This window comes from Pseudomonas sp. MT92 (genome assembly GCF_058792515.1).
On the sequence record NZ_JBXAFA010000014.1, the window covers coordinates 108,742 to 162,967 of the forward strand.

Genomic DNA, 54,226 nt, shown 5'->3' on the forward strand with positions numbered 1-54,226 from the left:
CGTCCATGGGTAAAACCACCTTTGCGATGAACCTGGTGGAAAACGCCGTACTACGCAGCGACAAATGCGTACTGGTTTACTCGCTGGAGATGCCAGGCGAATCGCTGATCATGCGTATGCTCTCGTCCCTCGGCCGTATCGACCAGACCAAGGTCCGTGCCGGTCGCCTGGATGACGACGATTGGCCGCGCCTGACGTCGGCAGTCAACCTGCTGAACGATCGAAAGTTGTTCATCGACGATACGGCGGGTATCAGCCCTTCGGAAATGCGCGCGCGGACCCGGCGTCTGGTGCGTGAACACGGCGATGTCGCCCTGATCATGATCGACTACCTGCAATTGATGCAGATCCCGGGTTCGGGCGGCGACAACCGGACCAACGAGATTTCCGAAATCTCCCGTTCCTTGAAGGCCCTGGCCAAGGAATTCAACTGCCCGGTGGTGGCGTTGTCTCAGCTCAACCGCTCCCTGGAGCAACGACCGAACAAACGCCCGATCAACTCCGACCTCCGGGAATCCGGAGCGATTGAGCAGGATGCGGACGTGATCATGTTCGTGTACCGGGACGAGGTGTACCACCCGGAAACCGAGCACAAAGGCATCGCCGAGATCATCATCGGCAAGCAGCGGAACGGCCCGATTGGCACGTCGCGACTGGCGTTCATCGGTAAGTACACCCGCTTTGAAAACCTGGCGCCGGGCAGTTACAACTTCGACGACGAGTAAAGCTATGTGGTCCTGACCGAGATGAGCCTTTGCTCGCTTTGAGCGCTTGTTTTTGACCGGGCCCAAAGCTACCTTAGAATCTGATTTTGGCCTGCAGAATGAACTGCGACCAAAAGGGAAGCTGGCCCATCTGCCAGCAATTCGCACCATTGGGAATTCCTGGTCCTTTTGGACCTGATTCTCGTCCCAACCTCCCGGCAACTCTGCCCGGGTTCTTCGCCTACCGGGCACACTCTCCCGGTAGGGTGGGTGTGCCTGCAAAGCTTAATTTGGAGGTACACACTATGTCGCTAGAACCAACTTTTTCCGGCTTTGAAACCATTGAGGCTGCACATGCTCACCGTGAGTCTGCAGGAGGCTGGATTTTCGAGGCTACCACTGGAGAGGTGGTTTGGTTTCACTACCGCTATACCCCTACGGTCATCCTTGGGCACCACGCAATTTCCGGTCTAACCGGAAAGCTGGTGTGACGATGAAAGTAGAAACGGTCGTTCAGCTTCTGCCCGAGGACTGTGGTCTGCAACACTCCATCGTCCGCCTGCACAACAGCAACATCGATTCCAAGCGGTTGGACCGTGAAAGGTTTTTCCGGCGGGAAGCGGTGGTCATCTGTAATCCACAAAATGGGTCACGGGTTCTTCGGTATGCAATGGGTACACCAGGGGGCATCTCGATTACCAAGCGTGCTGTTGCCTTGGATTACGATGCTGTCGATGTGCTCGGTATCAGATTCAAAACTGACGTCGACCTGGAAATCAGACGGGCGTCGACATTTGAGGTCTATGCCCATTTTTGGATGCATCCCGATCTAGGTCTTCGGCTCTCGACTCGGCTCGGCGTGATGGGGGGCATTCTTGGGGTTATGGGGTTTCTAGTTGGCTTAACACCATTTCTTCACTTATAGGCATCTGTTGCTCATGAGGTGTAATGCTCCAGTCGTTGCACCTGAATGGAAAAAAGGAAAGGCCCGGCATTGTCCGGGCTTTTTTTTTGCTCGGGTTTTGAGGCTGGGCGTAGTTTGGTGGCCTGTATTGGCTTTGCGCGCCAAAGCAATCTAGGAGCAGAGTCGAATTAACAATGACCTTTTGGCCTTCTGACGAATCCACAGATTAATGACCTTGCCTGCGAGACTGGTGTCATGGCTTCGCCGAAAATCTTGCCGTGCCCTGAGCGGATCAAGCCGCAATTGTTGACCATGGCCAGCCGCCCGCCAGACGGCGACGGCTGGCTTTTTCAAATAAAACTCGACGGCTACAGGCTGATGGCGCGAATCGACCAGGGTACCGTTACCCTGCTCACCAAAAATGGCTATGACTGGACGAGACGCATGCCAGTGCTCGCCCACGAGCTGCTCATGCTACCGGTGCGCTCAGCATGGATCGATGGGGAGGTCGTCGTGCAGGACGAGGATGGTCGGCCGTTGTTTTCGTCGTTGCAGTCTGCTTTCAGTAGCGGCAAAACAGATGCCTTGCGCCTTTTTGCGTTCGATTTATTGTTCGAAAACGGCCGCGATTTGCGCTCGCTGCCGATCGAGCAACGTCTATCGCGACTGAGCAAACTCCTCAACCGGGTGGAGCTGCAGCATGTGCGTTTAACCGACACCCTGGATGTCGATCCTCGCGACCTGCTGCACAATATCTGCGCTTTAGAGATGGAAGGCATCGTCTGCAAGAGAGCCGGCAGCCCTTATGCCTCCGAGCGTAACGGCGACTGGGTCAAGGTCAAATGCTCGCCACGCCAGGAGTTCATCATTCTTGGGTACACCGGCGCCGCCGGCGGCATCGGCTCGCTCCTGCTCGGCCTGCACAATGACGACGGCCAACTGGTGTATGCCGGTCGCGTGCGCTCAGGTTTTGACAACCGCACGCTCAAACGCCTGCGTCTAGCGTTGGCGGAGCTGGAACAAGCTGACTCATCACTTCCGGTACCGCCCAAACTGGGCAAGGGCATCACCGCCGTTTGGGTACAGCCCCAACTCGTTTGTGAAGTGAAATACACCGAGATTACCCCGGCCGGTAAGGTGCGCCACGCTGTTTTTCTCGGGCTACGCGAGGACAAACCGGCATCAGAAATCAATCTTGAATCGGATGCTCACGACGCACCGTGATTGCGGCGGCACGCCAAAGCATTTCAGGAGGTCACTGTGTATGAAGTCGCTTTTGAAGGCTTTGTGCTTCAGTGCGAAGTCACCGATCTGATTAACGCTGACCCCAGTCCGGGGACATGGGCCAGTGACTGGGACGCCCAGGGTTATCGGGAGCTTGAGTTTCGTGTGGTGTCCGGGGTGGTCTACGACGAGAACGATAGGCCTTCGGATCTTGGTCGAAACGGCTGTGCGGAGCTGTCCGAGAAGTACGCGGAGTTTATCGAAAGCGAGTTGTGGCGACAGATCGACGCGCAATCGCATGACGTGGCATAGGGGGGCTTGTAGGTGGGCAGGATTGACGTCGCCGCGCCTGTGGACACCCACTATGCGGGATCGTAATCTGCAGGCGCGATCGACTCATCTAAAAAAGGCTTATTCATGAAGTTTACCCTCATTCGACGTATCTCCTTTTCGTCTCCTGAAACAGGTCTCGTCTCGAAAATTGTTGCCAAAGAGTTTGAATCAGATATTCCCCCGCAGGTGGGGTATGAATACGAAGACTCCGCCTGGGGCCGAAATGATCATCCCAAGGTCGAGTCGGTAGTGATAAACACAGAGTCAGGAATCTGCACAGTGGAGTTGGAATATCTAAAGGCCGGCAATGCCGATGCAGTTGTCCAATCTTTTAAAACTACTCTGCAGCACCCTGGCTGGAAAGACTGGCTTCAACGGTAACTCCCACACAAACCGCGCCTGTGGCCACAGCCCGCAGGCGCGGTTCTATATGGGCAGTTGTTCGTGATTGATCAGGCGATAGTTTGAGCGTTTCCCTCTGATCGCTGAAGAATGATCCACCGCTCACAGCCTTCGGCAGGTAGAGGAGCTCCCTCGATCAATTCTGCTGGTTTGACTTCAACACCCTCAGCCCTGGCCTTACTTTGAACCAACTCCCGCGCTTCGGCAGGGGAGGCGCAGTGGGAGGTGGTGAACGAGTAACCACTTGCCCCCGCAACATTGCGGTTGATTGCCGTGTAATCAGAACCTGCAGGAATGATTTCCAACCACCTGCCGAAAGGCACTTCCTTGCCATCGGCCGTCGACGCATGCACTTCAAGCACATCGCGCGGATCGTAGTCAGCTGGCAGTGACACGCCAAGCAACGAATCCAGCTGAAGAGTCCCGTTTTCATCGACGCAGCCATCAGCAAGCCAAACCTGAGAACCCCTACCATCTCGGCTGATCCAGTTCGCGTAAGCCGTCGCCAGCCGCGGATCAGGATGAGAGCCGCTGCCCATAGATCTCATATAGGCCCCGGACAGAGGTTTCATTCCTTCATGCCGGTGTTCCGCTGATAATTGCGCGAGGGCCCATGGGGATTTGGTGGTTATTAGCTGGTCATGATGTGAGGCCGCATATTCCTTGTCGGCGAATGCTCGAATGAATCGGCGGCGCATTTCATCTCGGATTTTGTCATCTGGGGCATTGTGATACAGCCACCCGTAAGGGTTTGAAATTCGAGCGCCGATGTAGTTAACGCTGCTAGTGCTGGGATAGAAGTAGGCGCCTACCGGTATCACCAGGTTGGGGCTGGCAACGATGTTGGAATCTTCACTCATTTCGCTGCGAAGTTCGAACCAATCCTCGAGCAGCACCCGGTGCGAGGCCGCATCTTGCCCCCGAAGAAGATCCTTGATCTTGCCGGCGTGGCCAACGACCTCATCCAAAATCTCTTGCTTGAGCTCGTAGGATTCAAATACAGAGGTTCGCATCCATTCCTTTATCTCGCTCCATTCCTTAAGGGACGTCTCGGCGGCATCAACCTGGCGCAGGATGACCCAACGCCGGCTCTTCTCTACAAGTTTGCCTTTGCTGTGCTCGACAATCATGCGGTTCACCCACGCGTGGGGCTCGAGTCGATTATCAAGCTCGTTGTCTTTTGGCGCGGCGTAGACGACGAATTTGCTGTTGCCTGTCAGGGCAATCCTTAGCGGCTGGTAGCCCGACTGTCGAACGAAGGCTTCAATCTCCTGGGCTTGGCGTACTCCGTTCCCGGCCAGTGCGTACATCTGGTCGAGGAGGCCTTTCCACGCCGCTGGGGCCTTGCCATCCACAAACTGCGGGAGTGGCTTGCCACGGTTTGCTGCACGCCATGCAATTACCGTTTGACTGATGATTCCGCGCGCGTCTTCGCCGTGGGCAATGGCCCCATCGGAAAGCGCCTGCAGCATCCGATTGCGGGCATCCCGCTCACTTGCTCGCTCTTGTTCGAGGTGCGCGAGCGCCAGCTTGAAGAAGCGGATGAATTGGATGTGGTTGCTCCGGGCCTCCCGGTTGTGGATGTACCAATGCAGCTCTTCTGGCTCCACTGTATCAAGGCACAAGAAGGTCAGGTTACCCGATGACCAGGTGCGATGGTCAAAGGAGGTCAGATTCACATTGCAGGAAAACGTACGGGCTCTAGAGCCGTAGCCACCTTTCACCTCAACTTTCACGCAAAGCGAATCGGCGATCCTGGCGGCAATTTTCAAGTCGATTGGGTTTGACGGCCTGAAATCACGATCAAAATGGTCTCCACGCGCCTTACAGGCGCTAGGTGCCGTGTCTGGATTCATGAGCTCATGCCACAGGCACAGGACCCTGCTACCAGAGCAGAGGTAAGCATTTTTTTCCTTGATCCATGCTGCAACCGGTTGGCGAGGCGTAGTCTCGATCAGGCCTTCACCGTCATCGTCATGAATAAAGCGGCAGAACTTCTCCTGGAAGTCCAATGTGACAAAGTGCAGCGATTCAGGCCCTGGGTAAAACTCACCGAACAATTTTTCCCGGTGGTCTAGACCGCACATCAGCAGCAGGAATCGTTTGTAGTGCAACGCATAGCGTGCATGGCTGGACAGATGAGCCGTATAGGCCACGTCCTCAAATTTGATCTGTGATCCGTCCACGCCCCGAAAAATCCGGTCCTGGTCATCCCGGGACGGGAAGAGCCGACCGGTGCCTAAATGGCTTTCGACAGGACTGAACACACGATGAACATTTTCGCCATTGCGAACCATTAGGAATACCTTGCGGTTCTCATCGTTCTTGGCTTGGTTGGTCCAACGATCCCCGTAATCAAGATCGCGCCGGGTAGTTGCCATCACCAGGACGCAACGCTCTGTGGGGAAAATTTGACTGACCAGATCATCGTGAATACGCAGGGCGTCAAAGAACAGCTCTTCCTTGGTGAAATCAAATTCTTCGTCGACCTCTGCCCAAACGGCCAACTCCTCATCCATCAACAATTTCTTCTGCGCAAAACTCAGCGGCTGGGATGGGTCGGCCGGCTTGCCGGTGCGGATCGTCTGCACCACGACTTCCGACGTAAAGGTCCAGGGACTCAATGCCCTCGATCAGCTTGGCAACATACGAACGGATATCCTCCGTCTTGGCCAGTGACGCAGCGGCCTTCTCTTCAAAGAAAGGGGTGAGCTTTCTGACAACGGTAGTAATCTCGGCTGTCTTGCCCTGAATCCATTGTGACTGGATGGTCGCCACCTGGTACTCGCGCTCAGCAACCGCCTTCATTGCCTGAACCTTCTCGGCAGTGATTCCGCTGCCCAAGGCGTTGGCAATGCTGCCGGTTGCTAACTGAGACATCTCTTGCCGTACTGAGTGGTCGAAAAGCACCAGGGCTCCGCCTGCTGTATCTGGCTCACTCGGGGCTTGGGCATTCTCACGCAGCTGATCCTCGACCACCCGTGCAAGGATGTCCGGGTTTGACTGAGCTTCGATCAGTTCCGATTGCAACTGCTGGATCGTGCTGTGTATGCGGGCGGTTTCTTCGGCGCGAATTTTATCGGCGTCCGGTTCGTACTCGAACTGGAGCAGGAAGTCCTTCAGCAAGAAGTCATAAGTGCCATGGCTCACATAGGTCCTGCGAACTGTGCCATCGGGCTGAGGGATTTCAATTTCCTCGCGAGTGCCGAATTTTAACGGATGCGCGCGCATGACAATGGTGTGCGCTGCGTTATCGACCCACTTGATTGACTGAAGTAGCAGAACCGAATCGAGGGCGATTGCCTTTTGCGGAATCGCCGCGATTGCGCGCCAGTACTGACCGGCCTGAAGAGACTGGAATTTCTCCACTCGCTCAAAATCCTCGAGAGGGGGGCGGGTGGTTAGCTGGGTGTTATGCGGTTCAGACATGAGGGCATTCCTGCAGTTTCGTTGAAGGAAGGCTCTCACGAAGCTGGGATATGCAAGCCTTCAACGGCGGCATCGATGGGAAAGGGAGGCATGGGGTATTAAGAGCATTCCGGGCCCCCTAAGGGGCCGGTCGAGCGGGTATTACGCTGCAGCTTCGCCATCTTCGGCAGCAGCCTTTGATTCAATGGCTTTGGCTTTTTCGTCAGCCTTTTTTTCCTTGTTACTAATTTCGTCGAGCAGCGCTTTCATCAGGGTCTGGTTCTCAGGGCTCAAGCCCTTAAAACCTGGGTCTGCGATCACTTTCTTGGCAGCGTCATACAGCGGCTTCGCCTGCTTTTTAACGACCTTCTCCAGGCTGGCGCCGGCGATGAAGCTTTTCGTGACGCTCTTTTTGCCGGCTCGCTTGGCGCTTTCCAAACCTTGCTTGAGCACATCTACGGCGCCGCCACGGTGCTTGCGCAGCATGTCCAGAGCGAGGCCGACTGAGCACTCGCCCTGCTGGATCATCGTCACAATGCTGATAGGAGCGCTAACGACTTCGAGCAATTGATCCACGTACTCAGCGCCGAAACCCAGCTTTTCTCCGATTTGTGCCGAAGTCCAGTTGAAGCCGGCCAGACGCTTGCACACCAGTGCGGTTTCGAACGTCGTCAGTGGCCTGCCGGTGTTGCTGGTGTACAGCCCAGCAATGATGTCCTGCAAGCCAATGCCCTTGGTGGGCAGCGTGACGATCGGAATGTTCAGGATTTTTGCGCCTTCGGTCAGCGCGATGCGCAATGCTGCCAGTCGGCAATGACCGTCGGCCAGATAGCAAACCGAACTTCCGTCCTCTTTTTCGACGACAAAGACCTCAAGGGGCTTGGAGGTTTTGAAGCCGTTGACCTTCATACTGTCCGCAATTTTGCGGACATGGGCCTGCAAGTCGGCGTCGTTGACGCGGACGTTCAGACCCTCCATCACGTGGATCTTGTCGATCTCTTTAACCGATGGCATCCAGAGGTCGCGCGCCTTGGCGCTCATCCCACGTTCGAGAGCGCCTTTGATGGAGCCGAGCACGAAATCGAGGGAGTACTCGCTGGCCGGGATATCGGAGTCTTTGAGGGTGGCGACGTGTTCTGTCATGTTCTCATTCCTATGAGGGATCTGGTTCGGCGTTTGTGCCTTTCATGATTCGAGAGTACTCACGATCGCTAAACTGCAAGGCCGCAATCCGGCTACAAATCCGGGTCAAACCTGCGCTTGTGGGGATCATCTGGCTGATACCGCCGGTGGTCGCAGGGTGGACGTAGCCAGTCGAAAAGAATCTTTTTGCGGGGAGTTGGAACACAGATGACGCCGGGGCTTCATGCGACCCATCAGACCGAAAAGCATGGATGGGATCGTTTCATCCCCACTCAACCCCGGGGTTGGTACCGTATTTAGGCGTGAATGGAGGCTTGCCGGATCGGTGCTTGTGGGAAAATCTGCGGTACCGAAAAGCGCCGTATCAACAAGGGGGAAGGATGAGCACGCAAATTGACCACGAGATTCGTGAGGTACTCAACTCACCAGTAGCCAGCAACTGGCTCAAGGAAGCCCTTGGCAAGGCGTTAGAGCGCGATTGTGTCGACGCCGCGAACGATGCCGAAGTTCTGATGGATCTGCTCAACAAGCGCTGCGAAGAGGCCTTTAAAGGGCTCGTTCCTGTCTCCTGATCGGAGCAGTCCGCCATTCTTGCCCGGACCAGCGCCTATCGGCGGGGCTACGGTGAGCGGATCGAGCTCTGTGGATCGGTTAAAACCGGGCAATCGGCGCGATAAAATCCTTTTGGCGCCAACCGCCCTTCGCGGCGGATTATTCCCCTACGACTTCATCAATCAGTCTCTTCTCTGCCAACCGATCCCGAACCGGCGAATGCAGGCGATCGACGTAAAGACCCCGCTCATAAGTGACAATGAGTTGGGCCTTCCACTCGATGCCACTCTGAGTGGCGTCCGGCAGCTGCGCTTTGCGCGCACGCTGTCGTGCTTCGCGGTATGCACCTTGCCACTCCTCTCGTGTTGAGTTGTAGCGACCCAGGGTTGGTTGGCGGGAGAAGGGGATTCGCTTATAGATTTTTTGGGGTGTGCTTGGAGTCAGAGCCGCATTGTTACTTCCTTCGAAATGAAAGGCATCGGACACGGTTTCTTTGTTTCGTGTGGGTGAGGGATTCATCTTCAGCTCCTGTCTTCGGAATAGGGTTATCCGAATTTCCCATGGACTCTTCGAACTGCAAGTTAGGGGTGAAGTGTGCTGCTGGTCACCTGGAACTGCTTCCCGGCCTTGTCTTGGCTCCTACGGCCTCTGTCGTGATTGCACTGGGAGCGCAGCGTGCCCGCCGTGATCTTTCCTGGGAGTGCGTGAGTTCGGGGCGCCGAGTGTCCCCGTCCATATCTCCGCGGTACTTGAGCGTTTTTGCAATCACTGCGCCGGCTAGTCTGGAATTGGCGACTGTAAGAGGGCCGAACTCAACCCAAGGAATGCAACCACCCTGCGATCCTTAGCTGACTGGCTATAAAGCGCAGGAAAATCCTGAAGGAGAACGTATGCCCACAGTGCAGTTCATGTCACGAATTGACGCGCAACGGTATCGGCCGGCAGGCCAAGTGCATTTGCTGTCCATTTCTGACGGTGAGGACGATCAGGCTCTGGTAGAGGCCAGCCGTTGGCGGAGTGTTGAATTTCACTATTTCGTGGATGGTGATTTCGACGAAGAAAAAATGGGGATGTTTGGGTCCAAATTTGAGCATTTGTTTCGCGACTATTTTCTGATCCCTCAGGCCGATCGTCTGCGCGAATCCATCGGTAGGCTGACCGCTACCGGATTGGACATTGTTGTGAATTGCCAGGCGGGTCGCTCTCGTAGCGCAGCTGTGTCGCAGTTCATCAGTGAGACCTACGGTTACTCACTGAGCCAGGAGACTCCTGATGCGAATCAGACTGTACTTCGTATGCTGCGTCGAGATAGTGCTTTGCTGGCGGCATATCGCGCAACGCTGGCGCCGGATCCTGCAACACCTGGTCTCAAACCCGGGGCGGTGAAAAGACTGCTGAGTTTGTTCGCGCTGTGGAGGCCGACCAAGTCCTGACGGTGCTCGGCGAACTCCGACGTACTGCTCTCCGCACTGATCACCCAACCCGGCTATGCCGGGTTTTTCATTATTTGCCCAGATTCAGGCGCGTTCATTGTTTCGATGGGACGGGAAAAAAAGCTGGGGTAGGGGGTGGACGCTGGGGCGGTGGAGCATAAGGAAACACCGAAAGAGGACGTGCCAGATGGTTCTAATAAGTGGTTCGAATAGGGGGGTTGCAGTTTACGAAGCGTCGGTATTCTGAATCTGCTCTCACCTTTCCAGCGTGAAAAAATAAAGCACATTCAAGGACTCACGATGAATCGTATCTCGCTCCCACTCTCCATGCTGGCAATCGCCGTTGCGACCTCGGCCAGTTTCGCCAATGCAGAAAGCTACGAGGTCAATGCCGGACCTAAAGTGTGGAATACCAGTGTCGCTGAAGACCTGACCATCACCGGTGGTTTGACGCTCGTCGACATTAATGGTGATCCGGTGACCCTGATCGAAGTCAATGGCACCGACACAAAGTCCATCACCAACCAGGGCATCTTGCGGGCTTTTGCCGATGGGGGTGTTTCGTTCGCGCTGAATCATGCGCTTGTTGACGGCGATGTGCTCAATGCCGGGCAGATTCAAACCAACGGGCCGAACAGCATCGGGATGTTGATCGACAGCAGCACTGTCAGCGGCTCCTTGTCCAACGCAGGCACAATCACCGTAACCGGTCGCGTCTTCCCTGTAGGGACCCCGGCCACATACGGGATTCTGGTTAAAAACTCGGACATCGACGGCAACATTGCAAACACCAACGAAATCTACGGCAGCGGTCATACGGTTGTGGGGTTGGGGATCGTCAATGACGGCCAGAATCAGATTGGCGGATCAGTAACCAACAGCCGAGTGATTTCGGTCAGCGGCGAACAGTCCATTGCCCTTCAATTGGCAGGGGCAGATGTAAAAGGCGGCGTTTCCAACTCTGGTCTCCTTTACGCCAGTGGTGCGGGCGCCAGAAGCGCTGTGCTCGAAAACACGACGTTCGGCCCGCTGGTCAACACTGGTGTGATTAACGCCGTAGGCGCACAAGGCGTCCCGGACCGGAGTGTGACCGCCATCTATGTCGACAACGTTCAGGGTTATACCGACGGCAACCTTGGCACCGCGGTCATTCAAAACACTTCCACCATTTCCTCATCGGGCGTTGGCATCCTCAATACCGGCGCGTCTGATCTGGTAATCAACAATACCGGTCGAGGCACCATTATGGGCAGCATCGCCGCCATTGATGGTGGTGATCACACGACCCTGAACCTGGGCGGCGGATCGGTAACCGGTGACATCCTTGGCCTTAGCCAATTGAATGTCCTGGAGGACACGTCCTCCATTGTTACTGCAAAGTCCATCGAGGCTGGCTCGCTGAACGTCGGCAGCAATGCTCGCCTGTACCTGCGGACGTCTCAAAGTAGTTTGAAAGGTGATTTGCACCTGGCAAGCGGATCGGCGATGGATCTGATGCTCGCCACCGACACTGACCCGAACACTGCTTACCTCGATGTCTCGGGTACCGCAACCTTCGACGCGGGTTCGGCGGTGAAGGTTTCGGCCAAGCCTTTTGACTTTACACCGACAAAAGAAGGCGTCGAGTACGTCCTGGTGAAAGCTGGCTCTATCGCCGATAGCGGCGTGTCCGTGTCCAGCAGTTCCTATCTGTTGAACGTCAAGCAGTTCGCCGTGGACGGCACGACTGTTAAAGCAGTCGTTCAGGCAAAGACTGACGATGAGATCGGCGACATCGAAGATCCGGACGGTGGCACTGACAACGGCGGCGGCAATGGCGGTTTCCCGCATGGCAACGACAGTGTTTTCAATGGCACCACTGGCGCCATTCTGGCTATGAAAAACAGCATCCTCAGCCAGTTGCAGCCAACCGACCCGGTGTTTCAGGCGTTAAGCAACGCGCAAACCCGCGAGGAAGTGCTCAAGATCGCCAAGCAGTTGACCCCTGAGGTGAACGGTGGCAGCACTGTGGCTGCGCTTTCTGGCCAAACCATTGTTGGTGGGGCAGTAAGCAACCGCGTGAGCAGCTTGCGCACCGGCCTATCGTCGGGCGATGTACTGAAGGAAACCGGTGTCTGGGCTCAGGCGCTTTCCAATAACTCGGACCAGAACAGCCGGGGTGGTGTTGATGGATTCCAGTCCAACAGTGCTGGTATTGCGATTGGCGCCGACGGCAAGATCAACGATCAAACCACGATCGGTGCTGCGTTCAGCTACCTGAACACCAACGTGACCAGCGACAGCGGCGATAAGACGGAAGTGCAGGGCTCTGCATTCACCCTCTATGGCAGCTACCAGCTTGGTAACTGGTTCGTGGACGGGAGCATGACTGCTGGTAAAAACGACAACGACTCCAAGCGCTTCATCGTGGGGACTCAAGCCAAGGGTAGCTATGACTCCGACTTGCTGGGAGCGAGTGTCCTGGGTGGCTATGACTTCCACTTCGACAATCTGGTTGTCGAGCCTCGCGCTGGTGCCCGCTACACCAATGTGAAGATTGACGGCTTCACTGAGCACGGATCGTCGGCCGCACTACAAGTCGGTGGCCAGCGCTTTGAGGTTGGTGAGGCAGGGGCGGGGGTTCGTGTTGCCGGCAACTTCCCACTCGGTATGGGCAGTATTGAACCTGAAGCGACCGTGATGGCTTGGCACGACTTCATCGGTGACAAAGTATCCTCGACGTCCGCTTTCGTATTGGGCGGTAGCCCGTTCGTTACCACAGGTGCTTCGCCTGTCCGTGACAGCTACGAGGCAACGCTTGGTGCCAATTACCGTATCGGTGCGGTAACCGTGGGTGCGAGCTACACCTACCAAACCAAAACTGATTTCGACGGCCAAACGGTGCTCGGCCGAGTCAGATACGATTTTTAAAGCTCATCAAAAAAACCCGCTTCGGCGGGTTTTTTTTCGCCTGATGCCTCCCTCTGTAAGGCCACCAAGGAGCCTGGCTGGTATCGATACGGCCGTGAACCAGTGCTATCTACCGGTAGATTCAAAGCAACAAAATGCCCCCTTGCACTTTAAAAAGTTGAGTGACACTGGGTTCACAATCGTAAACAGTGGTGAACCTATGGCCGCAAATCATCATGGCGCCCCGACAAAACGTGTCTGCGCCCACACTGATATTTTCACGTACCACTATAGGAATAAGGGTGGTCTACGCAGTGATCTGAACTATGCCCACGCTACCTTGTGCGGTGCATGCAGTCAGAAAGTTAAGGATTGGTTAGCTTTTCAGGGCAAAGGCTTCCATAAGCTTGAGCTCCCCAAGCTACAGGGGCGTACGCCCGGCTTGATCAATTGGGGCAATCGAGTTCGCATCGAACGTCTGCGTACGCTGGGCCCGCTGATGAGCCATCTGCAGGCGTCGAGTGATCCTTTGGCCACCGTGGTGCTAAAGGTTCTGGAGTTGATGTTCCAAGTGCCCAGCGCGAGTTACTGGGTTGATGTGGAGAAGCAAAATTACTCTTTGTATTCCCTGCAAGGGGACGTCGCGCTACTGCTTCGTGGCTCCCAGTGCCGCGACAACCCTCAGCGAAGTCCGTCCGTCGTTGGCTTCTGGATGGAGGCTCGGCCAATCGTTGCGCAGGAAGCGATTGCGTTTGTGAGGGACAACCTAAAGGCGTCCATCGCCGCGCAAGTTCCAAGCAGCGATCCCGAAAACGCTTCTGCGTAATCACCTAAGGTGATAATCAGGTTCGCATCACCGCATACGGGAGTCGCCAGGCTTTCCGTAATACTGGGTGGAGGAGGGCGTCAGGTTCGCCCCTTTAGGGCGGCCCAATTGCGGCCCTCGCATTTCGCGGTAATTAGAGAATGGGGCATAACGTTTCGGAGATGCCCCATGCGCGGAAAATATTATCGAATGACCTTACTAGTGGCGCTCGGGATTTTCCCGGGAATCGCGCTTGCCGCACCCGGCGGTCTACAAAACATGGCCGACAATCTGGACGGGTTGATGTCGTTTATTTCTACAGTCATGGGCCCGATGGTTTTGTTGGCGATCATTGTGTTCATGTTCTCAGGACGCTCCGGGCAGTCCGTTGAGCGGAACGCGAGCGCTGAAACATCAGCATCGTTACCGTCCTCAGTAGGGCAGCTTCAGGAAACTGCGGATGGGCCTGATCCGGTTGCGATAACAAAGGCTGATCGCTTGGAGCCCAATCAGGCGGAGCCGCCCAGGAGGGTGGGTCGGAAGCTGCATTTGGACTGAATATGGAATACAGCCATGAGACAGTCATCAGGCAGCTACGAACCTCTAACGAAACCCGCCAAGGCCCTGATACTCAGCTGGTAGTGGATCGGATGCAGCCCAATCAAGCTGACAATAAGGTAAATAAGGCGTGTTAAAGCATTTGGCTAAAGCTTTGTGCAGACGGTCTGTCAAATAGCCCTGCTGGTCATCGTCATTTTGTTTTTGGGATGGATTGAACAGAAACTCTGGGTTTGCGGCCCTGACATTCAGTCTCATCCTTGCTTGCTGTGACCAAAAAATTCCATCCTCCGCGTCTGAAGACTCGACGACGATTGGCACAAGCACTGGGGGAGGCGCATGTCTCCGCTCTTTGAGCTGATGAAGCGGCTTCCATTCACTTCTAACGTCAACAATGGGTGTTGACTGACTCTGTGCTTCGCCGAGAAGCAATTCTGCGAAGTCATGGCACTTCATCAGATTTAAATCGCGGGTTGCTTCGCGGACGTGTGCCGTAACTTGGTCGATGGTGTCATTTGCCAGACGAATCTCGACAGGTGAACCAAAACGAAATTCGTCCGCTATCACCGAGCGCAGATATTCAAAATCAACTAAATCATGATTCACATATGGTCGCTGGGCTTTGCCGGCGAGGACTCGTTCAAAGTTTGGCGCAAGCCAAAAGTTGTAGACCATACGGAACGCCTTGCCGTGCCTGAATCGCGCACCTGGCTCCTCGTCGCTAATGACCGCACTGGAGCCAAATTTGTCAAATCCACGCCAGTCTTGTATCGGGGAACCAAGGGTTCGCAGTCGCTCTTCAAATAACGAATCAAATAGGGGCAGCGACATGAATTGACCTGTTTGGCCCTTTAAATGCGCGTTCAAAGCAGCGTGGCTTCCAAAGCCAAGTGCCGCAGCGATTGCCTCGGAGAGGTGAGAGGACGGAATCTTATATGCGTCTCGAATCTGGTCTTTAAGCAGCTTGAGATTCGGTGCCGTGAGGGTGAGGTAGGCCATGACAGATCCTTAAGATCGCGTCCACCGATTACTCGCCGATCACAGGATTGTGTGCGGAGGGTTCGAGAATCCAAAATTATGCATAGCACCCGATTTAACCCGGTGGCAGGTTGAGTTGGGCGAACCAAGCAATAATTTATGGCTTCCACACTGCTTCGTCAACCTGGTGCCTGACCCATCTGGACAACCCTGACTGGCCCCTACTTCAAATCCGTTCGGAAGCGGCTTTCCTTCCCAAGCTGGGATCTATGGGGAAGCTACGTCAGGGGGCGTGACAGTATTAATTCCCTTGCGACAGTTTTTATTCTCTGAATCCAAGCGTGCCTGTCGAGTTGGGCGCCTCGATCGCGTTTTACCCCAAAATCAGGTCCTCGAGTCGAATATCGGGGTTTAAGCTCGTAAGTACCGCACGGTTCGTCCTGAAGGCCAGCTAGAGCCCATTTACCTGACTATGGAGTAAAAAGGTGCGGACTCGATGGATCACTCTGCAATGACTGGTTTCTGAGAATTAAAACTGTCGCTAAACAATAAAATCTGTCGCGCAAGGAGGGAGCCGCTCCCCGGCCCAGGTAGCCAGCATGCCGGCCAAGACCCTCGTCACGTCGGTCTTCTCACGCGCGACCCTATCAGCGGTGCTGCAGCCACCAGGAATAGCGACGAGGACTTTCATCAGGTAGGCGATGTCGTGGGTGATCGACGCAACCTGCTGTCACGACTAACAAAATAAAGATCGGATACGTGTATTAGGCCTTATGAAGGGCTGGCACTTTGCCTTATATTCGCTCTCGGCCCGATTGGGCCAAACACGCCCCGTGCGGAAGTCTGCGCGGGTCAACCCAACCAGCAAGGGAAGTAACCCATGCGAATCCAAAAAAACCGTCTCATTTTCTATCAGGAGTACAACAAAGGTGATTATCGATGTTAACGATGTAAAGGCAATTCTGGATACCAACCCTGAGGTTATCCGGATCACGCCTGAAGGAACCGCGTTTGCCCGTGCCCAGGATTCGGAGCATGACGCTGAGCCCCGCTTCTACAACAAAAAGTCGGATAGCCGCTACGGCAGCGCCGACCTTCCTGTGGGAGTTCTGTACCTTGGGTTCAGCGACACTGTTGCCGTCGCCGAGGTGTTCCAACCGCCGGGAGATGACACCCCGGTGGCGTATGCCAAGCTGGAGCAATGCTCCTTGCACCAGCTGGTGGCGGTACGGGATTTGAAGCTGATAGACCTGCCGATGTTGGCTAATCTGACGGGTCTCAAGCTGCGCGATGTCGTCCGGGCAAAGGGGCAGGGCTCTGAAGGTTATGACCCAACTCGGGCGCTGAGCAAGGCGTGCATGGAATGTGGCGCGGACGTCGATGGACTTCTGTACACCTCTTCCGTGTATTCGCCAGCCGGCACCCTTGAAGGGTGCAATGCCGCCCTCTTCGACGAACGGGGCGAGCAGGTTAAACCGGTCAGCCACAAGCCACTCCTCAAAGAGCGCTTGTCGAACGGTAAGACTGCCGTGAAGCACCTGCAAGACCTGGGCGTAAGCCTGGAGTAAGCAACACCCGGCCCCCTCGTAAGAGGGGGGCGGTTTTATCTACCGTGCAGGTACTTGTTGTCCCATTCCCGCTTGATGATTCTGCGGGCGGCAGGATCATCCATGAGCGTGTGCATCTCGACGATGTTCTCGGGCTCACTTGGGTTCGAGTAATCGATCTTTGTTATCAGGTGCTGAACAAACAGGTTCATGGCCACCTGGTCTGTGGGATCGACGCCGAACTCGGAAATCAGCTCGGCGATCACAGGCCGGACCTTGTTATCTCTGATCTGGAAGGCTGGGTAGTATTTTCTGCCGTTGCTTTGGTTGGTGTACACGGCGATCTGGCCAGCCTGGATACGCTTGCTCAACGCCTGTTTTGTGATACCCAAAATTCTTACGAGGTCCTTGCTCTCGAGCAGTTCGCATCTTTCTCGGACCCTCACAAAGGACCTAGCTCGCATTTCAGCGATAGCCTCCTGATTCTCGATTTCGATGCTTCTCGCCGCCTCAGCTGCGGATCTCGCAAGCTCAGCAAGGGCTTCTCTATCTGAAAGTTTCAGAGACTTTTCGAGCACCGCTTGCGGCAGCTTTGCGATGAACAGGCGGAAACGTCTGTCCAGCGCAGCCTCAAGATCCACTCTCGAAGTGGGGGCGGACTCTATAGCATAGACGGACATAAAACCTCCTAACGACGCATTGAAGCAGTGATCAATTGGTTACCAATATATGGTCAACCTGTCGATCCGTCAAGCTGTCAACCAAGGCGACGAATATGCTTCGCATCGTCGGAATTCGGTCGCATAAGCGTCGCAAACGTTGAACGGAGTTTCGCTAGTGCGGAAGCGGGTGCGAATCACGGTTGCCTGGGCCATCAAAGGCGCTCCCAACAATCCTGTTCCTGGCCCAGTTTAAGCGTACCTTGCGCGACATGATGGCCAACGATCTCCTGCTCCAGCACCTCATCGCCTGATGCGCCACAGTCGTCTGTATTCTCCGAAGCTTGCATTTCTGAACTGGGTGGCATGCTTGATAAGCCTTCTCGGGCACGTCTCCTGGTGGGGCGAACCCTCCCAGTGCAAGTGGGGTTTGCCCCAGTTTCCGGCTCAGATGTAGCTCCAGTTGACCGTGGCCTCGTGAAACACTGAACCCATAGATTTTTCATCTGGAGATGAGATTGATGTCTGTACCTGACACCAACAACGATCGCATCAGCATTCCGCTAATGCTGGCTTTTCCCGTGGTGGCCATCAACACGTTTGAGATGAGCCGGGCTATTCAAGTCGTCGGTTCGGCAGCGAAGGAACGGAAAAAGACGTTTGAAAGCATGCCTTTCAAGCAAGTTCCTTCGCCCGATTACATTAAGAACCTGGCTGGCAAGGCTGATAAAAACGGTCGAGGTACGGTGATTTTTGACCAGTACTTTTTTGATCGCAGTAAGGCCAATCCTGAAAACCTCCCAAGTTTGAAGGCGTCCTTAGCCACAATTGAGGAGCTCGGTGTGACGTATGTCATCGCCGGCCGGGATGCGCTGTCCGAGGAGTTTGTCTATCACATCGACCTCCCTCCGATGGATCAGCAGGAGGTGATTGACGTACTGCTAAGTGCTGAGCGCGATGTTCAGTTTGCAAGCGAAAGTTTGGCCGGCCGGGCAGACATGACACCAACAATCTTCAGTGATGCCGAACGCGCGATTATCGCGAACCACGCGATGGGGTTGTCTCACAGCCAAATGCGTAACGTGTTCATCTATTCGGCCTATCTGAAGCGTAAAGGGCATGAGTATCTTGGGGAAATCCGGCGGGAGAAAAATCACATCCTGCGCGATGTGGGGCTGGATGTACTGGAACCCGTGGCCATCGACACGGTTGGTGGACTGGGACCGCTCAAGGAGTTTCTGAACGTCCGTAAGGCTGGCTGGGAAAAGAATCTTTCGGTCAAAGGGCTGCTGTTGGCCGGTGTGCCTGGCGGCGGGAAAACGCTTATGGCCAAGGCAGCCGCAGGTGTATTCGGAACGACATTGGTCCGCCTGGACATGGGGCGCTTCTACTCGAAATACCTCGGTGAGACTGAGGCCAAGTTCACCCGTGCGCTGCAGACTGTCGAGCAGATCGCGCCGGTAGTGGTACTGATTGATGAGATCGAAAAGTTCTTCGGTAGCTCGGAAGGGGAGCATGAAGTTTCGAAGCGTCTCCTCGGTACCTTCCTGTACTGGCTCCAAGAGCGGAAGGGCAAAATTTTCATCGTGGCGTCTGCCAACCGGGTGAGTCAGCTACCACCTGAACTGATGCGAGCAGGGCGGTGGGATCGGTGTTTTTTCATCGACTTGCCGAGCATCGAGGAGCGCTCCTCGATCTTTCAAATCCATATCAACAAGGCCAAGGCCAACCCCGCAGAATTCAATCTGCCGGCGTTGATCGAGGGGAGTGATGGCTACACCGGGGCTGAAATTGAACAAGCGGTGGTTGATGCCTTGTACATCGCCAACGCCAAGGATACGGCGCTGAGCCAAGAAATTTTGCTGGCAGCATTGGGTGATATCACACCTACAAGCGTCACCCGGAAGGCCGACATCGACAGCATCCGGCGCCTGGGTGACCAAGGGTTTTACCCCGCCAACACCTACGACGAAGTTCCCGGCTCGACGATGGGACGGCAGCTCAGCGTCGACTAACAGGAGAAAATACCAATGAGTCATATCGTTAAAGGAAAGGTATCGGTTTCCTACACGGACCTGGATGTGCTGGTAAAGGCACTTTCCGGGCTCGGGGAAGTTCGCGAAAACGAAAAGCTGTATCGAGTGGGCGTTGGGTACACGGATGAGCGCTACTCGCTGGTCCTGGTGGATGCCCAAGACCACCAGCGCCGGATCGGATTTCGTCTTGAGGGCGCCGTTTTCAACCAGTACCAGGAAGACTACGGGTCCTATGGGGCCTGGACTGCCCAGACCAGCAACAAGATCGTCGATCGCTATCTGGCGTACCACTACGAGAAACAACTCAAAGCTGAAAACTATAACGTGACGGTGATGACTCAGGCCGATGGCACGCTCGAGGTTGTTGCTGAGGAGGTGGTGTGGTGAAGAAAGTCGTTATCACGATCAAGGGCGGCCGTATCAATGGCGACTTCCAGGGGTTCCACGGCAAGACCTGCGAAACGCTGGAGCAGCGTCTGCGCCCCGAAGGCCTCGAGTTGCAGGAGGTCGAAAAGAAACCGGAATACGACTTTCAGAGTGAAAGTGATCAGGCAGAGTACGTCTCCAGCTAATCGCTCGACAAACCCGAGACCGTATCCAAACCGAGCTAGTGCGTCGACGTGTGGCTGGCTCGCAGGGTAGGTCTGGAGTTATGGGGTGATGTAATCGGATTCATGGCTGGTAGGGCAATGGAGTTTTTGGATGAACAGCGCAAAACAAATCTTTCTCATCGCTGCTGTAGTGGTGCTCATTGGTTGGATTGCAACTGGCTGGAGCGCTTTTCTGTTCCTTGCCCTTGCGTTAGGGCTGTTCGGCTCGATCGGATCGTTCGAGAGTTCAAGTTTTAGCCCGACCTTGGAAGCTGAGGCCACTCGAAGCTCTGTCGTTGTTACGGATGTAACTCCCATCAAACCAGCCGAGTTGGCTTTGCCAGGGCGAGCCATAGTGGCCCCAACAACTGAAGGGGCTGTTAGGCCTTCAGGTAGACGTCTTTTTTTGGATGATGTCACCGACAAGTGACGGAGCAGAGAAGAGCGCTTATGTCTCATAAAAGACGAATCGTCATACGCAATGGAACCGTTACCGGCTTTGCCGATGAGGTCAGCTTTGCGGGGCTTACCGTAACGGGTTTCGACAAGAAACGTGTCTCACGCGTCCTCCCTACGGGCCGCTTTCAGCGCGGTTGCTTCCTGGTGCTTCGCGCACTGGTCAATGATGAGTCAAAAGCCGCGGCGTGGACCAGGCGCTGGCGCTGCCAATGGAACGTCCAGATCGACAAAGAATCGCATGGCCCGTTCAAGAGTCGTTCGGCCGCAATTCACTTTGAGAAGGAGTTCGTTTACAGGCAAGGGAAACTTGGCAGCCCTGTGCAGTTGGTGGGAGCGATAGATAGTGGTGATTGATAATTTGGTCCGGGTTGCAGTTGTTTTGTTGGCGGTTTCATTGGGTAGCATTGTCGGGACTGCGTCAGCTGAGGAAGGCTCGTCCTCGTCGCAGATGGTCAAGCAGGATGTTCTGTCGGTCAAGACACTGAACCTGCGATGGGATCAGTGGAATCATGAGGCAGGGAGTGAGCTCAAGGTCTGCCCGGGACGATTTCGTACAATTGGCGGGGAGATACGGTGCCGGGTTCCCGATGGTGGTCTCAATGGCCTTCTGGGGGGCATGGTCACTGGTGAGTCCATGACTGCTCAGGAAGCAATCCTTAAATTGGCAGGCGGTACCGCCAAGATTCTTGATATCACTCAGAACGGCGACCAGAACAGGTTGCAGATCAAGTTCTCATATCAGGCTACTGGTGGTCCGGTGTCGTCCTTCACGGATCTCAGCGCGATTGCCACTCGCAATCCCACCGAGGCGGACGGCGTCGCCAAATCAGTCCTTGGTTGGGGTTTTGGAATAGGGTTTGGGATCGTCCTCTTCATTGCCGTAATGGTGGTCCACTTCGAGCGCAAAGAAATATCAACCGCCGTGTCTGAGCGAGTTGACAGCCTTACCCGGTTGCGGGTCGAGCAGGCTTCCCAACAACCAGCAGCCCGGGTGATTACGCCTCCACCACTTGTTTTACAGCCTACGCAGCCAGCGCCTCCAACGGCTGTGACGTCTCCAGAATCGACCCCTGCTCCTGGTCGACGGCTCTATCTGGATTGATTTTTCATGGACTGGATTAATCCGATCGGTTGGCTCCGGCCACCCCTTACATCCGCCCAGGTACACACAATGCCCCGCCGTAAAACGTGGGGCCATGTCCGTAGAAGGACGCGAGTTTCGCGTGCGCGAAAACACAATTAGGAACAAGCAGAAAAATGACACAAATCCTTATCGTATTGGCAGCGGCTGTGCTCACTTACTTCTTGTTTGGGGGCGTGACCAAAGTGACAAGAGTCTTGGCCTCCACAACCTTCGAGGTTCTCGGATTCAACGTTCCAGCTCTGTTTGTTCTCTTCGTCTCCCTTATCCTCGGTTCTACGGTGTGGATGTTGTTCGAGGCTTTCGGCATAAAAACCGCAGCCGTAGCCGGGGCTGTAACCATAGAAGCGTTGGCCTTTTACTCCCTGAGTCGTTCCGGTGCGTCGAATGGCAGCGCGTCGCTCTGGCTCTTTAACGCCTTTGCCCTCGGCGGGTTGTTCATCTTGTGTGTTGCACTGCTGGCTTAGGGCAAAGGAAACTCTCATGTCAGCCTCGCATTTGTGCCCTCGCTTTGGGGCGAATCGATGCCTTTTTCCCGCCTATATACGCGACCCTTTCACCTGTCAAAGGCGAGTCGAGGGTCCGTCACATGAAGTTCTTAAAACCGATCATCATCTGTTCCGCGTTCTACATCCTGATCCAGCTTTTTTCAATCAGGCCGGGCATCGATGGCGTGACGTATATGGCAGCAAGTTTCCTTGAGTACCTGGTTTCCGCATTGGTGATCATGTGCGGCCTATACCTGGCTCACAGTCTCACCGGTACGAAAATCCTGACTGTCCTAAAACTAATTTTGATGGTGGTTCTGGCCTCGGCGATTTCCATTGGCGCGTATGCGATGGGCGGCCATCTGAATTCGCTGATCAGCCTGCATCTTCTGGCAGTTACCTCGGCCATCGTTGTGCTTTCGGGTACTGGCATTTACCTGATAGTCATAGCGGCACTGCTGGCCAAGGAGAATGCACCTGCAAGGATCGATTAGCGCGTTGGCCATGGATGGACCTGCTCCCTTTCAGGAGCAATGGTGCTCAAGATAGCCCCGCCTATTGGGGCAAATTGGCGGATCAATGATCAACTGGTTGATCAGAATGGAACACATAGCCAAGCAGGATGCTGCCATGACAGACCTTAGTAATTTCAGACCCGCTCAAACGGATTCAGCAACGGGACCGACGTTTTGGTTGTCAATTCTCGAGAAGTGCTTGTCAGCTCATCCAGTAAGATCGGTGCTCGATCGTGCTCAACGCTTGACCTGCCAATTCGTCCGTGATCGCCTTGATTCAGAAGACTCTTCTGGTGAGTTTCGAAGCCAGCAGTTGAACGACACTGCCCAACTGGTGACGCACGACTCGTGCGATCCACGGGCGGCGCTAAGTTCGTCGAGCGCACGGGTGCAACGATTTGACCGTCTCTACAAGAATGCCGGTATGACCCATCGAGTTGAGGCAGTAATTTATCTGGAATTCGGCGGCGCCGAAGCGGCGACATTTTGGATGAGAAAGCCGAGCGATGAGGCAATTCAAGCTACGCTCAGAAGGCGAGGGTCGCTTAGCGTACAAAATTACCAACTTATTGAATTGTAGAGTGTTCACCGTTCCCATCGTGGGAATGCATACCTGATTATGGGGTAATTTTCTGGGTCGGCGTCGACTACTTGCATACCATAACCGTTGGGTATCATGGAACTTCGATCACAGGAAAATGAGAACCTCGATGCCCATCACTGAGCTCCGACTGTGCGCACCTATCAGCCTCGTAATGGTTGGAGCGGCCTTGAGCACGGGCTGTGTAAATTACACCGCTCGCCTCGAAGGCAATGCACATGCTGCCGGCCGCACGACTGAGATTTATACCGGTGGAATCTACCCTGTCCAGGCGGTACTGCCCAAGTCAGTGAAAGGCGAGGTGTTGAGGGTGTACGTCGAGGGCGATGGGCACGCTTGGGCGACTGCAAGACAACCCAGCACAGATCCAACCCCTCATGAAAACCTCGTAGCAAATCTCGCTGCCAACGATCCCGGCGGAGCTGTGTACCTGGCCAGGCCCTGCCAGTTTGTCTCGAACGAGCATTGCAATCCCAAGACGTGGACCGATCAGCGTTTCAGCCCCCAGGTCATTGCATCCATGTCGTCCGCACTTGACGCCGTAAAATTGCGGTATACGGTGACGCGCATGGAGCTGGTGGGTTACTCAGGTGGCGGTGCAGTAGCTCTGCTTCTGGCTGCGAAAAGGGATGACGTAGTTTCAGTGCAAACGCTAGCTGGCAACATAGCCGTCACGGCTTGGACGCAGCTGCAGGGGTTGACGCAGTTAAGTGGTTCGCTTGACCCGGTGAGCTATGTCGACAAGCTCAGGACGATTCCTCAGCGCCATCTGGTCGGTGACCAGGACAGTGTGGTTCCTCGGGCGGTGTCATCGGCGTACCTGTCAAAGTTGGGCAGTACGCAGTGCGTTGAGATAGCCACAGTCCATGCGAACCATCACGATGGGTGGCGTGCTGCCTGGGCTGACTACAGCCGACGGCCTACCAGCTGCGTGAAATAGCGTTTGTGACCGATGACGATCCGAGAATCAGTAAGCCGGCGCTAAGCGCCGGTTTTTATTAAGGGGGTCAATGCCCAACCGGTGGGGGCCTCAACAGGCGGATTGCACTCGAGGGGCGCGTTCGGTTTGGCGGGCTTGGAGGTGGTACCCATCCGCCAACAGCAACTCCTTAATCGCCCTCGATCGGCGGCAGTCAAAGGGCAGACTGGAGCGGGGGAGATCACGAGCGAGGCTGGAGATGCGCGCGGTTCGTGCGCGGAGCCAGTTGGCGTCGGCAGTTAGTTGTGCATCCGGATTTGATATAAGGATCGCGAGCACCTTTTCTGCTAGGTCAACGGTGAGCACGACCCGGCCCAAGATGTGGAAGTCACCATGCCTGATCGTAGCGGCGTCGTTCGCAGTCATTGCTGCAAGGTTAGAAGGTACCCCGGCGCACACCTTGCGGGTGCCAAAGAGCTTAAACGCCTCCTCAAGAAGATCCCCGGCACTCAGGCGTCCTACCTGCAGAGGAACAATAACCCGCGCTCCCGCTTCAACCCAGTTCCTCACGCGATGTGCATGTTCCGCCCATAGCTCAAGGGTGGAAACCTGATCCCCAACCACGTCGGGCGCAACGATTGATAGATTCCCGGATTGCGCAGTCTGATTGATGAGCGTCTCGTAAGTTTGAAAAACCTTTTCCCAGTCCACGGTGGTGCGCTTCTGGAAGGCGCTGAACGCACCTGAATCGACGAACAGTTTGCCGCCGGCGTTTAGGTGTTTTGGCAGCGTAAGGAAAATCTGGCGTGTGGTGAGTAGTGTGGCGACCACGCCAACGGGCAAGCCAAGATCAGTAGCCGCCCTCAGGTCAGCTGATGAGGACATGCCGGAATGGAACGCGTACTTCCATGGAGTATCTGATACGGACATCGTGTAGTACCTGAGAGAATTCAGACTCCATCCTCTCGCGCTTGCGAAATATGCAAGCCCGGTCCTTTGGCCTCATACACAAGGAGCAGGTTGCGGTACAACACAGATAATTTGGACCGTTTGCAGGGGCGAATACCAGTCACAGACAAAGTGCCGATCTGTGATTCTTTTGCGAAAGTCTCGTGGAGCTACGCCGTGTCAATTCGATCGCTTTTCAATGAACTCAATGAAGTTGGCATTATTGCCGTAGTGATTGACGAAAATTGCTTAAGTGCGGTGCTTGACGGAAGCCGAAGCAGCCAATCTTTAATTGAAGAGTTGAGTTCGTCCTCTCGAAAGAGTGGCTATTTTGTTCGCCTGCCAGGGGCGAATGAATTGCAGGTCGACCAGTGCCTCCGGAAATGGGGGGGCGAAGGAGCGGCCAAAATCTACCACCTCCCTGTATTTGATAATGCCTTCACAAGCGGCGAGGAGCGGATGTTTCTGCGTGCAGAAGCTGCTCATCTGTTGCACGAAGGGTTGGCCAGAATTCGCGGTGCCGCCGGCAGTGATCCAGCATTCGTCGAGTCAATATCTGACGCTCTTTACCATTTACCGAACAATGTTGTTGCTGATGGCCAACGCAGTTTGGAAAACCTGCGAGAACTTATTGGTCCAGCGAAGAAGGTGCTTTTAGAGGCAAGATCGAACAATACGAAATATACTTACTATTACCGAATGATCCCATCGCCAGCTGTTATGTATGTGATGTCGGCCATCGCAGCAGTCGACGCTGTAACGTCACTCGCTCAGGGTAAGTTGGTGTATGGTAGCGTGGTTAGTGCGCTTTCGGTTATATGCGCATTGATTGGGCTAGTATCCTGGCGCAGGAAGAGAGTTAAAGGTTAGTTGTTCTATTTTTCGGATGGCGAAATTGTAAGTCTACAGCAATTACTGGGTAGACCTGAGAGGGTTTCTAGATCTAGTGGCCAGGATACATTTGGTTGGCATTATGAAGTGTAAATCCTTGGTGTAAGAGGAAGAGATGGGGTTATAAGTCTTTCTTATCAATAGGCATTCGGCTTACCCCTTCAGCCGCGGCTCTGCACGGCAGCCAGAAGGGCCACGGCGGCTGCTTAATTCGAGCATTATCTAAAGCATGTTAGTCATCATAATAATGGTGGCTATAATCTGATTCTTTAATTGCACTTTGCCATGGTTTTGCCACGGCCCAGTCCATTAGTTCTGATCGCATGAATGCGCCAGTAAATTTGGTCCTTGCTCACGCAGCCGTAGATAAGGGCTAGATAACGCACGTTTGTGTATGGAATAGACTCAAATTATCTAGTGCTTTCAAGACTTCACAAAACAAAGAGGAATATGACAGGCAAAAGATTTCTTGCAGTGGAGCCTGTTATTAATCATAAAATGTGCTGCCGAGCCACCAGCATGGAGAGCAATGGAGGGCGATTTCACCGTAGTGGAGCCCGGTCTTGCACATTGAGAAGTCCATGAGAGGGTCATACCAAATACGCGAGGTGTTTGGTATGACAACTAAAGATAAATACCCTGATTTTCCAATGGCTATTCGTTGGCATGCAATCAAGGTAGCGCTGTTGGCGAAGGGGATTTCCCTCTCCTCACTTTCCAAGTCCTCAGGTGTGACAGGCATCGCTTCGGCTGGGAATCGTAACTATCCAGCAGCGCAAACTGAAATTGCCAAAGCGCTCGGAGTTTCCGAAGGAACCCTTTTCCCAGAGCGCTACGATGTCGTCTGGAATGATGAGCTCCAGGCGAAAATTGAGTCCACGTTGCCAGAGCTGTTTGATCTGCCGGTTGCGGTCCCTGCGCGCCAGCTCTTCACAGATCTCTTGGAGAAACACTCAGGTAGTCCAATCGACCTAGAAGGCTTACCAAGTGAGGAGCCTGCGCGTTTGACGTGGATTAAAGCGGCCTTGCGTAACCGGGGTTTCGTTCTGATCAGCCTTACCTCGCACCTTGGTATCAGGCGGTCAGCATTGGATACCTTGGGCTCTACCAGGCTGGATAACCTGCAGCATCTAGTGGCCAGATGCTTAGGGATCAGGCCAGAGCAGATTTGGCCAGAGCGTTATGATGGTTTGGGGCGGCCAATTCCAAAGGTTAGGTCGCGGGCTAAGGGGCCAGAGCACCGAGAACCCCAAGTGGTTTATCGGCTTGATCTCACTAAAGGCCTATGGTTGCCGGTGAGGGACCTGGTCGGGTTGCCAGGTATGGCCACCGATGAAACGTTCATTGAACACCGGGCGCATGTGCAAGGGTGGCAGATGCGGCAGCGTTTCGGCGTCAATGAGATCGCCTTTGGATCGCTCCCGGAAGCGACCAAGCAATACCTCCTCACGCCAACCGCTCTTGGGGCAGAAGAGTCAATTGTTCGTTCGCGTAGACGGTTGAGCGGACCAGTGTCGGTTGAGGCGACCGGTAAGCATGAGGCGGCCACCATCACCGTTGTTAAGGTCAACGTGGTCGATAAAGCGGTGCACCTGCAAATGGGAGTGGAGGGTGATCTGGCTGTCCTAAACAGAGAGCAAGTTTCTCTGCTTGCGGCTGCACTCATTGATGCCAGTCAGGAAATCCCTGAGTGAGCATTTGATTCTGGGCTGACAGTTATTTGCTCGCGTGCTGCTCGTGCCCGGCCGTCAGGCACGGGGCTCCACTGTCGCTGCTGCCATCCAACTTCGGAACTCCATTTTTTCACTGCGAGTCACGATCCCAAGGTTGCAGTTTTGGGTTACGACGTATCTTGGACTCAAACATTTCAGGATCTTTAACGATGACGCCATTTTTGAACCTTGCCACTCACATGACTGCATTGTCGGCTTCGCTGTCTATGGAGGTGATGGCAGTATCAACTGATGAACTTCAAGGGCTTTTCGTTGAAGCCCTAGATGAGGCGGAATGCCGAGTGCTTCATCGAATCAGCGCCGGCCGGCTTTACGTGCACCCATTTGCAGCCATGGCGGTTCACTCATCCTGGCTGGCCCGGGTAGCCGATTTGCTCTGCGTTGACGTAGGCGATGAAGAGGGTTCCTTTCTAGGCCCCCATTGCGAGCTTTCCGAGGCGGCCCTCGCCGATCTCATGCGTGCGTGCGCTGTTGCACTTATGAAGGCATCGGACGACATGAGGCGAGTAACCGGCGCAGGGCTTGTTGATGCAGTCAGGCTTTCATCAACGTCGGGTGAGGCCCTGGCGCAATCTCAAGTGCGCTTGGCCCACATGCAGCGTGGACTGCGTCTCGTCTCGGCTGCTTGAACCTCGAGGAAAGATTCATTTGTTTGGTTATGGTGGGGGCTAGGGAAGCTGGCTCATCCGCCGCCCAAGCCACCAGTTTGCCCCCTGAACGGGTACAAACCTGCCCCCTTCGGATCAGCCGGGTGTTTACAGTTGCTTCCATCAATGGCCTGGCGTCGCTAGGCTAAAAGTGGATAAGGCAATTCGTAGATGCAGATTCGATTCGGCCTCGACGCCCAGGAATTGAAGTTAGGCAAAACTGTCCCTGTTATCTGGGACAGTTCAAAGCTTGTGAATGGTCATACGCTGATCGTGGGTATGTCCGGCTCGGGTAAAACCTTCACGCTTCGAAAAATGATTGCTCAGGCACTTAGAACCGCCGGACACCAGATCCCGCGCGTTCACCTTTTTGATGTGCATGGTGATCTGGAGATTCCTGGTGCTTCCGAGGTCCGATTCTCCGAGCAGACGTGTTGGGGGCTCAATCCACTGAAGGTCAACCCTGACCCTCATTTTGGCGGCGTCAGAAAGCGAATCCAGTCCTTCATGTCCACCATGAATCGGACCATGCGCACGATGGGCCCCAAACAGGAGGCCTGCTTGCGAAATATCTTGACCGACGTCTACGCCCAGTACGGGTTTAAGCAAGATGATCCATCGACTTGGTACGTCCAGGACGAGACAGCGGTGCTGATGAGCGATGGTCATGAGGAGCGGTTGTTCATCGATGTACCAAAGGCTGAAAAAGACGAGGCAAAGGCCCTTGGTGCACGTTGGAGTGGCGGACCTCTCTACTCCTGGTACATCAATCAGGATCAGTACGAAGGAGCTGTGACCCGTTGGCCTCCGAAGCTCATGGCCAGAACCAACCCCTCGATTAAAGATGCCCTGCGAATGGCTCAGAACATCCTTCAGCAGTCGTTTCTGGGATCGGGAGCCGACGCGGTCACCTATCTTGAGCTTGCAAACCGATCGGCACAGTCCTACCGCAAGAAGGCGATCCAAGCCCTTCGCAAAGGTGAGGCGAACTTTGAAGATGAGGCTGGAAAGCTCGAGCTGGACAAGGCGAAGAAGAAGGCGATTGACGCCTTCGCGACTTACGTCGAGTCCATCACCACGGGTCGCGAACTGAACTCCCTGATGAAGTACGACAGCACTGACGTGCTCAAGTCTGTTGTCGACCGCCTGCAGAATCTCGATGCGATCGGCATTTTCAAACCGTCGCCGCCGCCGTTCGAAATGAGTAACCCCATCTGGCGTTACAACATCCACGCGCTGTCCATGGAGGAACGAAAGCTTTTCGTTCTCTTCAAGCTCGAGGAGTTATTCATGGCTGCGGTGGAGCGGGGACCTCAGGACCATATTCAGGACGTGATCATCTTGGACGAGGCGCATATCTACGCCGACGATGATCCTGACAATCCAATCAACACCATCGCAAAAGAGGCGCGAAAGTTTGGCGTGATGCTCGTGGCAGCATCGCAGAGCCCGACGCACTTCCCGGAGGACTTTGTCGCTTCTGTGGCCACCAAGATTGTGTTGGGTATTGACGAGATTTACTGGAGGCCAAGCGCGACAAAACTGCGCCTTCGCGAAGAAGCATTGGCGTGGGTAACCTCGACCAAGACGATGCTGGTCCAGCTCAAAATGAAAGGCGAAACGCAAAACGACTGGGCTTGGTGCTCAATAGTCTAATGGAGATAGCAAATTGAAAAATCTACCAATCGCGCTGCTTACGCTGTTGCCGCTTTTTGCATTTGCGGACCAGGCACCAGTTCCACTGGAGCCGGCACGCGATCCAATACCAGAGGCGGCGATGCTAGATCGGCTGGAACGCATTTCCCTACCCATTGGCAAGGGTGCAATCTTGCAGGATCGGCGCGGCTGCCTGTGGAGTGTCATGGAAGGGGAGAAGGCCCCTCGCTTGGTTGCTCTAACCGATGAGGTGAACAAGCCTCTGTGTCGCACCATTGAAGCTGACCAGGCTCCTCTGATTCCGCGACCCGTACTAATCCAAAAATAAAAGGAATCCTTAGGGAATGGCTTGGTGCATTTAAAGCCATTCCACGAAAGGTGGGATGCCTTTGACACGGTTGTGTCTTACACTTTTCCTTGGGCCCGCATGCCGCTTTGATCTGTGAGGATTATGGGCGGCCTGAACAATCGAGGGTTTAGTTTTAAGCCCCGGCCTTTTGGCCAATTTGTTGGTCGCCGATGAAAGTCTGCTCTGGCACAATCAGCGGCATGACATCCTCGCTCAACCTCGACCATATGCCCCCAGAATACCTCGCGCTTTGGCTGAACCTGCCATGCAGTTGCTGCCCGCAAGTAATGCCTCGGGCAAAATGATCCATCGTCTTGAAACGAGTGTTCAATGGCGACGCTTTTATCCAAAAGAATTGACATGTAAGTAACAATTTCATGAGCGAACTAACCAAACCAAAGTCAAGTAGCCACAAATTAGATGAGATCCCCGAAGCTGTGATCCAGCAACTCGGCAAGCGTTCGGACCGCGATCTGTCGGCTGAATGTGGTATTTCGGCTTACTTCTTGAAGCAGAAGCGTCTTGCCTTGGGTATCGATCAATTCAAGCGTGGCGAATACCCAGAAGAAATGCTTCAGTTGCTCGGGAAGGTTACTGACCGGGAGGTCGGTGAGCGGTTTGGTTATCACATCGCAAGCGTCTGTGCTCTTCGGAAAAAACTGGGCGTGGCCTCCACGGTTAAGCCTGCAACCTTACCAACGCTAACGCCATCCATAAAAAAGCGCGAGATAGTTAACTTGCCGCAGGAATTGGTCAGTCAATTGGGAGTGCGATCTGATCAGGACCTATCCACTGAGTTTGGTTTCACCCTGCACTACCTGAAGAAGGAGCGGAAAGCCCGGGGTATCCTGAGTGTAAACGTGCCTAAGTACCCCGAAGAAATGTTGTCCTTGCTTGGGAAGGTAGCCGATCGTGATCTGGTGGCCAGGTTTGGCTACTCATCAACCACGCTTTCTGTACTTCGAAAGAAGTTGGGGATCAAGCGGCACCATAAGGTCTGGACGGCCGAACGCATTGCGCTACTCGGCAAAATTAAAGACTCGGAGGTCGCGGCCTTGCTCGGCGGCGCATTTACAAAGGGATCGGTCAGTCAATGTCGTCGCTCCCTCGGAATACCTATTTGCCGAGGACCAAGAAATGGCGCCCCAACAGCCCTTTTCCTCTCGCTCAGCCGGGACTTAACCACTGAGAAGATGGAAGCATTGCCAAGTACACAACCAGGTTGGACCAGACAATCGACTCAATTGCCGCTTGTCCCCAGTTCAGAAGCCAATTCGCTTCAAGCCTAAGCCAAAGGAATAAAAAAAGCCCCGGCTCATGCTGGGGCTTTTCGTTTGACCAACAAACGCTTAGAAGCGATAGGTCAGGCCGAGGCCGAGGCCATGTGCGCTGTTTTCATACTTGGCGTTGTAGGTGGTGTTGACACCTGGGGCAAGCGGCTTCGAACGGCTGACTTTAACGTCCTCCTCCATCAAGTAGGAGTACGCCATGTCGACAGTGATGTCTTCGGTTGGGCTCCAGCCAGCACCAAGGCTGAACACTGTGCGATCGCCGGTAGGGATGCGTGGCGAACGGTCTTCGTTGTTGGTAGGCGACTGGTCGACCGAGAAGCCGGTACGGAGTGTCCATTCCTTGTTGAGCTTGTAGCTGGCACCGATGGCGTGGGCCCAAGTGTCGTGCCAATTCTGTGGCTCGCTGATAGTTCCAATTGGGCCAGCGCTGCCGCCCAATAGCGGGGATACGCCACTATTGTTGACTGTGATGTCCTCCAGGCGGCTCCAGCGGGTCCAAGTGCTGCCTAGGTAAAGGGTCACGTTGTCGTTCAGCTCGTGGGTAACCGAGAAATCCACGGACTCAGGGGTCTTGATTTTCAGTGAGGCATCAAACTTGCTGCCACTGAAAACGCTGAACGGAGCACCACTGATTTTTGTTTTGCCCTCGAGCTTGTAATCAACCATCGAGTGGTAGGTTAGGCCCAGACGCGTGCTGTCAGTGGCCTGGACCATGACGCCTATGTTGTAGCCTACGGCAGTGTCGTCCCCGCTGATTTTCACTTCACCGTCGTTCGTACCAGCAAAGTTGCCGCGGACATCAGACTTCAATGTGCCGTCAATACGGTTGATGGTCGGACCGAAACCGATCGAAATCTTGTCATTGAAGGCGTAGCTGACGGTCGGCTGCAGAGTCACAACCGAAACTTTGCTATAGCTACCGAAGTAACGGCCGGCAAATCCGTTTTCATAGTCGGTGACCAGGCCGAACGGTGCGTAAATGCCAAATCCGACCGCCCAATGATCATCAATTGGCTTGACGTAATAGCCCATCGGTACGCCAACGGTAGGAACCATGTCGCCATCGAAGCTGCCGCCTGGAGAATTGCTGCCATCTCTGCTGATATCTGTCTTTGCGAGAATGGCAGCCGCGCCTACGGTCACTTGTTCCCGCTTAAGGCGTGCCATGCCGGCTGGGTTACCAAATACAGTGCTGGCGTCATCGGCAGAAGAAGAGCGGCCGGCAAAACCAGTGCCCATCCCGCTGATGCTTTGTTCGTTAAGAGCGAATCCAGCGGCGAAGAGTTGAGTGGATGCCACGGCCACAGCGAAACCGATGGTGTTCTTGAGAAGCACTTTTTTCATTATTATTAATCCTTGGTGGTCAGCGGCGAGGAAATTACCAATAAAATGCTCGCAGCGCCATAGTCTGTATTGCCTGTATTGCAGGAGATAGAGCGGTTTTGTAGGACAATCCAACACAAGTTTGTGAACCCTTCGGAAATAAATTCAGAAGATTCTTTTGTGCTATGGCGGCACCAACGGGGGAGTCTTTAGCGGATTTATGCTGAGTGCTCAGCGCGACTGGTCTCGGTCAGTTATAGATGACTAGACTTTCTCGGTGGGTTGAAGCAGTAACCGCCCGACGTGCCATCCATTAGCATTGGCTCTGAGTGGATCTGGGCACGCGATAATTCCGCCCATTGTTCGGCATTTTGCCCTAGGTTGGTTAGACAACCTGGAGCGTCGCCGACCTGTCCGTAGAGTGATGCCGGTATTGTCCCCGCCATCATTCCGGTGCTGATTGAAGCGGCAAACCCAAGCGCCAAGAGCGCAGCAATGCCCAACCCGGTAGCGATCTTTTTTTTAGTAACCATAACGTCGGCCTCGTCGAATCTACATCGTCGAGGCTACGCATTAGGCCTGGCCCTATTCGCTCTATCTGTGCCATATCAGGGGCACCGGTCGCCAATTATGAGGCCTGCCCGTTCGTGCCCGTGTGGCCCAAGCGTCCAGCAGATGACGATAACTATGCGGTTGACCCATGTCCCATCGCAAAATCCGTAATAGGCAATACTGCCTATGCAAGCAAATAGGCAAGGTTGCCTACTCGTACGGTTTCCGGATCCGCGCATAATGGCCGTGGGCCTTGCTTCTACGCATCTGACGACCTGAATGCTTCCTCTAATGCCGGATTGATCCAGAAGCCTTGGAACGAACGAAAGAGCTCGGCTGCTCCACGCACGTATTGCAGTGCGCTCTCGACGCATATCCACCGACGTTGATTCTCTTCAGCTGCTCGGCCGGTCATGGCGCGGCCAGAGAAAATATCGGCTACCAAATCCCCAGGCTCTGTCAGGAATTTGATAAAAAAATCTGGCACAGCGAATGGCCAGCCGGCACCGTGCTGGGTTAGGCCCAGAGCGTTTAGGGCCTTTCGATGTTCCCGACCGCGGGCACAGGAGTGGCCAATCTGGAGCGTGTTCTTCGGGATGGCGCCGTTGGTGATTCCGCCAAAGCTTCCGGGGCGGAGCCGATAGGCGTTGTCTCCATAGCTTGTGCTACGTTGTTCACCGCCTTGACTCAAGAGCTTTGCATGACGTGCGGTGTGCGGCCTAAGAACCCTTCGGTTATCTGCTTTACACAAAATGGGATCGAGGGCGAACCACAGGATCGGTTCCCACGAAACATTCAGTTGCTGGCGCGTCCGACTCGACCACTGCATGGGACCTGGGGCCTTCGCTAAATTTACCCATGGGATTCTGTCCATCAATGTCAGTCCAAATCGGTCCTCGAGGGCAATAATTGTGCGTTCCAAATACGTGGATCTTCCTGGGGATTTGTCGAGAAAAGAATCATTGGTCAGATTCAATACGAGGCTTCCAGTTGCCGAAATTTTCGGCACGATTGGTTCAAGGACCTGGCAGATAAAGTCGACAAATTCACTCGCCGTGGGGTTGCCATAAGCTCGAGAAATTTTCAGGGGGAACGGGGGGGAAGTCAGGACGAGCTCAATCGGCTCATTGAGTCCGGCCAAAGCGTCTGGAGAAGTTCCCCACAAGGCCAGGCCGAGGTTGGTACTGAACCCAAGCAGGGTGACACCGGGCGAAGGCTTGTTGAGGCCCTTTTTAGCCTTCTCGGTGAGCTGCCATAGCCCTCTGGCACCTTCGACCCGCTCAACAACTCCCAGTGCTTTGAGCGACTGCTGTTGCCAACGGATTGATCGACGGGTTGTTGAGTGTAAATCGCCGGCGGCGCCAATCGGGCTCCGAGCGTTCATCACATGGTCAGGAATCTCGGCCGTGCGGCCCACGATTTGATAAAGCTCATCGTTGCTTAGAGGGCGATTAGGATTTGCCTTAAAGGCATTTTCAACATGCTCGAACAGATCGAGTTGGTGTTTTGCCGGGGGAACAGTCATTGGGTTGCGGCCTCGGGTTGCTAGGCTGAAGGTGCAGAGATGAATAGCCCGCCGCGGAGACCGATGCGGGCATATGTTTGATCTAGAAGGCAACACCTTTGAAGGGGGATGACTCTGTCTCGCCGCCCTGAGATCGACTAAGGGGTTGAGAGGTTAAAAGGCTCAGTCGATCATACGAAGAATGGCAGTCCGCTCAGGGTGCGGTTTCGCTTCGGTCTGGACCGTGGCTAGTTCATCCTCGTTGAGCGGCCGTGTCCCATCTCCTGCACTGGCGTCAATGATGAAGCCGTACCTGCCGCTTACTACATCCTTCAACGCAAAGTAGTAGTCGTGCAGCATCAGGTTGCCGGCTTCGTCTTCCTTATCAATGGCAGTGGAATTACAAGCCGAGAACGCCATAAGGTTTGCGACAAACGAGGCGGCCTCTAGGGTCATGCTTTCCTCACTGTGACCGTATCTGACGACCTTCTTCGCGTCTTGATCCGGAATGATCAGAGCAAATGCGCCGTTAAGGTACTCACGAATTTCATAGCTTCCCCCTTGATACTCACCACCCAGAAGATACGTCATGGCGTTGAGCACCATCTGCTCCCAGGCAACGCAATACACACCCAGTTTTTTATAGAGTGCATCGGGCGTGGTCGGTGTGGTGGTGAAAGGCAGTGCGGTATCGAGTGGTTGAGACATAGTTAGACTCCCTTGAGCAGTAATAGTGGTACCACGCTCTCACAGCTTTCCAATATGCAAGTGGCGCACACTGGCGAAGCACCACTTGCGCTTTTCGGTTGTGGCCGTAGTCTTGCTTCTGAATTGTTTCGCGTGGGTCCCTATACATCTGGTACGCACATGGAGAAAAGGTCGGTGGCTACACCACCTATGACTTGAGGGAATTTGAGATTGACAATGTTCGAGCAGAGACCGACACCCGCGATCAAAATTGCCCAATGGCGAACCTGGTTGGCTGGTGCGCTACCCATATTTCTCAGGGTATTGCCGCTCTATTTCCTGATCACCTTTCTGGCTGCGATGGTTGCAATTGTGTTGTTGCTGACGGTGGGCAAGGCCGCCTTTCACGTCTTCAGCTTGGGGAGCCCGCTCGTATTTATTGTATTGGCCCTGTGCTGTTGGAAAGCAGGGTCCGTCAATGGCTCGGAGTTGCTGACAAAGGCTATCGGCCCCGGCTCTCCTTGGCGGAATTTTTTTAGGCTGGCCACTCCCCTCGCGCTGATCATTGGCGGTCTGCTAAACCTCTTTGCATTGGGGGCAATGCTTAGCTCGGACATTTCGGCGTGGCAGGCAGGGACGCTCCCGCGGTTTGAAATTCCTGACCAGTTGCTTGGGGAAGGGAAGAGGAACCTCCTGGTTATCCTCTACACGAGTGCAGTAGAGCAGCAGCTCAGCATCATGCCTCTGTTTATCATCATGGGGGGTAAGGTCGAGCCCTATCTGGTCGCGGCGATGATGTCCGGGCGTGTCACCTGGGAGAAGGCCAAGCTCTTGCAGGAAGGGCTGTCGAAGCGCGACAAATTGATTCTCGGCCCCATGCGGCTGTTGGTGATCTGTGGCGTTCTCCTGCAGGCTTCTGCGAAATGGCTTGACGCTACAACGAACTCACTTGGAGTGGCCCTGCTACTGGCGAGCATTTGCGGTTGGTTGTTTTATTGCAGCCTTGTGGCATCGGCCGCACAGGATCTAGTGCCGGCTGAGCGTTGAGATTCTGCAGGCGAAAAAAAACCCGACACAGTGTGCCGGGTTTTTTTTCGACCACGCTTTCGCGAGGGTCTGTGCTTTAGCCTGATATGCCAGTTGCCTGGAAGAAACTCTGCAGTGCAGAGTGGAGGCGAGTTAGTCCTTTCGTTCGGGAGAACCCTACTTGATGTAACTATCTCTCATACCATCTGCGGCTGCAGTTGTTATATGGGACTGAAAACTTCCCGAGGCACCGACTGCGGACCTCGCTGACCAGGTTTAAAAAAAACCTTGGCCCGGAACTACACCGAAGTGTTGAGTTCCCGCTTACTGACAGCGGCAGCCATCTGGACGTCTAGAATTTGTTCCTGCTTGAGCAGGAGCAATGACTCGAATTGAGACATTGCTAATAGGGTGCCGGTAAATGCGGCATATCGGAAGCCTGCACCTGAAATCGGACCAGGTCATGGCAATTGAGTATGGGTTGTTCGGTCTGCTGTATGAGCGAAGCGGTTTTGGTGCGGCGAAGTTCAAACAGCTTAAGAAGAGTGGTCCGGGCTGAATCCTGAAGGGCCAGGTAGGGCCATAACGATCGAATGAAGCGCAGGGTAGGTGCTGCAAGCAGCTTGGCTTTCGCCTATCTGGTGAGCAAGCACCAGAAAAGAGTGAGCATAATGCCAGTGGGCCCCTCTGTGAGCAAGCAGTGTCCCTGAAGTTTCGATGGCTTTCCAACCAGTAGGCGTCTGCCATAAAAAAAACCCCTGAAGACTTCAGGGGTTATGGGTTTCATTTTCGCCGCGAGCTTTAGCCGCGCAGCCAGGAGTCGACCGTGCCTGCACCGTACTGCTCCTTCCAGGCTTTCAGACCGCGGTGGTTACCGCCCTTCGTTTCAATCAACTCGCCGGTATGTGGATTCTGATAAACCTTGACCACACGTGCGCGGCGGGCTTTGGGAGCTGCTTGCTTCGCGCCAATTTTTGCCGGGGTAGGGTCCAGCAGGTTGATAATGTCGCGCAGACTTTTTTGATACTCACCCATCAGCTTGCGCAACTTCCCCTCGAACTCCAGTTCGGTTTTCAAACGGTCATCGCTGCTGAGCTGCGCCAATCGACTCTGAAGCTCCTTGATAGCATCTTCGGTCGCACGGTACTCATTTATCAAGGACATCGTAATTCTCCAATTGATCTTCAAACTAAGACTGAAGGGTAAACGCAATGTGTGCTGTTTAAGCTAACCCTGCTGGGTCCGCGGAATACACATACAGAATCTTACACCTGGGGCATGAGATCAATCGGTGAGTTCGCGAACAAAGCCGTCACAGATTGGGACCGTACCTGTTGATCATTAGCTCGCACATTACAATTGTTTTCCGAGGAAAGAATCATTTGAGGCTGTCGTCTTCCAAAAAAATACAGCTCTTTGCAAATGACAGCTACAAAAATGCCCGCTCAAGGCGGGCAGGTGTGTCGCGGGATTTTCCGGGATTCAGTTATTTTTGCCTAGACCCGTCAACTTCATGCCAGGTTGCTGGTTCACCAACTGAAGCATCAGCTTATCAACGTCGTTGACTTCCGAGCAATCTAGCGCTTGGAAGCCAGCATGCCCAAGCATTTTGGCTGCAAGGTTCGGATCACCCAACCGGGTGGCCAGCGCTGCGGCGGTGACAAATCCGTGCTCATAATCACTTAGCGCTTTGAGTGTTGTGCTCATCATCTTTTCCGTATTTAGTTGGGCAACATGCTGGAGCGATAGAGCGCTGACCACGCCAACAAGGTCGCGCTCGGTTGCTCCAAAGCAGCACGGATCATTTCTTCGGCCGATTGCCCGGTGGAGTCATGCACGGCCTGGCCAAGTCGCAGCAGCTCAAGTGGAACGGACTGATCGCGAGCCTTTGTTGCGAATTCATACTCCTTGGCCTGACCGTAGACCGTGGACGCATTGAAGCGGGTGCACAGCATATTAATTGCTTGCACCTCGGCCTCGGGCAGGAGGATCGTCTCCCCATCACAAAAGACCTGACGGACGCCTTTCAGAGCGTCGATGGCATCCAGATATCGCGATGGATCTACCGTTGCCGAAACTGATGGATACTCGGGGTATTCGTGCTTCATGCCGGATATTCCGTGAGGCTTGTTCAGTCGTTGTGAAGCGTCTGGACGCTGTTATGTAGGCCTTTAGCCGTATTTGCGGGCTAAGGTTAAGCCACCAGCTCAACCAATGGAATTCGATTCATATGCATGGTGTAGCCCGTCCGTTGCTCAAGTTCGACGTACTGTTCAAACAACTCAGGGCGCGCAGCCCGACCATTTCGCAGGTCAGCTTTGGAAGCCATCACACAGAAGACGCAGCTAAGGCGATCATTGCCCAAGGCATAGGCGTAGTGGGGTTTCTGCCCGGCTACCGCGATGGCGTCGAACACTTCGGTAGCACTCATGTCATGGATCGGCAGCCATTCGAACCATGTATGCACTGAGTTGCTTATTCCCATACGGCTGAACGCAGCACGCTTGGCACGCCCCGGTGACTCCTGAGCACGCAGCCCAAGGCAGTTCACGATGGTCTTGAATCCGTTGGCCTTTGCGTAACGTCGCACCTCACGCTGGATCGGGCCGCGCTTCAGGTCACTCGTGCACTGGCGGGTTGTGGCTGATGGCCAACTCGGAACTTCCGGGCGGCTCTCATACCTGCGCTCGACCATTTCCAGCAGCGTCTTGGAAGCTGTGGCCACAATGAACGGCAGTGCAGCATCGGCCGCTTGATCACGTGCCAACTCCATGGCTCCAGGCCACTCCATGGCACCGAGCGAAGCGTGAACGACAAGTAGTTGCGACGCAGGCACGCGCTCCAGCAGTCGGATTAACTGTATTTGTGAATCTTTACCTCCTGAATGATTGGATACAAAAAGCGCTCCATCACGAATCAGTCGATCGACTTCATCCTCCCAAGAGGCACGAATACCCACACCATCGCCAAACAACATCTGCAGCTGAACGCTCATGTGTTTTCCTCAGTACGGGTTGCCGTAGAAGGCACCTCGCCAAATCTCAACTCGATGTGGCAATTCTCCCACGTCAGTGCGAAATGCAAGCCCAAACCGTGCCCCAAAAAATCTAGATCTAACCCGGAACCAAGCCATACACCTGCCTGATGGTGACGTGATCGACGTTCGGTGAGGTGGTCGACTGCACTGCCCTAAGCCCCCAAGGACGGGCTGTTATCTCGGGACTTGCATTTTCAGAACTGGTGTCACCATGACGTCAAATATTGGAGGTGCTCTATGACTACCGAGTCTTTCAGTCAGGACCTAGCGGCCCTGATCAAAGCTGTTCCGACTCTGCATTTGAAGCCCGGCGAGCTTGACGGTGGTGCGCCGGCGATCTTTGCCGGTAATGAGCCTGTATTTCGCTGCAGATCTACTGAGCTCGGTCACCGGTATGCCGCTTTGGCGGTGATTGCGTTTGAACAGCTGGCAATGACGCTGAAAAGCCTGTGACTGCACCGAGCAAGGCGGAGCCGGCGGTTACTCCAGTGTGCTCAGCAGCAGCGCAAGCGGACCTGGCGCAACGCGTCTCCTCGGTCTTGTCTCTGCAACCCGAGCTGGCATCGAAGGTGCCCTTATGGACCAAGTTGGTGGTCGCGGCCGTGTCTCCCTTTATGGTTGGGGCAGAAAACGAGGCCTCAGCGCTTCCAAGCTCTGGAGGCGCTGCTGTGGCCCAGACCAAGGCCGAAGTGGGGCTCCATGATGCGATCCTTGGATTCATTTCATGGCTATCCGACACGGGTAAGCCAGGCGAACAATTTTCACTTGAGCGACTCGCTGAGCTCGCAGGGGAATGGGAAGAAACACATGCTTGAACAACACACATCCGCACCTGTGGTCTGGCCTGACTACACGGATTCCGCGCCGGAGCTGTTGACTCTGGTAAGGCGGTTTCTTGAGGATGCCCACGTTAAGCACAAGCTCCATCGTGGGGAGCCCGTGAAGACAACCAACAAAGGGTCACAGCGCCTAATCTCGTGCGATGCGGTCCTCTCGCAAGTTCAGTACAGGCCGGACCGCTATAACGCATTGCGGTTTGATTTCAGTCTCTACATGGGCCACGGGCTGTATGGAACGATCGGAACAATCAGCGTGATATCCGCGCTGCGGCAGGAGCTTTTGTCCAGGGTGGGAGCGGTCGTTGACCAGTCTAAATTCTCAATCATGGACGCAGGTTTTGAAGCGGTCCTGAGCAACGGTTCACTAACGGTTTCGAGTGAGATGAGGCCAGCGGGGGCAGTGCTTAAAGCTCATCTATGGGTTCGTGCCAGCGCTCTGGACCCGACCCTGCGCCCAGAGCATTCTTTCGTCTCCTAAAGCATGATGGCAGATTGATCTGCCGTCATGAGGCCACATGGCCACGAGCTGTATTACAGCAATCATCAACCCTTGCGGGCTCTTTCCCGCTAGGGGAGGGGCCCGTGAATTTCCATGGAGTTCCTCAATGAATAGTTCCCAATTTCTGGTCATGGCGGCAATCGTTCTGTCCGGTTGCGTTGACATGCAGCCAACTGTGAACTCTTCGCCCACCGTCCCTGCTCGCACTGTTCCGGTGTGCCAGCAGTACGGAGGCTCATACCAGTGCCAGTGGATTGAGTTGACATCTCACCATACGAATCCCGTACGGCCTTCGGATCGTCGCATCGTCCTCTAAGCGCAATTCAAATTTTAAACCCATGCGGTGTTCACATCCCGCTTGGGGCGTGGCATCGCTCTAATCTGGAGCAAGAACCATGAATTACATGAAATTTCCGAACGGCAAAATTTGGCCTGTCCTTCTTGATCGCTTGACTGCTTTCGTCGAGGTAGACCTGGATGCCCTGCATGATTTTGACGTCGACGGTCTGGTCAATATTCTTCATGAACTGGCCATTGGAGCGCCGGCGCTGCGCAACATCGAGCACACCGCCAGACATGCCAAAGGCCGTGCTGTTGTGTTCCAAGTTGAGGCGCATGTTCAGTGGTCAGCTTTTGCGGGAGCATCCATACCAAAGGAGGTGGCAGTTCATGAAGTCGTGCAGCAGTATGCCGCTGAACTTGGTTGGGGAAAGGCTGAAGCCACGCATGCGCTGGAGTCCTTCGGAACTGCATATGGCGAGGAGCGGTTAGTTTCGGTGGCCAATGGTCGAGAGCTAAGAACGCCGGCTCGTGGCCCATGCTCGTACGTGCGAATCGTTCAGGCGGGGTTCGAGCTCATGTATTAGGACTCGGCTGAATGGGCATCGGCGCCGGAGGAAGTCATGGGAGCAGTTCTGGGACTTGCTGGTCAGTCGGCAGTTTGTCGGCTCTAGCCCCGGACATCACATAAATAAACAACCCCCCGGTCGCGTCAGTGGCCGGGGGTTTTTCTTTTTCAGGTCGTGGGCCGGTGTTTAGAAAGCGCGAACAGGCCCTGCGCGATTCGCCATACGGACCAAAAAAACCAGGTCGTGAGGACGATGTAACCAACGCCTACCTTAACCGTAAGGCCACCCAACACAACCCAGAGCAGGCTCCAGCAGCAAAGTCGGACTTGGGCGCGAAAATGTGTGGCGAGAACTTCATCAGGACATTTTCTGTAGAGGATGGCGATGACTGCCCCCCCTAAAGCCGTTATCCCGAAGAAGTATCCGGAGATGTAGAGCAGGTAGATCAGCAAGGCAACGCGCTGAGCAGGTAAGGCACGGGCTATGTGTTTTGCGACCGACATTAGTACTCGTCCATTTTTCAAAGCAGATGTGCAGCGCGACAGTGAGGTCCCCACACGCATGCTTACCATAGTCACATTCTCCTATAGACCTTTTGGTCGAGTTGGCCCCGTCCTAGGGACCAAACCCAAGCTCGCTCCTTTGTGGCACCTGAGACCATAGGCGACATCTTTGAGTTTTGGACACCATGATGCTGAACGATCAAAAGGGTGAAGTTTTGGGCGCCTCTTCCGACGCCGATCACTCGCAGGAATGGGATGGTTTCAAGTGGGCCTTCTGGTTCGACTCTGATGAGAAGGGTTTGGCCCGAGGGGTCCCGGAAGGCGAGCTCAATGAGTTTTTTATCCGCTTTGGCGGGTCCTGGGTCATCACGCTCCGGTATTACAGACGGCCTGGTTACGTTGCCTCAGTGATTGTCGAGTTGGTTGGAGGAGCGGAGGCCGCGTGCCGAGACAATTTCATTGGCGAGGCCCTTCGGGAATTTATCCCCCAGAACTTTGGGCTCGACTGCATCTACCGGCAATACGAAGGCCACGACATAAGTGAAAGGGATGGCCGCTGGTAAAGCGACATTCACGACCCCAAGTTCCCAGATGTCCCAGCAGAGATACGAGCTGATTGGCGACTCGATCCACGTAGGCAATCGGCGTCAGAGCAGGCGCAGCGCCTGCAGGAGGGGAGGTGCCCGATACATGGGATCAAAATGAGCTTTTCTGGCATCAGCATGTGTGACGATCACCCCCTAGTTGTGAAATGCACCCGGCAAGGTTGCATGGTCATTGGGCACCGGGGCCGCGGTGACGTAACAGTACTCGCTAAAAAAATCACCGGTACTTGTTCACAGTGGTGCGGGTAACACGTACCCGGCGAGACTCATTCAAGGCGACAACCTTCAGATCTGGCTTGCCATTCCTGAGCATTTACATCAACCACAAATAATATCTGGATGCGCTATGACGAACGCAAACGCTGACGGTGAAACATTGGTGAACGCGCCTGGATCTACCAGGGGAAAATATCTCGTAGTCTGCAAATGGATTGGTGGGCTAGCGCTTGTCTGTCTAATCGGCTATCCAGCGGTCAAGGCACTATACGAACCGTGGCAACCGGCGTCCGTCGATCAAATTCGAACGGTGATCGCCGAGTCGGCCTGTGCGAAAAAATTGCTCGCCGACGCGAACAGTAGCGCTCAAGCAATCACGCATAGGGATCTGAAGCATGTAGCGGATATCTGTCAGCCGGTAGATCAACAGAGCAAAGCGTTCAACTAAATCCAGTTTGCACTTTCACGGCCTTGTGGTCTCATTTAGAAAAACCAAAGAGAGGTCCAAGGATGAAGTCCATCGGCTACACCCTGATCGCTGCATCTATCGCTTCCCTGGGTGGATGCGCCGCGTATGACGGCGCCAAAAAGGCTCAGGTTGACGGAGTGGGAACGGCACAGTCTGCGTCAGTGCAATACGAGTTTCGCGCTGCTGATGAGATGACCATCAAGCACGCAAACAGCGAACCTCAGAAGTTTGCCAGCACTGCGACGGCGACCGACAAGGTCTTTGCAGTAATGGGAATGCCGTCCTTGAAGGCAGCCCCGGCCGGCTCGTTCACAGGTACCCAGTTGCGTCAGTCGACCAAAGAGGAAACGATCCGCTACATGTCGACCGACTCTTCTCGACCAAGCTCAACAGGAAAGGACCTTGAAGCGATTGGCTTAAACGCAATCGGTGGAGACGTGGGTGGCGCCGGCATGGTGCTGAGCCTGGTGGCAGGCTCACCAAAATTCGACCCACGCGTCACGCAAGGCTATGTTGTCTGCTTTATGCCTAAGGTCGATGGGCAGGACATGGCTGCAGCCGTGGCGGGGTGCGGGGCGAAGATGGAAGCCATGTTTGCCAAGACAGTGGTCGACGTTACCAAATCGTATGATCTGCCAAACGGACAATTCCGGTTGGGCAAAATTGAGACCACGTCTGGCTTAAAGGCCGCCAAAGTCTTCATGGGTCACCGAGGTATCCTCGCTGCAGACGGTTACGCTCCTGTAGATCGTGGTGGTTACCCAGCTCGAATCGTGGCTATCCCGGTTGGGCACGAAACCACGAATGGCTCGGCATCGGGATCGCTCTTCGATTCGATGGTGCTTAAGACCCGTGGTGAAGTGACGTCCGAGCAGCTGGCAGCCGCCCTGTCCAAGAACCTGCCGAAGGACACTGCTTTTTACTTGCCTGACAGTGAGCGTGGACCCTCTGCGTTTTATTGAGACTGGGGCGGCCTAGCATCAGGGCCCCCATTCCAATCTTGCACAATAAAATCGCCCTCCATGTGAGGGCTTTTTTACGCTACCTCTACAGCCACAGCCCGGTTAGGACGATGCTGCCTGATGTGGAGATGCAGCAGTAGAGAGGGGGGCACGCATACAGATATTAAGTGGACTGAATAGCGACAAGCTGTCGCTTCATAGTCGCGATGAGCAACTGAAGTTCGTCCAGTCCATCAAGGTACTGAGTCATTCCATGGACAATTTCTTGGTTGATGCTCCGATTGTTGACGCGACCTTTTTCCCTTATTCGCTCGAGGAGAGTACTCGGTAGGCGCGCAGGGTATTTGGCCTCAGGGTCAGTTGAGTTTTTCGTCATGCGTGCTCCTGTTTTAAAACGACTTTGGCGCCATGGTCGTATCGAAATGAAGGTCGAACTGAAAGAGTCTTTTTGCACACCAAGATGGGGTAGTCGACCTCGTTCAATATCGCCGGCAATGTTTGACGATATGCGTGATTCAGGGGTTCGAATCCGACCCTGGATACGGCCTCCATTGGGCCCATTTAGCAGGTTGCATATTTCAAACTATCGGCATGATTCAGGTGATGAAAAACAACCTGGAGGTTGATGTGACGAAAAGTGAAATTTTGCTCATGAGTGCCGATGACTACATGTCCAACGCGCAGCTTGAATTCTTCCGCGATCTGATCAATACCCACATCAGTGAACTCAGGATGCGTATCGGCAATTGGCGGGAGGAACTTGAGCGATTGGAGAACGTGCCTGATCCTGGGGACGCCGCGACTATCGAAGAACAGCGTCAAAAGTTAACCAGCTCGATCCGACGTGACTCATCGGCTCTGGACGAGCTCGTGGAGGCTCTCAACCGGATTGAAGACGGCACTTACGGTTACTGTGAAACCGGCCCGCAAATCGGACTGCGCCGGTTGTTGGTACTGCCCTCCGCCAAACTGTGCGTGGAAGAGCAGGAGCGCCGTGAGGCCAAAGACCGCCATCGCGCAAGATTTGCCGCCTGAAATGTGTGGGGTTGGCTCTACTGCTCAGTGGTGAGTTCAACCCCTTCTTCATAGGGTGAAGAATCGAGCTAAACGCAACTACCAGTCCAATCAATGGGGCAAAACGCTACAAGCGTAGTTTGCCCGGAGGTAAAAATGGACATTCAACACTTAGGCAACGGGACCATTAACTTGAAATACCAGGCCGCCCACAGGGCAGAGCTGTTGTTGATGCGCAAGGAAGCCCGCTGCGTTCTTCAACTTTTCGTCCAGGAGCGGCAGAAGTTGCGATCGGCCGAGCGCGCGCTGGGAATCCTTGATGCGAAAGGTAAAGGGCAGGGGCTTCCAAGGGATGACATCTTTGTATATCAAAGCTATTTGGCTCAAAGCCGTTTTTTTGCCACTCGAATGAGCAACCTGGCTGTCACTCTTGCCGCATATGGCCAAAGGTTAATTGTGCTAATGGACGCACTCACACCGATCTTGACGCTGAACGAGCGCCTGGATCTCGTTGGCGCTCAAGCGAAAAGCCTTCCTGGTGCTGGATGGGCGACGGCTTCACTTGTTCAATTGGTAACCCGGTACAAGGCAGAAGATTCTTCTTCCTGTAGCCGCGGTGAAATGGGGCCGCTATTAGCCTGTTTGTTGGCGAGTCGTGGCGAGTTGATCGTGGTTCAGAAATCGGTGCGACAAGCCACGCAGATCCATTCCCCGATACTGCCATCAGTTGCTTCTCTCATGCTCGTGGCCGCACGGTAACCGAGCCAGTTTGAGGGGCTGATTAGCCCCTTTCGGTTTCCGCGGCTGAGTATCGTCTCCTGCACTAGATACCACTGCAGGAACAGCCATGCTCAACCTCAAACCGCTCATCCCGGCTATAGCCATCTCAGTCGTCCTCTCCCAAGTTGCAACCTTTGGCGGGCTTGCGGCATTCAACGCCTTGCAGGGCGGTCGATATCTCGATGACAAAGTAGCCGCTGCCGTCGACGATCTCATTGTCCAGCGCGAGCTTAAGGAAATTGAAGCCTACGCCAGTGCCCAGTATGCCCGGTACCCCAATGCAGTCGACACGGTGCCAAATGACGCGCGCGTATACGGTGACCTGAAAGCGCGTTTTACCCTGGCCGAATTCTCCGATATGGAGTGTCCGTACTGTAAGCGTCTGCACCCAACAATGAAGGAAATTGTTGATCGCTCTAACGGTGCCGTTAACTGGCAATGGCGACATCTGCCTCTGCAGTTCCATAACCCGGCGGCCCACGATGAGGCAAAGGCCTCCGAGTGCTTCGCAGAGCAAAAAGGCAACAAGGGCTTTTGGGTCTTTCTCGACCAGGTGTTCGAGCTTTCTGCTGGCAATGGTGGCGGGGTAAAGGACTTGCCGGCGCTGGCCAAACGACTCGGTGGCGACAAGGCGAAGTTTAACGAGTGCATGGCCAGTGAACGTCACAAGGACCGGATCAACGAGCACATGTTGATGGGCGAGAAGATTGGCGCCACCGGAACGCCTGCGACGATGGTCATCGACAATCTCACCGGTGAAAAGGAGTTTGTTAAAGGCGCCCAGCCGGCCAGCGCTTTCATTACCGTCATGAAAAAAATGATGGTCAGCGAACGAGCGGACGCTCAGGCCGATGAGCAAAAGCAGAAGGGTGAACAGGTTGATGGTGGGGCTGTTGTAAGCGAGCAAATACTGGGCTATGGCGCTCGCGGCGGTGCAGCGCCGGTGGCAGAGAAAACTGCCCCGGTGGCGACGGCTGATGAAGAACAGGACGCCGGCACAGATGAGCAGTAGAACAACATTCTGAGCAGATCTCTCAGGAGCAGGGCTTGCATATTGGCTCTCTCGGTTGATTCTGAGAGAGCCATTTTGTTTGGAGAAAACCATGTCACACCAATGCGTCATAGCCATTCTGGGGAACTTGCCGGGCCGCGCTTTGCCCTCAAGAACCGTTGACCTCTACGCGCGGGCATTTTCCGAGTTTCAGCTGCAGACTGGGCGACGTCCCTACCGGATGCCTGGCTTGGCAATTGGAATGAGTCACTGCAGCGAATGCGGGGCGCGGGTCGAGCCAGACCTGGTGATTGACGAGATCCTGCTACAGATGAAGGCTTTAGAGTCTGATCAGGAGTATCCGAAAATTGTTGAGGGGGCGATCGACGAGTGGGCTCAGCACGCCCGGGATTCACTGGTCGCGGCGGATAATGCCGACCCTGCTCATCGGGTGGAAGCTGAGGGTCGGGCTAACCACAGCGATATCCAGGGTGCAGCCGGAGCCACTGCCTAATGAACAAGCTCAACTCCCATCGGCGCCGGCCGGCGTTTGGTGCGGCGATCATCAGACCCCTTGCCTACGCCTGCTTCTTCTATTTTGGTGTGGGTGATCTCTTTCCCACCCTAATGCGTCGCCTGGGCATGCTTGAGGCTTCTGCGATCCTATCGGGTGCTGGTGTAGCCTTTGCAGTGTTCTGCGCTGTGTGGGCGCTTCTTGGAGGGCTCCGCTGGGTTCGGACAGGACGTAGTTGGCAGATTAAGGCCCTTTTCTCAGGCTTTCGTGTGGACCCTCGGGAAGACCTTAGAAAAATTCCTGCGCTGAAGGGCGAGTTAAGTGAATCGAAAAAGGTTGAACTCCTGGCGCTCACCAAGATTTCAAGGGGGTGGGGGGAGCTTGAGCACGAATTGAAGGTCCGCGGATTTCGTATGGTTCCCCATAGCCGCGACCTTTGTCTTGCGACGCTGGACTCGAACATTGAGGTGCTATGCACAATGTCGAGTTTGGGATTCGGCTCTAGCTACGAGTCCCTCTGCAAGCGATTTGGGGCATCACCGGATCATCTAGTGCCGCTCCGCCGGGCGATATGACACGGCGGTTTTTCAAACCCCTTGCGCTTGTTTAGCGGCCATTTTTACCTTGTAGGCGTGTTCGCGCATGAGGCCAATCACGACTTGATTGACCGCCAATTGGTACTTCGCACGGGTGGCCGCGACGTACAGCAAATTGAGCTCATCCTCACGCGACCCATGGTCCATCTGAGGGTCCAGTGGGTCCGGGAAATCATCCATCAGTGCGACATTGTCAAACTCAAGCCCTTTCGATCGGTGGGCTGTGGCCAGGATAATGTCGGCTTTGTCCTCCTCGTTTACCGTCATCGCGCGCATCTGACGTAGGCGTGCTTCAAGGTCATCGTAGGCGTTGATGATCTTGATGGCTCGGACCATTTCGCGATCTTTCGTTTCCTCTGCGATGGTCAGGTACTGGTGCCAGTCGCTGAACTCCTTCAACAGCCGTTTGTTTTTGACCTTATCAGTGCGGCCTTCGCTGAACCAATACAGGTCCTCGATGCTCGAGATCTGATACGAATCAATTTTGCCGATCCAAAACACTTTTTTGCCGGCGGCGGTGTAGTCCAGCGCTGAAAGGATGACCCCCATGACCGTGCGGTGGAGCAACGCGGGACGTTTGGCATCGCTGTCTAAGGTGGATCGAATTTTAGTTCGAGCGCCGGCACCTATTACCGGTACCGTCTCGCCTTTGAAACTTAGAATGATGTTGGCAAGGGCGGCTGTTGCTGGCCCAAATCGAAACGACCTGGTCAGGCGAAGGTCAACTGCATCGTCGAGGTCTGGATCATCCAACGCATTGTCAGAACCTCTGAAGCGATAGAGTTCCTGGTGCCGATCGCCAACGAAAATCTTCCTGCAAGATTGTTTCTTGATGAGGGCCAGTGTCAGGCCGTTCAGGTCTTGGCTCTCATCGGCCAGGATGACATCGTAGGTTCTACTGAGGTCCGGATTGCTGAGCAAATACATTTTCAAGTAGCCATCGTGCAACAAGGGTACCGACGTGTCTTCAGGGTCGATCATCCGTTCCCAAAGATACTCTGCAGACTTGAAAACATTCTCGATGAAGCTCGGTGGCATTTGCGAGCCCGGCATCCTTTTGACCATTGGGAGATGGCTTTCATGAAAGGTCTCGAGGGGGCTGCACAAAAAGTTGTTCAAGGTATCGACCACGGCCCTTACCACGGTCCAATCATTCGTATTCAGTACCTTGGCCATGTCCCCAAGGCGCAAACCACCCTCGAGCTTATGCTCGTATTTTGCCCTGTAACCTTTGTAGGCCAACTCGTGTGTGGTCGCGCAGACGACGTTTTTCGGGAAGCGTTTTTTGGCCTCATCCCTGATGGCTTTGTTGTAAGCCAGGTACAGGTACTTGAGGCGGTTATGTTTGCGCGAATAGCCTTCGAGGGAGGTCGTTTTGGACGCACCAGCAAACGCTCGGAGCCTAATGAGCGGTGCCGTGCAATTGAGAAATTCCAGCTGCTCCGATGTCCAGTTAATGTCCACGGCCGTTCCCCTAGATTCGATCAGGCCAATCTAGCAAGGGGAGAGGAGCGCAGGTGTTGAGACTGAGCCTGTAGACGGGTTCGATCTATGACAGATGTTGGTGCCCCAGGCCGGGCATCAATGTCGCTCCGCGGCGAGCTTGAGGAGGGTGAGAATGAGCGGCCCCCCCCACTTTCCGTGAGCCTTCAATGTTTAATGATTCTAACTGGCAACTGATCGTACAGTACCTGGCCTACATCTTCCTGATGCCGCCCTTGGTCATTCTGGTTATGGACAGGCTGGTTCAGTCGCTTGTCCGGAGCGTTTTCCCGTTCTACGCGGTCACAGGTGTTCTTGGTACGCCCATACATGAGTTGGGGCACGTTTTGGCGTGCTGGATGTTCGGTTTGAAAATAACTCAAATCCGGCTCTACTCACCCGACGCGGCCACCGGGCGTCTTGGCTATGTCGCCTTCACCTATCGTCCGTCCTCAACAGTTCACGCTGTTGGGCTGGTGGTGCAAGGTGTTGCCCCAATCTTTATGGCATTCCTATTGTTTGAGTTCCTCTTTCCATTAAACCCTGCTGTGGCTCCTTGGGGAGATAGTGGATTTGATGGATCTGTCTTCCTGGAGGGCGTGGTCGGCGCTTGGACGCTGGTCTACGGGAATCTTTGCGCAGGCGGGATGGGCGCCGTGTGGAGTATGTCCGCGCTGATCATAGCGATGCACTGCATACCTTCGTGGGCTGATATCCGCCTGGCCTTAAGGGGAGGTGTCGTGCTGCTGGTTATCGCGCTTGCTGCGTCATTCCTGTTCAAGGTCGATTTTGCGAGTCAGCTCCCCACAGTGTTGCGTAATGGCCTGGCTCACGCCCAGGGAATGGCGGATGCGATGAGCATGCGGGCGCTTGAGTGGGTTATCTACGCGGTGACCATGGTCACGACATTGGCTGTTGCCGGGGTGTTTGTCATGTTGGTGCTGCCTTCTCTCGTCGTGATCGTACTAAGACGATTGCGATACGGCGGTGCGGTACCGTCTCATCCAGTCGCTGAGCTGGATCGCGCCGGCGGCAGCGACCCGGTCGCTGGGTTTGGTGTTCTTGTCAGTCCGGATGACGGCGTTGAAGGCAAAAATAGGACGATGAATTCTGGTGCCACAAAAAATGGTAAACGCATGGGTGGTCCGCCAGCAGACCAAAATGGAATTGGAGAGGCTTCAGAGTCGTAGGGTTTGCCCCGGCCGTAGGGCCTATCTGGAGAGATCGCACAGGCACGGGGCGAATATAGTCGTCTCACGTTATTAGCGAGTGCCATTTATGCGAATTGTCGTTCTGCTAATCCTGCTTCTGGCGTTACCCGCATCGGCAAGTGACCCGGTATCACTCGAGGCGAATATTGCTGATGCCATCTCTCGCGACGACCTGGACGCCGCTGGTGTGGCATTGATCGAGTTGAAGGAAATGGCCTGTAGCGGCAATCCTGAGGCCGCTGCCAAGATCGGCCGACTCTATCTCTTCGGCAACGGGCTCCTTGGGAGGGATCTTGAAAAGGCGAAGTCATTTTTACGGTTCGGCGCCGAGAGTGGAACCTCTCACTCGGCTGCAGATCTGGCGATCGCGATTGCGACAAACGCTGCTGGAGCTGAGGAGCTACAGGAGGCGGCGAAGTGGGCAAAAGTTGCACGATACGTCGACGGCGAGGGTAGTTCAGATGTCGTTGTTCAACTGGTCAACTTGGCCGCAGCTGGCACCGATCTAACCGTAGGGGTTCAGCGAGGTGCTCGCTGGATTCAACTTTACCGAACTCGAGGTGTAACCGTTGAAGGATCTCCTTGTCAGCCTGGCTAGGTTTGTGAAACCGGGGTTGAGCATCATCGCTGCAGCACTGGTTGTTAACATTCTGTTCCAGATCCTGTTGCCGACATTCAAACCATTACTCCTAGTCTATGGGTTAGCCCTGCTCTTTGGCTTTCTCATGATTGTCCAGGGTGTGGGTCAATGGGCAATTACCTGGTTCGATAGTGGCACCAAGCGAGCCGGCTTCAAGGCCAGGTGCAATCACTTGTGGTCCATGGCGCCGCAGGTGCATGACCATACGCATGACGGGGTAATGCAGGACCTGATGATCCAACCGCTACCAGACGATTTCAGTGGTCAGTGCTGGGCATTTGGGATCGATACCTCAGGTTATCCCGGGTATGAGGCGGTAGGTTACTTGCTTGTCGATGGCTCAATGCTGCACCTCGCTGTTGTCGCTGGGGTGCGTGGGAAATGGCACATCGATTCATACTGCAGAGCAGCATGCACCGTTGAAGGTTCGGTCTTCACCATCCAATCAATTTGTGGTCCGTTGACCGGCTGGATCGGTGTCGGTTCGATGTTGGGCGTTAGTCTGGGTCAAACAGGGGATGAGGGGTTGCGCGGAGGACCTTTCGGATACGTTCGAATTTACAAGTGCGGTGTGCCACAAGTGCTTTACCGGTTCTGCAATTAGGTAAGTCGCTCTAGGTGATCATGGCGCACACCACCTAAATGAAATAGAACAGACCTTGGCAGCAACTGGTGCTACTGCCAAGGCAACTCTCAAAGTGCCCTGCCTCCGTGAGGCAAGGCGATTTTGGATAGACGCATTGCCAAGGTATGAACCAGGCCATGCCTACCACTCCTTCGATTACTTGATCACCCTGCATTCGACGTGAATGGGTTCACTCAGTGGTTCCCAATCGGAGTCTTGAATTGTGGTGGCCAAAGTAGCGGCCTGGGTCATTGCAGCAAGCAAATTTGAGTCTTGAACGTTCACTGCGATGGTGCGTTTCAAGGTTTGCGTCACGAGAACCTCATAGGTCCGCGTGGCTTCATGGTCTGTTGGAATAGTGATCGTGTAGTTCACCAACAGCTTCTCTGCGATCCGCGCGGCCAGCAGGCCGATCGACAAGGAGAGTTTTGATAGCGGGGCTTGATTTGACATGGCGTTCTCCGAAAGTGTGGAGGCCATGTCCCCCAATGGGGAAATGGACCCCACTAGGTTGGAAATTGGTGCTGATGATTGCTATCAGCTGGACTTCACGCCAGGACATCCTGGACGCGAAAGAATCTTTTTGAGGATATCACATGCCGACAGACATGGAGCCAGCCCGGTTGGCCTGAGAGCGATTAAGCCAGTAGGGAATCCTGACAAAAAGCCGGCTAAACGCCGGCGACTTTCCACCAATGGTTGTCAGGCGCTTTGTCTTTGTTGCGTGGAGCCGGATTGCTGGATCAGGTTGTAAATCTCTTCGCGGTGAACCGGTGTCGCCCTGTCGGCTTCGACTCCGATACGAACCTGGTTGCCCGAGACGTTGAGAACCGTCACGCGAATGTCATCGCCGATGACAATAGTTTCTCCGACCTTCCGTGTGAGAATAAGCATTCTTGATTCCTTCTTAGACGCTAGGGAGTCACCCGCGTTATAGGTTTTTTAGTTGACTGATTCTTTGAGCGATTTACCAGCCCGGAAGGTGGGCGCACGTCGGGCCCGTAGCGTCATCGGCTTCCCTGATTGGGGATTTCGACCAATACGTTCGGGGCGGTCCACAACGCTGAAAGTACCAAAGCCGACCAATGTAACGGAGCCACCGCCTTCCAGAGTGGTGGTGATTGCATCGATTAGTGCATCAACAGCTTTTCCAGCAGCGACTTTCGTAACGTCCGCACTAGCTGAAACTTTTTCCACGAGCTGATTTTTATTCACTTAGGCGCTCCTTTTGGTTGGCCTGTACTGTCAGGGCGAAACTAGAAATATCCCATTACATCAAGGTGAAGCTATGAGAGTGAATTGCCCGGCGGGCGCAGGCCAAAGAGTGCGATCAGATCCCCAAATTCCCGTCGACCTTCCCCCAGCAGCTGGAAATCTTCAGTAGTCGGTTGTTGGCCGTGCATCACCTTGGAGTTGACCCTTTCAAGCGACGCAGTTAGATCCAGAAGACGTTGAAGTTTTTCCTTCGTCTCATGAGGTATTACGTCAGTGTCGAACAT

60 protein-coding genes and 1 pseudogene (2 of these 61 running past the window's edge) are annotated in these 54,226 nt (G+C 54.5%); 39 read left to right on the forward strand and 22 right to left on the reverse strand.

Features of this window, described 5'->3' with window-relative positions; genetic code table 11:
- The 5 genes from dnaB to AC1Q6D_RS24600 all read left to right on the forward strand — a co-directional run.
- On the forward strand, positions 1 to 725 hold the 3' portion of the coding sequence (gene dnaB, locus AC1Q6D_RS24580; RefSeq protein ID WP_050682408.1) for a replicative DNA helicase. The gene continues 670 nt to the left of window position 1, outside the view; 725 of the gene's 1,395 nt are visible here — the last part of the coding sequence; its start codon lies off the left edge, out of view; the stop codon is at positions 723 to 725.
- A gap of 472 nt (positions 726 to 1,197) precedes the next feature.
- Entirely contained in the window at positions 1,198 to 1,629 is a 432-nt protein-coding gene (locus AC1Q6D_RS24585; RefSeq protein ID WP_103403758.1) for a hypothetical protein, read from the forward strand.
- Between the two features lie 234 nt (positions 1,630 to 1,863).
- The gene (gene ligD, locus AC1Q6D_RS24590; RefSeq protein WP_103403757.1) at positions 1,864 to 2,832 is read left to right on the forward strand and encodes a non-homologous end-joining DNA ligase; all 969 of its coding nucleotides are present in this window, start codon (positions 1,864 to 1,866) and stop codon (positions 2,830 to 2,832) included.
- 36 nt (positions 2,833 to 2,868) lie between these two features.
- A complete protein-coding gene (locus AC1Q6D_RS24595) occupies positions 2,869 to 3,144 on the forward strand; it encodes a hypothetical protein (RefSeq protein WP_103403756.1) in 276 nt (91 codons plus the stop codon).
- Positions 3,145 to 3,249: 105 nt separating this feature from the next.
- Positions 3,250 to 3,546: a hypothetical protein gene (locus tag AC1Q6D_RS24600; protein ID WP_103403755.1), complete on the forward strand. Its 297-nt coding sequence runs from the start codon at positions 3,250 to 3,252 to the stop codon at positions 3,544 to 3,546.
- 1,185 nt (positions 3,547 to 4,731) lie between these two features.
- On the opposite strand, the pseudogene AC1Q6D_RS24605 reads toward AC1Q6D_RS24600, so the two are convergent.
- The 3 genes and pseudogenes from AC1Q6D_RS24605 to AC1Q6D_RS24615 all read right to left on the reverse strand — a co-directional run bounded on the left by AC1Q6D_RS24605 (position 4,732) and on the right by AC1Q6D_RS24615 (position 8,118).
- Positions 4,732 to 4,770: pseudogene (locus AC1Q6D_RS24605) on the reverse strand (hypothetical protein).
- Between the two features lie 1,308 nt (positions 4,771 to 6,078).
- Positions 6,079 to 6,996 carry a hypothetical protein gene (locus AC1Q6D_RS24610; RefSeq protein WP_103403753.1) on the reverse strand — a complete coding sequence of 306 codons (918 nt, stop codon included), beginning with the start codon at positions 6,994 to 6,996 and terminating at the stop codon, positions 6,079 to 6,081.
- Between the two features lie 141 nt (positions 6,997 to 7,137).
- Positions 7,138 to 8,118 (reverse strand): ParB/RepB/Spo0J family partition protein, encoded by a 981-nt coding sequence (locus tag AC1Q6D_RS24615; protein ID WP_103403752.1) that lies wholly within the window; start codon positions 8,116 to 8,118, stop codon positions 7,138 to 7,140.
- A gap of 380 nt (positions 8,119 to 8,498) precedes the next feature.
- On the opposite strand from AC1Q6D_RS24615, the gene AC1Q6D_RS24620 reads away from it, so the two are divergent.
- Positions 8,499 to 8,690: a hypothetical protein gene (locus AC1Q6D_RS24620; RefSeq protein WP_103403751.1), complete on the forward strand. Its 192-nt coding sequence runs from the start codon at positions 8,499 to 8,501 to the stop codon at positions 8,688 to 8,690.
- Positions 8,691 to 8,829: 139 nt separating this feature from the next.
- On the opposite strand, the gene AC1Q6D_RS24625 is transcribed toward AC1Q6D_RS24620, so the two are convergent.
- Entirely contained in the window at positions 8,830 to 9,189 is a 360-nt protein-coding gene (locus tag AC1Q6D_RS24625) for a hypothetical protein (RefSeq protein ID WP_256590178.1), read from the reverse strand.
- A gap of 371 nt (positions 9,190 to 9,560) precedes the next feature.
- Here AC1Q6D_RS24625 and AC1Q6D_RS24630 point away from each other — a divergent pair, with 371 nt between their 5' ends.
- From AC1Q6D_RS24630 to AC1Q6D_RS24645, 4 genes are all read left to right on the forward strand, one after another.
- Positions 9,561 to 10,103, forward strand: coding sequence for a hypothetical protein (locus AC1Q6D_RS24630; protein ID WP_103403750.1), 543 nt, complete (start codon positions 9,561 to 9,563; stop codon positions 10,101 to 10,103).
- Between the two features lie 300 nt (positions 10,104 to 10,403).
- On the forward strand, positions 10,404 to 13,013 hold the full coding sequence (locus tag AC1Q6D_RS24635; protein WP_103403749.1) for an autotransporter family protein: 2,610 nt from the start codon (positions 10,404 to 10,406) through the stop codon (positions 13,011 to 13,013).
- 199 nt (positions 13,014 to 13,212) lie between these two features.
- A complete protein-coding gene (locus AC1Q6D_RS24640) occupies positions 13,213 to 13,818 on the forward strand; it encodes a hypothetical protein (RefSeq protein WP_146041469.1) in 606 nt (201 codons plus the stop codon).
- A 168-nt stretch (positions 13,819 to 13,986) separates the two neighbouring features.
- Complete coding sequence (locus AC1Q6D_RS24645; RefSeq protein ID WP_103403747.1) at positions 13,987 to 14,355, forward strand: hypothetical protein; 369 nt, start codon at positions 13,987 to 13,989, stop codon at positions 14,353 to 14,355.
- Between the two features lie 45 nt (positions 14,356 to 14,400).
- On the opposite strand, the gene AC1Q6D_RS24650 is transcribed toward AC1Q6D_RS24645, so the two are convergent.
- Positions 14,401 to 15,354, reverse strand: a complete 954-nt coding sequence (locus tag AC1Q6D_RS24650; RefSeq protein ID WP_103403746.1) for a hypothetical protein — start codon at positions 15,352 to 15,354, stop codon at positions 14,401 to 14,403.
- A gap of 908 nt (positions 15,355 to 16,262) precedes the next feature.
- Here AC1Q6D_RS24650 and AC1Q6D_RS24655 point away from each other — a divergent pair.
- On the forward strand, positions 16,263 to 16,901 hold the full coding sequence (locus AC1Q6D_RS24655) for an RES domain-containing protein (protein WP_256590177.1): 639 nt from the start codon (positions 16,263 to 16,265) through the stop codon (positions 16,899 to 16,901).
- Positions 16,902 to 16,936: 35 nt separating this feature from the next.
- On the opposite strand, the gene AC1Q6D_RS24660 is transcribed toward AC1Q6D_RS24655, so the two are convergent.
- A complete protein-coding gene (locus AC1Q6D_RS24660; RefSeq protein WP_103403744.1) occupies positions 16,937 to 17,560 on the reverse strand; it encodes a hypothetical protein in 624 nt (207 codons plus the stop codon).
- A gap of 500 nt (positions 17,561 to 18,060) precedes the next feature.
- Here AC1Q6D_RS24660 and AC1Q6D_RS24665 point away from each other — a divergent pair, with 500 nt between their 5' ends.
- From AC1Q6D_RS24665 to AC1Q6D_RS24705, 9 genes are all read left to right on the forward strand, one after another.
- Positions 18,061 to 19,554 (forward strand): AAA family ATPase, encoded by a 1,494-nt coding sequence (locus AC1Q6D_RS24665; protein WP_103403743.1) that lies wholly within the window; start codon positions 18,061 to 18,063, stop codon positions 19,552 to 19,554.
- Between the two features lie 15 nt (positions 19,555 to 19,569).
- On the forward strand, positions 19,570 to 19,962 hold the full coding sequence (locus tag AC1Q6D_RS24670; protein WP_103403742.1) for a hypothetical protein: 393 nt from the start codon (positions 19,570 to 19,572) through the stop codon (positions 19,960 to 19,962).
- Positions 19,959 to 20,147 carry a hypothetical protein gene (locus AC1Q6D_RS24675; protein ID WP_050682395.1) on the forward strand — a complete coding sequence of 63 codons (189 nt, stop codon included), beginning with the start codon at positions 19,959 to 19,961 and terminating at the stop codon, positions 20,145 to 20,147. The genes AC1Q6D_RS24670 and AC1Q6D_RS24675 overlap by 4 nt, the downstream gene beginning before the upstream one ends.
- Positions 20,148 to 20,277: 130 nt before the next feature.
- Positions 20,278 to 20,595 carry a hypothetical protein gene (locus AC1Q6D_RS24680; protein ID WP_103403741.1) on the forward strand — a complete coding sequence of 106 codons (318 nt, stop codon included), beginning with the start codon at positions 20,278 to 20,280 and terminating at the stop codon, positions 20,593 to 20,595.
- Between the two features lie 20 nt (positions 20,596 to 20,615).
- Positions 20,616 to 20,978, forward strand: a complete 363-nt coding sequence (locus tag AC1Q6D_RS24685) for a hypothetical protein (RefSeq protein ID WP_103403740.1) — start codon at positions 20,616 to 20,618, stop codon at positions 20,976 to 20,978.
- Entirely contained in the window at positions 20,968 to 21,726 is a 759-nt protein-coding gene (locus AC1Q6D_RS24690) for a hypothetical protein (protein WP_103403739.1), read from the forward strand. Before AC1Q6D_RS24685 ends, AC1Q6D_RS24690 begins: the two co-directional genes overlap by 11 nt.
- 155 nt (positions 21,727 to 21,881) lie before the next feature.
- The gene (locus tag AC1Q6D_RS24695; protein WP_103403738.1) at positions 21,882 to 22,232 is read left to right on the forward strand and encodes a hypothetical protein; all 351 of its coding nucleotides are present in this window, start codon (positions 21,882 to 21,884) and stop codon (positions 22,230 to 22,232) included.
- Positions 22,233 to 22,354: 122 nt separating this feature from the next.
- On the forward strand, positions 22,355 to 22,747 hold the full coding sequence (locus AC1Q6D_RS24700; protein ID WP_146041468.1) for a hypothetical protein: 393 nt from the start codon (positions 22,355 to 22,357) through the stop codon (positions 22,745 to 22,747).
- Positions 22,748 to 22,832: 85 nt separating this feature from the next.
- The gene (locus AC1Q6D_RS24705) at positions 22,833 to 23,348 is read left to right on the forward strand and encodes a hypothetical protein (protein WP_103403736.1); all 516 of its coding nucleotides are present in this window, start codon (positions 22,833 to 22,835) and stop codon (positions 23,346 to 23,348) included.
- Positions 23,349 to 24,399: 1,051 nt separating this feature from the next.
- Here the strand turns inward: AC1Q6D_RS24705 and AC1Q6D_RS24710 are convergent.
- On the reverse strand, positions 24,400 to 25,218 hold the full coding sequence (locus AC1Q6D_RS24710; protein ID WP_256590176.1) for a hypothetical protein: 819 nt from the start codon (positions 25,216 to 25,218) through the stop codon (positions 24,400 to 24,402).
- A gap of 195 nt (positions 25,219 to 25,413) precedes the next feature.
- Between AC1Q6D_RS24710 and AC1Q6D_RS24715 the strand changes: the two genes are divergently transcribed.
- From AC1Q6D_RS24715 to AC1Q6D_RS24735, 5 genes are all read left to right on the forward strand, one after another.
- Positions 25,414 to 26,106, forward strand: a complete 693-nt coding sequence (locus AC1Q6D_RS24715; RefSeq protein WP_146041466.1) for a hypothetical protein — start codon at positions 25,414 to 25,416, stop codon at positions 26,104 to 26,106.
- Positions 26,107 to 26,690: 584 nt separating this feature from the next.
- A complete protein-coding gene (locus AC1Q6D_RS24720; RefSeq protein WP_146041465.1) occupies positions 26,691 to 27,821 on the forward strand; it encodes a helix-turn-helix domain-containing protein in 1,131 nt (376 codons plus the stop codon).
- A gap of 188 nt (positions 27,822 to 28,009) precedes the next feature.
- The gene (locus tag AC1Q6D_RS24725) at positions 28,010 to 28,489 is read left to right on the forward strand and encodes a hypothetical protein (protein ID WP_103403734.1); all 480 of its coding nucleotides are present in this window, start codon (positions 28,010 to 28,012) and stop codon (positions 28,487 to 28,489) included.
- 189 nt (positions 28,490 to 28,678) lie between these two features.
- A complete protein-coding gene (locus tag AC1Q6D_RS24730) occupies positions 28,679 to 30,163 on the forward strand; it encodes an ATP-binding protein (protein WP_103403733.1) in 1,485 nt (494 codons plus the stop codon).
- Positions 30,164 to 30,889: 726 nt separating this feature from the next.
- A complete protein-coding gene (locus AC1Q6D_RS24735; protein ID WP_103403730.1) occupies positions 30,890 to 31,801 on the forward strand; it encodes a DNA-binding protein in 912 nt (303 codons plus the stop codon).
- Positions 31,802 to 31,861: 60 nt separating this feature from the next.
- Here AC1Q6D_RS24735 and AC1Q6D_RS24740 read toward each other — a convergent pair whose 3' ends face one another.
- The 3 genes from AC1Q6D_RS24740 to AC1Q6D_RS24750 all read right to left on the reverse strand — a co-directional run bounded on the left by AC1Q6D_RS24740 (position 31,862) and on the right by AC1Q6D_RS24750 (position 35,891).
- Entirely contained in the window at positions 31,862 to 33,148 is a 1,287-nt protein-coding gene (locus AC1Q6D_RS24740) for an OmpP1/FadL family transporter (protein ID WP_103403729.1), read from the reverse strand.
- 790 nt (positions 33,149 to 33,938) lie between these two features.
- Entirely contained in the window at positions 33,939 to 35,204 is a 1,266-nt protein-coding gene (locus AC1Q6D_RS24745) for a DNA methyltransferase (protein WP_103403728.1), read from the reverse strand.
- 162 nt (positions 35,205 to 35,366) lie between these two features.
- On the reverse strand, positions 35,367 to 35,891 hold the full coding sequence (locus AC1Q6D_RS24750; protein ID WP_103403727.1) for a hypothetical protein: 525 nt from the start codon (positions 35,889 to 35,891) through the stop codon (positions 35,367 to 35,369).
- Between the two features lie 216 nt (positions 35,892 to 36,107).
- Here AC1Q6D_RS24750 and AC1Q6D_RS24755 point away from each other — a divergent pair, with 216 nt between their 5' ends.
- Entirely contained in the window at positions 36,108 to 36,917 is an 810-nt protein-coding gene (locus AC1Q6D_RS24755; RefSeq protein WP_103403726.1) for a hypothetical protein, read from the forward strand.
- Positions 36,918 to 37,697: 780 nt separating this feature from the next.
- On the opposite strand, the gene AC1Q6D_RS24760 is transcribed toward AC1Q6D_RS24755, so the two are convergent.
- From AC1Q6D_RS24760 to AC1Q6D_RS24775, 4 genes are all read right to left on the reverse strand, one after another.
- Positions 37,698 to 38,060, reverse strand: a complete 363-nt coding sequence (locus AC1Q6D_RS24760; RefSeq protein WP_103403725.1) for a histone-like nucleoid-structuring protein, MvaT/MvaU family — start codon at positions 38,058 to 38,060, stop codon at positions 37,698 to 37,700.
- 318 nt (positions 38,061 to 38,378) lie between these two features.
- The gene (locus tag AC1Q6D_RS24765; RefSeq protein ID WP_103403724.1) at positions 38,379 to 38,603 is read right to left on the reverse strand and encodes a hypothetical protein; all 225 of its coding nucleotides are present in this window, start codon (positions 38,601 to 38,603) and stop codon (positions 38,379 to 38,381) included.
- Between the two features lie 14 nt (positions 38,604 to 38,617).
- A complete protein-coding gene (locus tag AC1Q6D_RS24770; protein WP_103403723.1) occupies positions 38,618 to 39,004 on the reverse strand; it encodes a hypothetical protein in 387 nt (128 codons plus the stop codon).
- Between the two features lie 86 nt (positions 39,005 to 39,090).
- Positions 39,091 to 39,891 carry a phosphoadenosine phosphosulfate reductase domain-containing protein gene (locus AC1Q6D_RS24775; protein ID WP_103403722.1) on the reverse strand — a complete coding sequence of 267 codons (801 nt, stop codon included), beginning with the start codon at positions 39,889 to 39,891 and terminating at the stop codon, positions 39,091 to 39,093.
- Positions 39,892 to 40,170: 279 nt separating this feature from the next.
- On the opposite strand from AC1Q6D_RS24775, the gene AC1Q6D_RS24780 reads away from it, so the two are divergent.
- The 3 genes from AC1Q6D_RS24780 (at position 40,171) to AC1Q6D_RS24790 (ending at position 42,137) form a co-directional block, all read left to right on the forward strand.
- Positions 40,171 to 40,386 carry a hypothetical protein gene (locus AC1Q6D_RS24780; RefSeq protein ID WP_103403721.1) on the forward strand — a complete coding sequence of 72 codons (216 nt, stop codon included), beginning with the start codon at positions 40,171 to 40,173 and terminating at the stop codon, positions 40,384 to 40,386.
- Positions 40,387 to 40,740: 354 nt separating this feature from the next.
- The gene (locus tag AC1Q6D_RS24785; RefSeq protein ID WP_103403719.1) at positions 40,741 to 41,250 is read left to right on the forward strand and encodes a hypothetical protein; all 510 of its coding nucleotides are present in this window, start codon (positions 40,741 to 40,743) and stop codon (positions 41,248 to 41,250) included.
- A 416-nt stretch (positions 41,251 to 41,666) separates the two neighbouring features.
- Positions 41,667 to 42,137, forward strand: a complete 471-nt coding sequence (locus AC1Q6D_RS24790; protein ID WP_103403718.1) for a hypothetical protein — start codon at positions 41,667 to 41,669, stop codon at positions 42,135 to 42,137.
- 149 nt (positions 42,138 to 42,286) lie between these two features.
- On the opposite strand, the gene AC1Q6D_RS24795 is transcribed toward AC1Q6D_RS24790, so the two are convergent.
- Positions 42,287 to 42,622, reverse strand: a complete 336-nt coding sequence (locus AC1Q6D_RS24795) for a DUF4870 family protein (RefSeq protein ID WP_103403717.1) — start codon at positions 42,620 to 42,622, stop codon at positions 42,287 to 42,289.
- Positions 42,623 to 42,810: 188 nt separating this feature from the next.
- Here AC1Q6D_RS24795 and AC1Q6D_RS24800 point away from each other — a divergent pair, with 188 nt between their 5' ends.
- A complete protein-coding gene (locus AC1Q6D_RS24800; protein WP_146041464.1) occupies positions 42,811 to 43,185 on the forward strand; it encodes a hypothetical protein in 375 nt (124 codons plus the stop codon).
- Positions 43,186 to 43,953: 768 nt separating this feature from the next.
- Positions 43,954 to 44,874: a hypothetical protein gene (locus tag AC1Q6D_RS24805; protein WP_103403714.1), complete on the forward strand. Its 921-nt coding sequence runs from the start codon at positions 43,954 to 43,956 to the stop codon at positions 44,872 to 44,874.
- Between the two features lie 163 nt (positions 44,875 to 45,037).
- Here AC1Q6D_RS24805 and AC1Q6D_RS24810 read toward each other — a convergent pair whose 3' ends face one another.
- Positions 45,038 to 45,250, reverse strand: a complete 213-nt coding sequence (locus AC1Q6D_RS24810) for an Arc family DNA-binding protein (RefSeq protein WP_103403713.1) — start codon at positions 45,248 to 45,250, stop codon at positions 45,038 to 45,040.
- A 227-nt stretch (positions 45,251 to 45,477) separates the two neighbouring features.
- On the opposite strand from AC1Q6D_RS24810, the gene AC1Q6D_RS24815 reads away from it, so the two are divergent.
- The 5 genes from AC1Q6D_RS24815 (at position 45,478) to AC1Q6D_RS24835 (ending at position 48,748) form a co-directional block, all read left to right on the forward strand.
- On the forward strand, positions 45,478 to 45,909 hold the full coding sequence (locus AC1Q6D_RS24815; protein WP_103403712.1) for a TraR/DksA family transcriptional regulator: 432 nt from the start codon (positions 45,478 to 45,480) through the stop codon (positions 45,907 to 45,909).
- Between the two features lie 135 nt (positions 45,910 to 46,044).
- Positions 46,045 to 46,647, forward strand: a complete 603-nt coding sequence (locus AC1Q6D_RS24820) for a hypothetical protein (protein WP_103403711.1) — start codon at positions 46,045 to 46,047, stop codon at positions 46,645 to 46,647.
- An 88-nt stretch (positions 46,648 to 46,735) separates the two neighbouring features.
- Positions 46,736 to 47,680 (forward strand): DsbA family protein, encoded by a 945-nt coding sequence (locus tag AC1Q6D_RS24825; protein ID WP_103403710.1) that lies wholly within the window; start codon positions 46,736 to 46,738, stop codon positions 47,678 to 47,680.
- 241 nt (positions 47,681 to 47,921) lie between these two features.
- A complete protein-coding gene (locus AC1Q6D_RS24830; RefSeq protein WP_146041463.1) occupies positions 47,922 to 48,173 on the forward strand; it encodes a hypothetical protein in 252 nt (83 codons plus the stop codon).
- Positions 48,173 to 48,748 carry a hypothetical protein gene (locus AC1Q6D_RS24835; protein WP_103403708.1) on the forward strand — a complete coding sequence of 192 codons (576 nt, stop codon included), beginning with the start codon at positions 48,173 to 48,175 and terminating at the stop codon, positions 48,746 to 48,748. Before AC1Q6D_RS24830 ends, AC1Q6D_RS24835 begins: the two co-directional genes overlap by 1 nt.
- A 12-nt stretch (positions 48,749 to 48,760) precedes the next feature.
- Here the strand turns inward: AC1Q6D_RS24835 and AC1Q6D_RS24840 are convergent, their stop codons facing one another.
- Positions 48,761 to 50,233 (reverse strand): 3'-5' exonuclease, encoded by a 1,473-nt coding sequence (locus tag AC1Q6D_RS24840; RefSeq protein WP_103403707.1) that lies wholly within the window; start codon positions 50,231 to 50,233, stop codon positions 48,761 to 48,763.
- Positions 50,234 to 50,421: 188 nt separating this feature from the next.
- On the opposite strand from AC1Q6D_RS24840, the gene AC1Q6D_RS24845 reads away from it, so the two are divergent.
- The 3 genes from AC1Q6D_RS24845 to AC1Q6D_RS24855 all read left to right on the forward strand — a co-directional run bounded on the left by AC1Q6D_RS24845 (position 50,422) and on the right by AC1Q6D_RS24855 (position 52,706).
- Positions 50,422 to 51,441 carry a M50 family metallopeptidase gene (locus AC1Q6D_RS24845; protein WP_103403706.1) on the forward strand — a complete coding sequence of 340 codons (1,020 nt, stop codon included), beginning with the start codon at positions 50,422 to 50,424 and terminating at the stop codon, positions 51,439 to 51,441.
- Between the two features lie 88 nt (positions 51,442 to 51,529).
- Positions 51,530 to 52,060, forward strand: coding sequence for an SEL1-like repeat protein (locus AC1Q6D_RS24850; protein WP_103403705.1), 531 nt, complete (start codon positions 51,530 to 51,532; stop codon positions 52,058 to 52,060).
- Positions 52,032 to 52,706, forward strand: coding sequence for a hypothetical protein (locus AC1Q6D_RS24855; protein WP_103403704.1), 675 nt, complete (start codon positions 52,032 to 52,034; stop codon positions 52,704 to 52,706). Before AC1Q6D_RS24850 ends, AC1Q6D_RS24855 begins: the two co-directional genes overlap by 29 nt.
- Before the next feature lie 177 nt (positions 52,707 to 52,883).
- Here AC1Q6D_RS24855 and AC1Q6D_RS24860 read toward each other — a convergent pair whose 3' ends face one another.
- Positions 52,884 to 53,180 (reverse strand): hypothetical protein, encoded by a 297-nt coding sequence (locus tag AC1Q6D_RS24860; RefSeq protein ID WP_103403703.1) that lies wholly within the window; start codon positions 53,178 to 53,180, stop codon positions 52,884 to 52,886.
- A gap of 249 nt (positions 53,181 to 53,429) precedes the next feature.
- Positions 53,430 to 53,621: a carbon storage regulator CsrA gene (gene csrA, locus AC1Q6D_RS24865; protein ID WP_103403702.1), complete on the reverse strand. Its 192-nt coding sequence runs from the start codon at positions 53,619 to 53,621 to the stop codon at positions 53,430 to 53,432.
- 48 nt (positions 53,622 to 53,669) lie between these two features.
- A complete protein-coding gene (locus AC1Q6D_RS24870; RefSeq protein WP_103403701.1) occupies positions 53,670 to 53,942 on the reverse strand; it encodes an HU family DNA-binding protein in 273 nt (90 codons plus the stop codon).
- Between the two features lie 71 nt (positions 53,943 to 54,013).
- Positions 54,014 to 54,226 carry a hypothetical protein gene (locus AC1Q6D_RS24875; protein ID WP_050682351.1) on the reverse strand — a complete coding sequence of 71 codons (213 nt, stop codon included), beginning with the start codon at positions 54,224 to 54,226 and terminating at the stop codon, positions 54,014 to 54,016.
- Positions 54,213 to 54,226 carry the final stretch of a hypothetical protein gene (locus AC1Q6D_RS24880; protein WP_103403700.1) on the reverse strand. 445 nt of this gene lie beyond the right edge of the window, so only the last 14 of its 459 coding nucleotides appear in the window; its start codon lies off the right edge, out of view; the stop codon is at positions 54,213 to 54,215. The genes AC1Q6D_RS24875 and AC1Q6D_RS24880 overlap by 14 nt, the downstream gene beginning before the upstream one ends.

What these genes read in the sequence shown, in the direction of transcription:
- AC1Q6D_RS24620 (WP_103403751.1), top strand. Translation starts at nt 8,499, where the DNA reads ATGAGCACGCAAATTGACCACGAGATTCGTGAGGTACTCAACTCACCA.
- AC1Q6D_RS24745 (WP_103403728.1), bottom strand. Translation starts at nt 35,204, where the DNA reads ATGACTGTTCCCCCGGCAAAACACCAACTCGATCTGTTCGAGCATGTT.
- AC1Q6D_RS24695 (WP_103403738.1), top strand. Translation starts at nt 21,882, where the DNA reads ATGACACAAATCCTTATCGTATTGGCAGCGGCTGTGCTCACTTACTTC.
- ligD (WP_103403757.1), top strand. Translation starts at nt 1,864, where the DNA reads ATGGCTTCGCCGAAAATCTTGCCGTGCCCTGAGCGGATCAAGCCGCAA.
- AC1Q6D_RS24740 (WP_103403729.1), bottom strand. Translation starts at nt 33,148, where the DNA reads ATGAAAAAAGTGCTTCTCAAGAACACCATCGGTTTCGCTGTGGCCGTG.
- AC1Q6D_RS24630 (WP_103403750.1), top strand. Translation starts at nt 9,561, where the DNA reads ATGCCCACAGTGCAGTTCATGTCACGAATTGACGCGCAACGGTATCGG.
- AC1Q6D_RS24815 (WP_103403712.1), top strand. Translation starts at nt 45,478, where the DNA reads ATGAAAAACAACCTGGAGGTTGATGTGACGAAAAGTGAAATTTTGCTC.
- AC1Q6D_RS24835 (WP_103403708.1), top strand. Translation starts at nt 48,173, where the DNA reads ATGAACAAGCTCAACTCCCATCGGCGCCGGCCGGCGTTTGGTGCGGCG.
- AC1Q6D_RS24770 (WP_103403723.1), bottom strand. Translation starts at nt 39,004, where the DNA reads ATGAAGCACGAATACCCCGAGTATCCATCAGTTTCGGCAACGGTAGAT.
- AC1Q6D_RS24730 (WP_103403733.1), top strand. Translation starts at nt 28,679, where the DNA reads ATGCAGATTCGATTCGGCCTCGACGCCCAGGAATTGAAGTTAGGCAAA.
- AC1Q6D_RS24830 (WP_146041463.1), top strand. Translation starts at nt 47,922, where the DNA reads ATGAGTCACTGCAGCGAATGCGGGGCGCGGGTCGAGCCAGACCTGGTG.
- AC1Q6D_RS24685 (WP_103403740.1), top strand. Translation starts at nt 20,616, where the DNA reads ATGTCTCATAAAAGACGAATCGTCATACGCAATGGAACCGTTACCGGC.
- AC1Q6D_RS24790 (WP_103403718.1), top strand. Translation starts at nt 41,667, where the DNA reads ATGAATTACATGAAATTTCCGAACGGCAAAATTTGGCCTGTCCTTCTT.
- AC1Q6D_RS24640 (WP_146041469.1), top strand. Translation starts at nt 13,213, where the DNA reads ATGGCCGCAAATCATCATGGCGCCCCGACAAAACGTGTCTGCGCCCAC.
- AC1Q6D_RS24850 (WP_103403705.1), top strand. Translation starts at nt 51,530, where the DNA reads ATGCGAATTGTCGTTCTGCTAATCCTGCTTCTGGCGTTACCCGCATCG.
- AC1Q6D_RS24780 (WP_103403721.1), top strand. Translation starts at nt 40,171, where the DNA reads ATGACTACCGAGTCTTTCAGTCAGGACCTAGCGGCCCTGATCAAAGCT.
- AC1Q6D_RS24665 (WP_103403743.1), top strand. Translation starts at nt 18,061, where the DNA reads ATGTCTGTACCTGACACCAACAACGATCGCATCAGCATTCCGCTAATG.
- AC1Q6D_RS24800 (WP_146041464.1), top strand. Translation starts at nt 42,811, where the DNA reads ATGCTGAACGATCAAAAGGGTGAAGTTTTGGGCGCCTCTTCCGACGCC.
- AC1Q6D_RS24785 (WP_103403719.1), top strand. Translation starts at nt 40,741, where the DNA reads ATGCTTGAACAACACACATCCGCACCTGTGGTCTGGCCTGACTACACG.
- AC1Q6D_RS24875 (WP_050682351.1), bottom strand. Translation starts at nt 54,226, where the DNA reads ATGTTCGACACTGACGTAATACCTCATGAGACGAAGGAAAAACTTCAA.
- AC1Q6D_RS24810 (WP_103403713.1), bottom strand. Translation starts at nt 45,250, where the DNA reads ATGACGAAAAACTCAACTGACCCTGAGGCCAAATACCCTGCGCGCCTA.
- AC1Q6D_RS24670 (WP_103403742.1), top strand. Translation starts at nt 19,570, where the DNA reads ATGAGTCATATCGTTAAAGGAAAGGTATCGGTTTCCTACACGGACCTG.
- AC1Q6D_RS24775 (WP_103403722.1), bottom strand. Translation starts at nt 39,891, where the DNA reads ATGAGCGTTCAGCTGCAGATGTTGTTTGGCGATGGTGTGGGTATTCGT.
- AC1Q6D_RS24755 (WP_103403726.1), top strand. Translation starts at nt 36,108, where the DNA reads ATGTTCGAGCAGAGACCGACACCCGCGATCAAAATTGCCCAATGGCGA.
- AC1Q6D_RS24645 (WP_103403747.1), top strand. Translation starts at nt 13,987, where the DNA reads ATGCGCGGAAAATATTATCGAATGACCTTACTAGTGGCGCTCGGGATT.
- AC1Q6D_RS24765 (WP_103403724.1), bottom strand. Translation starts at nt 38,603, where the DNA reads ATGAGCACAACACTCAAAGCGCTAAGTGATTATGAGCACGGATTTGTC.
- AC1Q6D_RS24825 (WP_103403710.1), top strand. Translation starts at nt 46,736, where the DNA reads ATGCTCAACCTCAAACCGCTCATCCCGGCTATAGCCATCTCAGTCGTC.
- AC1Q6D_RS24600 (WP_103403755.1), top strand. Translation starts at nt 3,250, where the DNA reads ATGAAGTTTACCCTCATTCGACGTATCTCCTTTTCGTCTCCTGAAACA.
- AC1Q6D_RS24710 (WP_256590176.1), bottom strand. Translation starts at nt 25,218, where the DNA reads ATGTCCGTATCAGATACTCCATGGAAGTACGCGTTCCATTCCGGCATG.
- AC1Q6D_RS24725 (WP_103403734.1), top strand. Translation starts at nt 28,010, where the DNA reads ATGACGCCATTTTTGAACCTTGCCACTCACATGACTGCATTGTCGGCT.
- AC1Q6D_RS24610 (WP_103403753.1), bottom strand. Translation starts at nt 6,996, where the DNA reads ATGTCTGAACCGCATAACACCCAGCTAACCACCCGCCCCCCTCTCGAG.
- AC1Q6D_RS24795 (WP_103403717.1), bottom strand. Translation starts at nt 42,622, where the DNA reads ATGTCGGTCGCAAAACACATAGCCCGTGCCTTACCTGCTCAGCGCGTT.
- csrA (WP_103403702.1), bottom strand. Translation starts at nt 53,621, where the DNA reads ATGCTTATTCTCACACGGAAGGTCGGAGAAACTATTGTCATCGGCGAT.
- AC1Q6D_RS24705 (WP_103403736.1), top strand. Translation starts at nt 22,833, where the DNA reads ATGATCAACTGGTTGATCAGAATGGAACACATAGCCAAGCAGGATGCT.
- AC1Q6D_RS24615 (WP_103403752.1), bottom strand. Translation starts at nt 8,118, where the DNA reads ATGACAGAACACGTCGCCACCCTCAAAGACTCCGATATCCCGGCCAGC.
- AC1Q6D_RS24700 (WP_146041468.1), top strand. Translation starts at nt 22,355, where the DNA reads ATGAAGTTCTTAAAACCGATCATCATCTGTTCCGCGTTCTACATCCTG.
- AC1Q6D_RS24845 (WP_103403706.1), top strand. Translation starts at nt 50,422, where the DNA reads ATGTTTAATGATTCTAACTGGCAACTGATCGTACAGTACCTGGCCTAC.
- AC1Q6D_RS24735 (WP_103403730.1), top strand. Translation starts at nt 30,890, where the DNA reads ATGAGCGAACTAACCAAACCAAAGTCAAGTAGCCACAAATTAGATGAG.
- AC1Q6D_RS24660 (WP_103403744.1), bottom strand. Translation starts at nt 17,560, where the DNA reads ATGTCCGTCTATGCTATAGAGTCCGCCCCCACTTCGAGAGTGGATCTT.
- AC1Q6D_RS24680 (WP_103403741.1), top strand. Translation starts at nt 20,278, where the DNA reads ATGAACAGCGCAAAACAAATCTTTCTCATCGCTGCTGTAGTGGTGCTC.
- AC1Q6D_RS24650 (WP_103403746.1), bottom strand. Translation starts at nt 15,354, where the DNA reads ATGGCCTACCTCACCCTCACGGCACCGAATCTCAAGCTGCTTAAAGAC.
- AC1Q6D_RS24750 (WP_103403727.1), bottom strand. Translation starts at nt 35,891, where the DNA reads ATGTCTCAACCACTCGATACCGCACTGCCTTTCACCACCACACCGACC.
- AC1Q6D_RS24860 (WP_103403703.1), bottom strand. Translation starts at nt 53,180, where the DNA reads ATGTCAAATCAAGCCCCGCTATCAAAACTCTCCTTGTCGATCGGCCTG.
- AC1Q6D_RS24585 (WP_103403758.1), top strand. Translation starts at nt 1,198, where the DNA reads ATGAAAGTAGAAACGGTCGTTCAGCTTCTGCCCGAGGACTGTGGTCTG.
- AC1Q6D_RS24805 (WP_103403714.1), top strand. Translation starts at nt 43,954, where the DNA reads ATGAAGTCCATCGGCTACACCCTGATCGCTGCATCTATCGCTTCCCTG.
- AC1Q6D_RS24820 (WP_103403711.1), top strand. Translation starts at nt 46,045, where the DNA reads ATGGACATTCAACACTTAGGCAACGGGACCATTAACTTGAAATACCAG.
- AC1Q6D_RS24635 (WP_103403749.1), top strand. Translation starts at nt 10,404, where the DNA reads ATGAATCGTATCTCGCTCCCACTCTCCATGCTGGCAATCGCCGTTGCG.
- AC1Q6D_RS24760 (WP_103403725.1), bottom strand. Translation starts at nt 38,060, where the DNA reads ATGTCCTTGATAAATGAGTACCGTGCGACCGAAGATGCTATCAAGGAG.
- AC1Q6D_RS24625 (WP_256590178.1), bottom strand. Translation starts at nt 9,189, where the DNA reads ATGAATCCCTCACCCACACGAAACAAAGAAACCGTGTCCGATGCCTTT.